General features: G+C 46.3%; 49 protein-coding genes, 1 tRNA gene and 2 pseudogenes (2 of these 52 running past the window's edge). 17 read left to right on the forward strand and 35 right to left on the reverse strand.

Going from position 1 to position 57,671, the window contains the following annotated elements; all coding sequences use genetic code 11:
• From PLA01S_RS07900 to PLA01S_RS33010, 6 genes and pseudogenes are all read right to left on the reverse strand, one after another.
• A protein-coding gene (locus PLA01S_RS07900) for a Gfo/Idh/MocA family protein (protein ID WP_127591414.1) crosses the window boundary here: on the reverse strand, positions 1 to 445 show its start. The gene continues 539 nt to the left of window position 1, outside the view; the window shows 445 of its 984 coding nt (coding positions 1-445); its start codon is at positions 443 to 445; the stop codon falls past the left edge of the window.
• Positions 446 to 580: 135 nt separating this feature from the next.
• Positions 581 to 2,272, reverse strand: a complete 1,692-nt coding sequence (locus PLA01S_RS07905) for an extracellular solute-binding protein (protein ID WP_246059393.1) — start codon at positions 2,270 to 2,272, stop codon at positions 581 to 583.
• A 57-nt stretch (positions 2,273 to 2,329) separates the two neighbouring features.
• Positions 2,330 to 3,250, reverse strand: a complete 921-nt coding sequence (locus tag PLA01S_RS07910) for a carbohydrate ABC transporter permease (RefSeq protein ID WP_127591415.1) — start codon at positions 3,248 to 3,250, stop codon at positions 2,330 to 2,332.
• Positions 3,251 to 3,282: 32 nt separating this feature from the next.
• On the reverse strand, positions 3,283 to 4,233 hold the full coding sequence (locus PLA01S_RS07915; protein WP_127591416.1) for an ABC transporter permease: 951 nt from the start codon (positions 4,231 to 4,233) through the stop codon (positions 3,283 to 3,285).
• A 622-nt stretch (positions 4,234 to 4,855) separates the two neighbouring features.
• Complete coding sequence (locus PLA01S_RS07920) at positions 4,856 to 6,016, reverse strand: GntR family transcriptional regulator (protein ID WP_127591418.1); 1,161 nt, start codon at positions 6,014 to 6,016, stop codon at positions 4,856 to 4,858.
• A gap of 393 nt (positions 6,017 to 6,409) precedes the next feature.
• A pseudogene (locus PLA01S_RS33010) lies at positions 6,410 to 7,522 on the reverse strand (IS3 family transposase).
• A gap of 142 nt (positions 7,523 to 7,664) precedes the next feature.
• On the opposite strand from PLA01S_RS33010, the gene PLA01S_RS32810 reads away from it, so the two are divergent.
• Positions 7,665 to 7,793, forward strand: coding sequence for a hypothetical protein (locus PLA01S_RS32810; protein WP_272868138.1), 129 nt, complete (start codon positions 7,665 to 7,667; stop codon positions 7,791 to 7,793).
• Between the two features lie 28 nt (positions 7,794 to 7,821).
• Here PLA01S_RS32810 and PLA01S_RS07940 read toward each other — a convergent pair whose 3' ends face one another.
• Positions 7,822 to 8,400: an O-methyltransferase gene (locus PLA01S_RS07940; protein ID WP_127591423.1), complete on the reverse strand. Its 579-nt coding sequence runs from the start codon at positions 8,398 to 8,400 to the stop codon at positions 7,822 to 7,824.
• 68 nt (positions 8,401 to 8,468) lie between these two features.
• On the opposite strand from PLA01S_RS07940, the gene PLA01S_RS07945 reads away from it, so the two are divergent.
• Positions 8,469 to 9,665, forward strand: coding sequence for a M16 family metallopeptidase (locus tag PLA01S_RS07945; protein WP_127591425.1), 1,197 nt, complete (start codon positions 8,469 to 8,471; stop codon positions 9,663 to 9,665).
• Positions 9,658 to 10,767 (forward strand): hypothetical protein, encoded by a 1,110-nt coding sequence (locus PLA01S_RS07950; RefSeq protein WP_127591427.1) that lies wholly within the window; start codon positions 9,658 to 9,660, stop codon positions 10,765 to 10,767. The genes PLA01S_RS07945 and PLA01S_RS07950 overlap by 8 nt, the downstream gene beginning before the upstream one ends.
• On the opposite strand, the gene PLA01S_RS07955 is transcribed toward PLA01S_RS07950, so the two are convergent.
• The 9 genes from PLA01S_RS07955 to PLA01S_RS07995 all read right to left on the reverse strand — a co-directional run bounded on the left by PLA01S_RS07955 (position 10,756) and on the right by PLA01S_RS07995 (position 21,069).
• Complete coding sequence (locus PLA01S_RS07955; protein WP_127591429.1) at positions 10,756 to 11,904, reverse strand: glycosyltransferase; 1,149 nt, start codon at positions 11,902 to 11,904, stop codon at positions 10,756 to 10,758. The two genes, PLA01S_RS07950 and PLA01S_RS07955, sit on opposite strands and share 12 nt — an antisense overlap.
• Positions 11,901 to 12,632: an alpha/beta hydrolase gene (locus PLA01S_RS07960; RefSeq protein WP_164817366.1), complete on the reverse strand. Its 732-nt coding sequence runs from the start codon at positions 12,630 to 12,632 to the stop codon at positions 11,901 to 11,903. Before PLA01S_RS07960 ends, PLA01S_RS07955 begins: the two co-directional genes overlap by 4 nt.
• Positions 12,632 to 14,374: a (d)CMP kinase gene (locus PLA01S_RS07965; protein ID WP_164817368.1), complete on the reverse strand. Its 1,743-nt coding sequence runs from the start codon at positions 14,372 to 14,374 to the stop codon at positions 12,632 to 12,634. Before PLA01S_RS07965 ends, PLA01S_RS07960 begins: the two co-directional genes overlap by 1 nt.
• Positions 14,371 to 14,988 carry a dTMP kinase gene (locus PLA01S_RS07970; protein ID WP_127591435.1) on the reverse strand — a complete coding sequence of 206 codons (618 nt, stop codon included), beginning with the start codon at positions 14,986 to 14,988 and terminating at the stop codon, positions 14,371 to 14,373. Before PLA01S_RS07970 ends, PLA01S_RS07965 begins: the two co-directional genes overlap by 4 nt.
• Positions 14,948 to 15,730, reverse strand: coding sequence for a hypothetical protein (locus PLA01S_RS07975; protein ID WP_127591437.1), 783 nt, complete (start codon positions 15,728 to 15,730; stop codon positions 14,948 to 14,950). The genes PLA01S_RS07970 and PLA01S_RS07975 overlap by 41 nt, the downstream gene beginning before the upstream one ends.
• Positions 15,731 to 15,743: 13 nt before the next feature.
• Entirely contained in the window at positions 15,744 to 16,835 is a 1,092-nt protein-coding gene (locus tag PLA01S_RS07980) for a hypothetical protein (RefSeq protein WP_127591440.1), read from the reverse strand.
• A gap of 60 nt (positions 16,836 to 16,895) precedes the next feature.
• Complete coding sequence (locus PLA01S_RS07985) at positions 16,896 to 17,849, reverse strand: hypothetical protein (RefSeq protein WP_127591442.1); 954 nt, start codon at positions 17,847 to 17,849, stop codon at positions 16,896 to 16,898.
• Positions 17,821 to 19,104, reverse strand: a complete 1,284-nt coding sequence (locus PLA01S_RS07990) for a nucleotidyltransferase family protein (protein WP_164817370.1) — start codon at positions 19,102 to 19,104, stop codon at positions 17,821 to 17,823. Before PLA01S_RS07990 ends, PLA01S_RS07985 begins: the two co-directional genes overlap by 29 nt.
• Before the next feature lie 708 nt (positions 19,105 to 19,812).
• Positions 19,813 to 21,069, reverse strand: a complete 1,257-nt coding sequence (locus PLA01S_RS07995; RefSeq protein ID WP_164817373.1) for an MFS transporter — start codon at positions 21,067 to 21,069, stop codon at positions 19,813 to 19,815.
• A 282-nt stretch (positions 21,070 to 21,351) separates the two neighbouring features.
• Here PLA01S_RS07995 and PLA01S_RS08000 point away from each other — a divergent pair, with 282 nt between their 5' ends.
• The 3 genes from PLA01S_RS08000 (at position 21,352) to PLA01S_RS08010 (ending at position 23,746) form a co-directional block, all read left to right on the forward strand.
• Positions 21,352 to 22,416, forward strand: a complete 1,065-nt coding sequence (locus tag PLA01S_RS08000; protein WP_127591448.1) for an LLM class flavin-dependent oxidoreductase — start codon at positions 21,352 to 21,354, stop codon at positions 22,414 to 22,416.
• A 43-nt stretch (positions 22,417 to 22,459) separates the two neighbouring features.
• Complete coding sequence (locus PLA01S_RS08005) at positions 22,460 to 22,963, forward strand: DUF402 domain-containing protein (protein WP_127591450.1); 504 nt, start codon at positions 22,460 to 22,462, stop codon at positions 22,961 to 22,963.
• A 72-nt stretch (positions 22,964 to 23,035) separates the two neighbouring features.
• A complete protein-coding gene (locus PLA01S_RS08010; protein WP_127591452.1) occupies positions 23,036 to 23,746 on the forward strand; it encodes a class I SAM-dependent methyltransferase in 711 nt (236 codons plus the stop codon).
• A gap of 520 nt (positions 23,747 to 24,266) precedes the next feature.
• On the opposite strand, the gene PLA01S_RS08015 is transcribed toward PLA01S_RS08010, so the two are convergent.
• Positions 24,267 to 26,912, reverse strand: coding sequence for an adenosylcobalamin-dependent ribonucleoside-diphosphate reductase (locus tag PLA01S_RS08015; RefSeq protein ID WP_371860406.1), 2,646 nt, complete (start codon positions 26,910 to 26,912; stop codon positions 24,267 to 24,269).
• A gap of 424 nt (positions 26,913 to 27,336) precedes the next feature.
• Between PLA01S_RS08015 and PLA01S_RS08020 the strand changes: the two genes are divergently transcribed.
• The 3 genes from PLA01S_RS08020 (at position 27,337) to PLA01S_RS08030 (ending at position 31,345) form a co-directional block, all read left to right on the forward strand.
• Positions 27,337 to 29,094: a DEAD/DEAH box helicase gene (locus PLA01S_RS08020; RefSeq protein WP_127591456.1), complete on the forward strand. Its 1,758-nt coding sequence runs from the start codon at positions 27,337 to 27,339 to the stop codon at positions 29,092 to 29,094.
• A gap of 1 nt (position 29,095) precedes the next feature.
• Positions 29,096 to 30,058, forward strand: coding sequence for a YqhG family protein (locus PLA01S_RS08025; protein ID WP_127591458.1), 963 nt, complete (start codon positions 29,096 to 29,098; stop codon positions 30,056 to 30,058).
• A 219-nt stretch (positions 30,059 to 30,277) separates the two neighbouring features.
• Positions 30,278 to 31,345 (forward strand): hypothetical protein, encoded by a 1,068-nt coding sequence (locus PLA01S_RS08030; RefSeq protein WP_246059394.1) that lies wholly within the window; start codon positions 30,278 to 30,280, stop codon positions 31,343 to 31,345.
• A gap of 254 nt (positions 31,346 to 31,599) precedes the next feature.
• Here PLA01S_RS08030 and PLA01S_RS08035 read toward each other — a convergent pair whose 3' ends face one another.
• Positions 31,600 to 31,791: a YqzE family protein gene (locus PLA01S_RS08035; protein ID WP_100539482.1), complete on the reverse strand. Its 192-nt coding sequence runs from the start codon at positions 31,789 to 31,791 to the stop codon at positions 31,600 to 31,602.
• 151 nt (positions 31,792 to 31,942) lie between these two features.
• On the opposite strand from PLA01S_RS08035, the gene PLA01S_RS08040 reads away from it, so the two are divergent.
• The gene (locus PLA01S_RS08040) at positions 31,943 to 32,746 is read left to right on the forward strand and encodes an N-acetylmuramoyl-L-alanine amidase (protein ID WP_246059395.1); all 804 of its coding nucleotides are present in this window, start codon (positions 31,943 to 31,945) and stop codon (positions 32,744 to 32,746) included.
• A gap of 202 nt (positions 32,747 to 32,948) precedes the next feature.
• On the forward strand, positions 32,949 to 35,189 hold the full coding sequence (locus tag PLA01S_RS08045; RefSeq protein ID WP_127591460.1) for a methyl-accepting chemotaxis protein: 2,241 nt from the start codon (positions 32,949 to 32,951) through the stop codon (positions 35,187 to 35,189).
• A 181-nt stretch (positions 35,190 to 35,370) separates the two neighbouring features.
• Here the strand turns inward: PLA01S_RS08045 and PLA01S_RS08050 are convergent, their stop codons facing one another.
• The 3 genes from PLA01S_RS08050 to PLA01S_RS08055 form a co-directional block, all read right to left on the reverse strand.
• A complete protein-coding gene (locus tag PLA01S_RS08050; protein WP_127591462.1) occupies positions 35,371 to 36,258 on the reverse strand; it encodes a divergent polysaccharide deacetylase family protein in 888 nt (295 codons plus the stop codon).
• A 218-nt stretch (positions 36,259 to 36,476) separates the two neighbouring features.
• Positions 36,477 to 36,620, reverse strand: coding sequence for a hypothetical protein (locus PLA01S_RS31900; RefSeq protein WP_164817346.1), 144 nt, complete (start codon positions 36,618 to 36,620; stop codon positions 36,477 to 36,479).
• A 77-nt stretch (positions 36,621 to 36,697) separates the two neighbouring features.
• A tRNA-Leu gene (locus tag PLA01S_RS08055) sits at positions 36,698 to 36,781 on the reverse strand.
• A gap of 181 nt (positions 36,782 to 36,962) precedes the next feature.
• On the opposite strand from PLA01S_RS08055, the gene PLA01S_RS08060 reads away from it, so the two are divergent.
• Positions 36,963 to 37,382 (forward strand): YhjD family protein, encoded by a 420-nt coding sequence (locus PLA01S_RS08060; protein WP_127591464.1) that lies wholly within the window; start codon positions 36,963 to 36,965, stop codon positions 37,380 to 37,382.
• Between the two features lie 80 nt (positions 37,383 to 37,462).
• Here the strand turns inward: PLA01S_RS08060 and PLA01S_RS08065 are convergent, their stop codons facing one another.
• The 4 genes from PLA01S_RS08065 to PLA01S_RS08080 form a co-directional block, all read right to left on the reverse strand.
• A complete protein-coding gene (locus PLA01S_RS08065) occupies positions 37,463 to 37,792 on the reverse strand; it encodes a carboxymuconolactone decarboxylase family protein (protein ID WP_127591466.1) in 330 nt (109 codons plus the stop codon).
• A gap of 70 nt (positions 37,793 to 37,862) precedes the next feature.
• Complete coding sequence (locus PLA01S_RS08070; protein WP_076325776.1) at positions 37,863 to 38,081, reverse strand: hypothetical protein; 219 nt, start codon at positions 38,079 to 38,081, stop codon at positions 37,863 to 37,865.
• 119 nt (positions 38,082 to 38,200) lie between these two features.
• Complete coding sequence (locus tag PLA01S_RS08075; RefSeq protein WP_071221736.1) at positions 38,201 to 38,530, reverse strand: hypothetical protein; 330 nt, start codon at positions 38,528 to 38,530, stop codon at positions 38,201 to 38,203.
• Between the two features lie 217 nt (positions 38,531 to 38,747).
• On the reverse strand, positions 38,748 to 39,317 hold the full coding sequence (locus PLA01S_RS08080; RefSeq protein ID WP_127591468.1) for a xanthine phosphoribosyltransferase: 570 nt from the start codon (positions 39,315 to 39,317) through the stop codon (positions 38,748 to 38,750).
• A 251-nt stretch (positions 39,318 to 39,568) separates the two neighbouring features.
• On the opposite strand from PLA01S_RS08080, the gene PLA01S_RS08085 reads away from it, so the two are divergent.
• Positions 39,569 to 40,615 carry a YkvI family membrane protein gene (locus PLA01S_RS08085; RefSeq protein WP_127591470.1) on the forward strand — a complete coding sequence of 349 codons (1,047 nt, stop codon included), beginning with the start codon at positions 39,569 to 39,571 and terminating at the stop codon, positions 40,613 to 40,615.
• A gap of 50 nt (positions 40,616 to 40,665) precedes the next feature.
• On the opposite strand, the gene PLA01S_RS08090 is transcribed toward PLA01S_RS08085, so the two are convergent.
• The 3 genes from PLA01S_RS08090 to PLA01S_RS08100 are packed head-to-tail and all read right to left on the reverse strand — an operon-like array spanning position 40,666 to position 46,328.
• The gene (locus tag PLA01S_RS08090; protein WP_127591472.1) at positions 40,666 to 43,878 is read right to left on the reverse strand and encodes an AAA family ATPase; all 3,213 of its coding nucleotides are present in this window, start codon (positions 43,876 to 43,878) and stop codon (positions 40,666 to 40,668) included.
• Complete coding sequence (locus PLA01S_RS08095; protein WP_127591474.1) at positions 43,875 to 45,182, reverse strand: metallophosphoesterase family protein; 1,308 nt, start codon at positions 45,180 to 45,182, stop codon at positions 43,875 to 43,877. The genes PLA01S_RS08090 and PLA01S_RS08095 overlap by 4 nt, the downstream gene beginning before the upstream one ends.
• A 9-nt stretch (positions 45,183 to 45,191) precedes the next feature.
• Complete coding sequence (locus PLA01S_RS08100; protein ID WP_127591476.1) at positions 45,192 to 46,328, reverse strand: glycosyltransferase family 4 protein; 1,137 nt, start codon at positions 46,326 to 46,328, stop codon at positions 45,192 to 45,194.
• 108 nt (positions 46,329 to 46,436) lie between these two features.
• Between PLA01S_RS08100 and PLA01S_RS08105 the strand changes: the two genes are divergently transcribed.
• Together PLA01S_RS08105 and PLA01S_RS08110 are read left to right on the forward strand one after the other, a co-directional pair.
• Complete coding sequence (locus PLA01S_RS08105; RefSeq protein WP_127591478.1) at positions 46,437 to 47,600, forward strand: GGDEF domain-containing protein; 1,164 nt, start codon at positions 46,437 to 46,439, stop codon at positions 47,598 to 47,600.
• 193 nt (positions 47,601 to 47,793) lie between these two features.
• Entirely contained in the window at positions 47,794 to 49,182 is a 1,389-nt protein-coding gene (locus PLA01S_RS08110; protein ID WP_127591480.1) for an RsmF rRNA methyltransferase first C-terminal domain-containing protein, read from the forward strand.
• 529 nt (positions 49,183 to 49,711) lie between these two features.
• Here the strand turns inward: PLA01S_RS08110 and PLA01S_RS08120 are convergent.
• The 7 genes and pseudogenes from PLA01S_RS08120 to PLA01S_RS08150 form a co-directional block, all read right to left on the reverse strand.
• Positions 49,712 to 50,224, reverse strand: a pseudogene (locus tag PLA01S_RS08120) (SDR family NAD(P)-dependent oxidoreductase); the annotation flags it as partial.
• Positions 50,225 to 50,237: 13 nt separating this feature from the next.
• Positions 50,238 to 51,080 (reverse strand): alpha/beta hydrolase, encoded by an 843-nt coding sequence (locus tag PLA01S_RS08125; RefSeq protein WP_127591482.1) that lies wholly within the window; start codon positions 51,078 to 51,080, stop codon positions 50,238 to 50,240.
• An 11-nt stretch (positions 51,081 to 51,091) separates the two neighbouring features.
• Positions 51,092 to 52,150 (reverse strand): ABC transporter substrate-binding protein, encoded by a 1,059-nt coding sequence (locus PLA01S_RS08130; protein ID WP_127591485.1) that lies wholly within the window; start codon positions 52,148 to 52,150, stop codon positions 51,092 to 51,094.
• Positions 52,151 to 52,198: 48 nt separating this feature from the next.
• Positions 52,199 to 53,413: a helix-turn-helix domain-containing protein gene (locus PLA01S_RS08135; RefSeq protein ID WP_127591487.1), complete on the reverse strand. Its 1,215-nt coding sequence runs from the start codon at positions 53,411 to 53,413 to the stop codon at positions 52,199 to 52,201.
• 258 nt (positions 53,414 to 53,671) lie between these two features.
• Positions 53,672 to 54,472, reverse strand: coding sequence for a Cof-type HAD-IIB family hydrolase (locus tag PLA01S_RS08140; RefSeq protein WP_127591489.1), 801 nt, complete (start codon positions 54,470 to 54,472; stop codon positions 53,672 to 53,674).
• A 38-nt stretch (positions 54,473 to 54,510) separates the two neighbouring features.
• Positions 54,511 to 55,266 carry a pseudouridine synthase gene (locus tag PLA01S_RS08145; protein WP_127591491.1) on the reverse strand — a complete coding sequence of 252 codons (756 nt, stop codon included), beginning with the start codon at positions 55,264 to 55,266 and terminating at the stop codon, positions 54,511 to 54,513.
• Complete coding sequence (locus tag PLA01S_RS08150) at positions 55,263 to 56,867, reverse strand: RsmB/NOP family class I SAM-dependent RNA methyltransferase (protein ID WP_127591493.1); 1,605 nt, start codon at positions 56,865 to 56,867, stop codon at positions 55,263 to 55,265. The genes PLA01S_RS08145 and PLA01S_RS08150 overlap by 4 nt, the downstream gene beginning before the upstream one ends.
• 159 nt (positions 56,868 to 57,026) lie before the next feature.
• On the opposite strand from PLA01S_RS08150, the gene PLA01S_RS08155 reads away from it, so the two are divergent.
• Together PLA01S_RS08155 and PLA01S_RS08160 are read left to right on the forward strand one after the other, a co-directional pair.
• The gene (locus tag PLA01S_RS08155; protein WP_127591495.1) at positions 57,027 to 57,554 is read left to right on the forward strand and encodes a thioredoxin family protein; all 528 of its coding nucleotides are present in this window, start codon (positions 57,027 to 57,029) and stop codon (positions 57,552 to 57,554) included.
• Positions 57,551 to 57,671 carry the beginning of a PCYCGC motif-containing (lipo)protein gene (locus PLA01S_RS08160; RefSeq protein ID WP_127591497.1) on the forward strand. It continues 335 nt past the right edge of the window, so the window shows 121 of its 456 coding nt (coding positions 1-121); its start codon is at positions 57,551 to 57,553; the stop codon falls past the right edge of the window. The genes PLA01S_RS08155 and PLA01S_RS08160 overlap by 4 nt, the downstream gene beginning before the upstream one ends.

A 57,671-nucleotide genomic window follows, 5' to 3' on the forward strand; every position in this document is an offset into this window, starting at 1 on the left:
TTCGCAAAAGCGTAATGTCCCCTAATACATGCTCATCGATCAGTTGCTTGGCGAACAATGGGTGCGGCCTTGTGCGAGCGGGAAATGAAATACAGAACTTGACGCCTGCTTTACGTACCGCCGCGGATATCCGATCGCATTCTTGGACGGTAAGAGCCATGGCTTTCTCGGTAAAAATGTGTTTGCCGGCCTCAGCGGCAGCTACCATGACGTCGGCATGCATGCTTGTAGGGGCATCCACCACGACGCCATCGATGTCTTCCCGTTGCAGCAGCGTGTCCAAATCCGCTTCAAAATTCGTTCCCAACTCAGCAGCCCATTCGCTTCCGCGTTCAGGCTGTTCGTCCCAAACTGCCGTGAGCTTAACGTTTCCGTGAGATTGTAACCTTCTGGCGTAATCATCTGCATGCACATGCCACTTACTTAACATCGCAACGTTCAACATGCGTTTTCCCTCCGTCATCGTTTATATTTTCACCAAATTTTATTTATCTTCAAAGGGAGGCGACGTAAATACAAGGTTAGAAAGTGATTGGGGATGGCAGTGACACCATCCACACCATCCCGCAAACTCCCTTCACTAGAACCCTACATCATCTCGTTCTGCAGCTTTTTGAGCCACGAACTCCGCCATTTCTTCCACGCCGGCAGCTCTAAATTTTTCTTGAACGCTATGAAGCATATTTAGAGCCTCTTCATCTGACGCCGCAAAAAATGCTTTCTTAAATTCCTCATCGAAATTCAAACTGCTGGTTTTATCGATATATTCCTGATATTTGGGCCACTCTCTTGCAAGGTAGCTGGCGCTTACTTTGTCTATGATTTTGATCGGCATTTTTGCCGAGAAGCTCTCCTCCAGCTTTTGCCACTCCGTCTTTTGATCTTCGGGCGTAGGCCAAGTGACTTCATTGGAGAATGCCCCGATGAACCTTCCTGGAAGATAATTGAGCCCTGCGTCTCTCTTCAGATCCGGATTTTCATCGAATTGTTTTTTCACATCAGGAATCCATTGAGGTATCCCGTTTTCCATGGTATAGTGCGTGCCTTCGATCCCGAAATACGCAAGCAATCGGCCCTCTTCGCTGTTGACATAATCAATGTACCGCAATGCCGCATCGGGATCTTTGATGTCTGCGCTTAAGAATAGAACAGGGAAACCGGAACGGCCGGGCTTTTCCACTTGCGTTCGAATGTTTCCGCTCTTATTCTTCATCGGTCCGAGTAGTTCATATTGCATTTCCGGATTTGTCTTATAAAGCGTTTTTTGTAAATCAACTAACATCGGTTGGGCTCCGAATACGGCGAGCTTGCCCGTAGTCAACTTTTCATTTGCTGTTGTACTCGTATTGTTGAAGGCTTCAAGATCAAACAAACCTTCCGTTAATAATTTTCTCATGTACAACAACCTAGCTTCATGATCCTTGGATTGCGTCCAGTGGATCAGTTTTCCATCCACTTCACGGAAGTCCGAAATCGTATAATCCGTCCACCCGGCAAGGAATTGGCCGTAATCCCATCCATTCCACATGGTTCCGGCCGGAATGACCGGCTTCCCGCCAATATCCTTGAAACCGCCATCTCTTATCTTGATCAATAGATCAACTAGTTCTTCTTGCGTATCAATATCCTCCGCTTTTACATTTAAAGCTTTCAGGATATCTCCCCTGGCAAAAAGGCCGTAATTCCAATTATGAATGCTCTCGGGGGTTCCGTCCGGGGTCTCCGTAGGAATGAGATACGTCTTGCCTTCAAATTCGGGACTATTGAGATCGAACTCGGCAAAATCCTTTGCAATCCCGGTCGTCACAAGTCTTTTAATATTCGGGTATTTATCGAGATAAGGGGTTAAATCCAGAAGCTGTCCTTCCATAGCCGCCTTCTTGATGACTTGTCCTTCTCCTCCTGTAGTAGACCAGAAAGGTGCGTTAACAATATCCGGAACCGTACCGGAAGCAAAAATGGTGTTTAGTTTTTCTACTTCGCTTGTTGTGATGGATTCCAGTTTCAACGTTACCCCGGTTTTTTCCCTAATTTGTTGGGCTACGGGATTATTCTCCTGGTCCTGCGGGAAACCGGCTCCGCCACCGTTCCAAGCACTGAGGAAAGTCAAGGTTACCGGCTTTATTTCTTCAGTACCTGACTCCTTCGGACCCGTGTCAACCGTGCCTGCATCCTCCCCTCCGCCTTTTCCCGTACATGCCGTCATGGTCACTAAAAGCAGTAAAGCGATTAGTGCCATGCCAAGCACACTCCTACGCCTGTTCTTCCTCATCCTACAATCCCCTTCCATTGGAAGTTTTTATATAAAAGGCATAGCCTTTTATACCAACTACTCCTTAAGTGAACCTACCAGTACGCCTTTCACAAAATACTTCTGAAGAAATGGATACACACAGATGATCGGGGTCGTTATGATAATGACGAAAGTCATCCTCAAGGCTTCCGGCGTTACTCCTCGCAGCTCCATCTGAGTCTCGGTCATGTTTTGAATCGCAGATCCGCTATTTCCCGAGGACGACGTCATCGACTGGAAAGACGCTTCGCTGATCATCTTGTTAAGGAACGTAGCTGCAGGCTGCAGGTTTTCATTCTGTATGAAAAACTGACCGGTAAACCAGTCATTCCACACGCCCACCCCAACAAATAAGGCAATGGTAGCAAGCACCGGCATCGAAAGAGGCAGTATGATTCTTGCAAATACCGACAACTCACTTGCCCCGTCGATTCGGGCCGACTCCGACAGACCTTCGGGGATCCCGTCGAAGAAGGTTTTCATGATAATCGCATTGAAAAAATTATATAGGGATGGCAGCACCAACACCCAAAACGTATCCAGGATGTGTAATTGCCGGAACAGGATAAACGTCGGAATAAGTCCTCCGCTGAACAACGTCGTAAAGAAAAAGAAGAATACGATATACTTTCTTCCGGGCAAACCTTTCCGCGAAAGTGCGTAGGCTAGCAAGGCCGTCAAAAATACGGAGGCAACCGTGACCACAACGGTTCGGGTAATGGAAATATAAAACGAATTCAAGATCAAATGGTTGCTGAAAGCTTTAGCATAGTTTTCTAATGTAAACACTCTAGGAAAAAAATAGATTCCACCCTTCATCGCATCGTAGCCGTCATTGAAAGAAAGGGCCAGAAAATAAATAAATGGATAGAGTGCCGTAGCGCAGAACAAAAGCAGCACCGCATAGTTAAGCGTCATATACATTTTATCTGCTGGCGTCAGTCTTCTCACACCCATACACACACCTCCTTATCTTCAGTGCTAGCTGATTACCATAACGATACGTTACTCACGCGTCTGGATATATTATTGACAGCAACAATGAGCAGCAGCGAAATCGCAGACTTGAATAAACCAATGGCCGTGGAATAGGCTAATTGCCCCTGTTGTAGGCCTGTTTTTAAGACATAGGTGTCCAATATCTCCGAGACGCTTAATGTGGCCGGGGACTGCATCAGCCAGATTTGGTCAAAACCCGCGTTCAGTATTCCGCTGAGGGAGAATATGAGCAATATGCCTATCGTTGGAGTCAGGCATGGAAGCGTGATCTTAAATAGTTTGCTCCATCGACCTGCCCCGTCGATTTCCGCAGCTTCATACAAGTGCGGATCGATATTCGTTAACGCGGCTAAATAAATAATCGAACCCCAGCCTACACCTTTCCAGATGTCGGAAATGATGACCAATGGATAGAATAATTCCGGCTTTCCCATAAAAAAGATCGGATCCAAACCCATTTGGAAGCGAATGTCATTAATAAGCCCAACGTTCGGAGACAGGATTTTTTGAAGTAAGGTAACGACAACGACCCACGAAACGAAGTGCGGCAGATAGGAAATCGTTTGAAACACTCTTTTGAATTTTTTGTGCATGACGGCATTGAGCATTAAGGCTAGGATCAATGGAGCTGGAAATCCGAAAAAAAGTTTAAGGGCACTAATGGATAACGTATTGCGGAGTACATCGTAAAAACTGGAATCGTTTAAAAACTGTTCGAAATATTTAAAGCCTGCCCACGGACTCCCCAATATTCCCAAATTGAATTTGTAATCTTTGAACGCTATTAAAATGCCGTACATCGGATAGTAAGCAAAAACCAGAAACCAGATAAGAGCAGGAAGCAAAAATAAATATATATGCCTGAAATACCATATTTTACTCAGTTTCTTATTCTTCTTTAATTGCTCAAATCCAGGGATAACCACACCCTTTGGTACCATTCTCCGAACACCTCCTACATCTTCGTCGTATCGGATTTTTACGAATCCATTCCCGATAGCTTAGGAACAGAGCCAATGCCCATGATTTTCGATGTTTCGACGGTATATAGCGACTGTCTCCCCCTCCTTCATTGCAAACGGTTTCATATCTATAGTTTAAATATATTCAATATGGTGTTGAAATCATTCCACAATTTCCTCATTTGGATAAAAAGTAATCTTCAGGTCAAAAGGTTCTGGTGGTTTCATTAAAGAATGCATGGGGGGCTGCTTGAAAAAGAAAGCTGCTGTTGAGCAAGAGGAGGCTCCTGTTCTTTAGGTTATAGATAACGGGTTAAGCACCCCTTCTCCCATCCTTCTTTTCAGGCGCTTTTATTCCTTGGTGAGGTACATTATATTCAATATATACTTATAAAATTGCTTTGAGATAAAGCGACCTGTGAATGGTTGAACTTCTGCTGGATTTTTTTATGGATTTGGGACTTATTATGGGGGGATTTGATGAGAGGAAGTTGTAGTTGACCTAGTAGAAGAGCCCAAACGCCCTCGCTTCGTTCGATTAGAAAGCGCGTCGGACTCGTTATTAGGTTACCTATATATAAGAGAGTAGCGGGTGTTGATATCATGAAGTGGAGAAAACGTTTTTTCCCGTCGTCTCGCCAATCACCAATTCCGGCTCCACTAGGGTTTTAAAGTATTTTCCGTGTTGCCCGTCTTCACTGTTAATGACCTCAAGCAGCGTGCAAGCCGCGCGGTAACCCATGTCTCGTTCAAACTGTTTAACATGCGTGAACGTGCTGTATCCTTCGATGATGGAAGTCGGATCGTCAAAACTGATGATGGATATGTCCTCAGGCACCTTCAATCCAGCTTGACGTGCCATCTGATAGATTTTCACGCCAAGACTTCCATTTAACGTAATGTAGGCCGTTGCCATTCGATTTTGAATATAGCGGTATAGGGGATGTGTTTGAGCTTGCACCAGACTTCCAATTTCAAAATCGGTTACGATGTGGGCAGGGTTAATGAGTGATCCCTTTTCCTTGAAGGCATTCATATATCCATCGATCCGCTCTTGAACAGTAACGGTTTGTATGGGCGAATCGGAGCAAATAGCGATATCACGATGCCCCAGCTCCCACAGGTAATTTACAGCCATGTTAACGCCAAGCCTGCCGTCCGACGCTATATAATGAGTTTCCACCCCTGGAAGGTAACGGTCGATGAGAACGAACGGAAAACCCGCAAATTTCATGCTTAATATTTCCTCGTTGAATAATTCCTCGTCAACCGGGAAAATCAGTAAGCCTTCGACTCCGATTTTACTACATGTCTGGATAGCCTCTTTTTCCTTATCAAGGTTGCCCTCTGATAAATAGATAACGCAGCGGTAATCGTTCTCATTGAGTGCTTGCTGAATGCCTTGTATAAGTCTAATGGTAAAGTAGTCATAAATGCTCGGCATAATTAGGCCTATCAACCGTGTCCACGTTTCTCCGCTAGTTTTATGGATTTGCTTTACAGCACTTTTTGGAGATGTCGTCGGAATTTCATATTCAGGATCGCTTACAAAAGTCCCTTTTCCGGGCACCCTCGTTATGATTCTTTCGTTAACCAAACCGGACAGGGCATTCACGACCGTAATCTTGCTTACTCCGAAACGCTCCATGAGTTCCTTTTCCGTAGGTATACGGTCACCAACCTTCAAAACTTGCGATGTTATCAAGTCGCGTATATACTCTTGAACCATCTGATACAAAGGTATTCTTTCCGTTGGGTTCATCCGAATCACCACATTTCAATCAATATGTTCAATATATACATTACGAAAGACGCAATCGTATTATTCCAAGAACAGTAAATTCAAAGAGAAATGGGCTTTTTATGATCTCCATTTAAGGTAGTGTAAGCTACCGTCGTCTATAAGACATCATCGTCAGCTAACTCATCTGCCTGGAGTTCGTAATTTTCTAAATTAGCTGGGATCTTTAATCTTTCCATATCGCCATCAAGGATTACTCCCATTTGCTCGCGTGTTTGAAAACAGATCATACGGTTCGTTGTTTTTTAAGGCATGAATATAAACTTGAGCAATCTTACGGGACTGACCCCATTTGTGAGACAGGGATCAAAACATCTTTCAAGTTTAAGCAGCCTGTTGCCGAAATTGAACATGCTACTGGTTGTTTAGTTTTGTTTGAATGCGAATTGAGTTATAGTAAATAATGTAGTCTCGAACGGTCTGCTCGACGATTACCGTCGTCGTACAGGTTAAACCTTCGAAATAGAACGTTTCAGACTTTAGCGTGGAATGAAACGATTCAATGGGGGCATTATTAGCGGGCGTACCCTTACAGGACATGCTCATGGTAATGCCTTTTCCCTTTACAGCTTCTTGATAGGCCTGAGATGTGCAGACGCTGCCCTGATTGCTATGGAGCATGGTACCTGGTAGTGCTGATAACTGACTCGGTGTGTCCAGGACAAACCCTGTGTCTTGCTTGTCAGAAATACTGTATGCGACAATCTCTCTGTTAAAAAAGTCCAAAATGCTCGACAGGTATAACATTTTTCCGCCGAACGGCAAATACGTAATATCTGTAACAAGTTTTTGCATGAGTTGCATCGGCCTCAAAATGACGCTTCAACAACTGTTCTACGATGTAAGCTCCTGCCCTGTAGGTTTGCGTTTCTTTACTTTGACACGACATTGGAGCCCCCCGCGCTGCATAATCCGCCGCACGCGTTTATCGTTAATCTTTCGTTCCATTCGAGGCAGTGCCGTGATCTTCCGATATCCATAACGAAATTTTTGCTGAACAGCGTTCACGAATCTTCACTACCATGTGATCTTTACATCGGCTCCCGAAGGCATCCTTCCAGCGATAGTAGGTGGAGCGAGGAAGCCCGATCCATGCACACGCTTGAGTTACACTGACTTCCCCTCGAACGGACTCACCCCACTCCACTAAAGTCTTTGGCGACACACTCCTTTGCATTTCCGCGAACTTTTTAGGAAATCTAATTGTTGCTTCAGAAACCGATTTTCCGCCTGTACCTTCTCGAGCTCTGATGTATATTCAGGCCCTTTACCGTAGTTGTATTGTTTACCGACAGACTGCTCCAACCGGTTCTATTAGCCACTACGATACCATCTCATCCAGTTCTCCACTTGTGTCTTGTTTCGTATGTTCAGTCGCTCAATGACTTCTTTCACTGGAATGCCATCCATTCTCATTTCAATGGCTTGCTTCTTCACTTCTACCGGATAGCTGACTCTTGTTGCCAACGTAAAAACACCTCCAAGGTTGTCCCCATATCTTACGAAATGGTTACATTCTCTGGAAGGTGTTTTAATTTGTCTCACGCTATGGGGTCAGCCCCGATGATTCCTCGACACTTCCATTTTACTAAGGTGCGGCTTCTTTTGTATGACAAAATTAAAAAGCGGGGAGCCGGGCATCGATTATACTCGTCAAAAAGAGTTGTTTACGAATACGATTTCGGAAATTCGAAATGGGAAGAAAATGCAGGAGCATCCCTTCAGACCGATACGTTAGAGAATCGGTATATTGATTAGCAGGTTTTCTATGGATTAAGTTTCACCTTTCGGGCGAAAAGGATTGAACTTCTTTCTGACGTTCGCACTTCCATACATAGTAAACGCGCATCATTCAACCATTTTTCTCTAACTAAATCAGGTTTTCCCTCCCAAGCGTCAGGCCAATGTTCCATAGGGGTAAAGTCATCAAGAATGATGATTCCATCCAAGTTTACCGCATCAATCACCAGATCGGCTTCATTGAATTTAGCCTCTTTGATATCAATAAACACAAAATCAAATGGCCCATATGTCAAAATCGACTTCCAACCACCTTGTAAGATTTCAATCTTGTGATTGATAAATATTTTTCTGACTTGCTCAATTTGTTCCTGTTTGTGATCGATCGTTATAAGGTTCGAGTCTGGGCTCATGCCGGATAATATCCATGCGCTCCCTACTCCATAACCCATGCCAATCTCGGCAATTCTGGCCTTCCTTTTCAGACCGCTAGAAATTTGCAGAAATTTCCCGACTTCATATGTACAAGACTGTGCAAAATTATTTTTGCCGGCAAGTTTAAGAGCACGCTGTACTAATTTAGGTATGATCGATTGGGTTGTCAAACATTCATCCCCTTTTTTGAATTATGATATAATTGGTTAAAATACAAGAACATGGGTTGTGAAGTTTTATGGAATTTATTTATGATTCATTCACATTATCCAATCTACTAACTTGTGCAATAGAGTCAACAGCGCTCCAACCATTTTCAGTTGTGCAGTTGCATTACAAGGTAGGCTCCCGAAATGACCCTCGACATAGAAAAGGGATCGCTCATATCAATGAACATATGATGTATCAACATAAATTATTTCCTGATAAGTCATTCCGGCAAGTTATAAACGATTGTGGTGGTATATCAAGTGGAGCGACCTGGCTTGATTTCACCACTTATACTACAATTATTGATAATGCCTATCTTCAAGATCTATTAGCCTTTGAGGCAAATAGAATGAAAGAGTTAATCATATCTGAGGAAGACCTTACAATTGAAAAAAGAATAATTCATCAAGAATATCAACAAATGCTCATCAATCATCCATTTATGAAAGTGGAGAGTCAACTTATCAACATGATATTCAGTTCCAATCATCCTTACCGAAATTCACCTTATGGTTCAAAGTCATCTGTTAACTTATGTACTTCTTCGGATACAAAAAGTTTTCATGAATTGTATTATGGACCGAATAATGCAATCTTATCTGTGTCGACTCCACTCGCTAAAGATAAAGTGATAAACATGATATATGATTGTTTTAACGACATTCAGCCACGCTTATTTGAGCCATTAAATGGCCTATTCTCGTTTGGGAAAAGTGGTACAAAAAAAATCATTTATAAAGAAAGACCTTCTCGAATCTATATAGCTTATAAGATTCCTAATATACATACACTAGGACGTTATTGTGCAAATCTATTCGTAAAAATTTTAAGTGATGGGATGAATTGTAGATTCAATGCAGTGCAGTTTCTTGATTATGGTTGTGAGCTTTATCCTTTGGAACATGATTCTGTTTTTGTATCGTGGTGTTCAGTGGGTCAACGAGAAGATATTGAAACAGCTAAATCCCGCTTGATTTATATAATTGAAGAATGTGAACTGAGCTCGCAAGAGATAGATCGGGCTTTATTAAGACATTATAGGGAGAAAAAAATTCTCTTAGATAATTCATTGTGTCGAATTGATATCATGACAGCTGAAGTCAGATACGACTCAAGCTTAAAATTTATATCTGTATCTACAGATTTGATTACAAAAATAATAAAGAAAATATTTAGAAAAGATAATCGATATATATTAATCTGTGAAGGTGAGGAAAATGATTAAAAAACATTCTTCAACAAAAAACACACAATCTTGGCTTTATTCTCGACCAAGTTATTCAGGGTATAGCGAAGTGAAAATCGGTATTCCTCATTCAATGATATCTCAAAATACTTCTCCCGTTACAATATCAATGGATCCATATATTAAGGAGATATTAAGAGAATTGGATACCTTAGGTATAGATATTGAGTTTACATATTCATATGGATATCTCTTAATGAGCTTAACCACTAAATCCTGCAAAAAAATATCTGAATTGTTGTCCTTACTTATCTCCCATATCATATCTTTAAATCCTGGATCTATAGATGTTGTGAAATATGAATTATCACCCTACCAATCTGGCATGACTGTTTTAGCCCTAATGCTAAACAACAAATTACTTCTAAATGAAGTGAACAGTATTAATTATGCACCTGACAATAACATCAATAAAATCCAAATTATATTTATAGGAAATCCTATAATCGATCTAAATATCCCCCCATCTCCCCTTGATATGAAGCTCAGCATATCAGAATTCGAGCTTATTTCAGATACGCATATAGCATTAGACTATAATATAGGAGGAATGATAAATATTTATGGAGGTATCTCATTTCCGTCACCTAAAAGTGCAAATAGTTTGTTAGTACTTTCTGAAATATTAGAAATGATGGTAATGGATCGATTACGTATACAGTGTGGAATGATATATGGAGTAAATGTTTACTCCAGAGGTAATCATTTATTATTTTCAACCACTATAAACGAAACAGATTATTTTAAGAGTTGCCGACTTCTTGATGAATTAATGCGAGACTTTCACAACAGGAATTTTATGCCATATATTCTTCAAGGATATAATAAAGCAAAACAATATTTTGAAATCATTTCAGAAGCGCCTGCTACTCAAGCGAATTGGTACTGGGATTTTTTATTTTATCGTAACTTCAAATGCGGTCCGATCCCACTAATCCGTTGGGATCGGAATGAAGTTTTTGAGCATTTAATGGAGGATGTATTCAGTACGAACGTTTCAGCATGGAAATGGGTGTATATTGGAAAAAAATCTTTTTTAAAAGAAAAAACAGTGTTAGACCCTTCGTCATTAATACGATAATACCTTCGGTTCTTCGATTTTCATTTGACAATATGAAAGATGATATCCTAATCCAGCGAACTGCATAATTGTTTCGTAGTAAAATGCACGGTAGGGATCGCATTCAACTTTTCCAAGCCAATTTTCACGCAAGAAACCTCTATTTTTTTCTATTACATCAACGAAACACATGACAGCCTGCTCATACTCACCCATTGCTTGATATGCTAATCCCTTATTAATTTTTGTATGAATTGCTACTGGTTCTAATAAAATTGCCTTATCAAAAGAATGTATCGCTTCCGAAAAGTTCCCGGCTGTTAGCTGCGTTACTCCAATCATGTTCCAGGCAGCAGCATCAGACGGCCGTATTTCCACCGCTTTTCTATAAGATAACTGAGCTTCTTCATTTCGGTTCACTGAACGAAGTACATGGCCTCTAAAGGAGTGTAATGTAGCTGAGTTAGGATTCATAAGTAATGCTTTCTCAGTTCTCTCCAACGCGATATCGAATCGCCCTAATGTACGAGATATAAGCCCAATATACCCTTCTACAATAGCGTCTTTTGGCGTCGCTTTTAGTTGTTCTTCCATAAGATCAATATATCGCAGACTTTTATCATCTCTTTCTTGAACCGATCGACAATGCCCATAATGATTTAATACAATAGGAGCCGATTCTACACGTTTCCCTATATCTTGAATACTCATTTCAACAGATTCATTTACTCTTTTTCTGAATCTCACACTAGGTTCATTTCTAATTAGTTTGACATTACGTCCAGAGTACCACCCGCCTGTTGAGAAGAAATTATACCTGAGTACTTTGTAGGCATATACATCTGGTGGAGCTGTTTTAACTAATTCAACGAGTTTCTGAGCTTCTTGTGGTTCGAATTCTTCATCAGCATCAAGGAACAATATCCAGGGAGTCGTAGCATAATCCATGGTTGCATTACGTATTGAGCTAAAATCATCATTGAATGGAATCTCGTAGATATTATTGGTGTATCGTCTGCAAATCTCCATAGTTGAATCTGTGGAGCCAGTATCCACAACAACAATATGATCAACTATGTTATATACAGATTTAATGCATGATTCTACGTACCTTTCCTCATCTTTTACCATTAAACATAATGTGATCCCCGTAGTCATTGGTTCATAACCTCCTGGAAACTCGATTCAAAAAATTTACTTAATTCAAGTCCTAATTCAAGTCTTGCATTATATTTTTCGAAGAGATGATTCACATCACTAAACTTCCTGCATGAAAAACCAATGTTTCTAAGTTCTGATGACGCTTCTTCAACTTTATGATCTAATTCTCCAAAACATAAATATTTCTGCATGTGTTGATGAATACTTAACTCATAACGTGGAAATATATTTTCTCTTTCCCTCCAAAAGGTTTCAGGAAGAAGAAAATGTCCATTTCGGATTGCGTATTGACCATGAACACCAAAAGTAATGCCTTCGATTATATCACTACTTATTAATGCAAGGGCCTTCGCTTTTACTTGAATAGAAGCTAGTGAGGCTATAACCCCTCCAATACTCATTCCTAATACTCCAATGTTGGATGAATTAAACTTTTCCATACAAAAGTTATTTACTTTATGGAAGTCTTCAAGCATTGACTTAAATGTGGTGTTATAGAAAGTACCACTCGAATCTCCAGAGCCTCTAAAGTCGAAACGAATGACTCTGAAACCATTTCCGGCTAATGACTTGCTTAAAATCGAGAGTAAGTTTTGAGGCCCCGAACGATCACCGGTTAATCCATGACAGACGAGAATACTCCCTTTGGAACCTATTTTCGGTTCATCTATCACCATAGTGATCCAGCCTGGATTTGTATTTAAAATACATTCTGTACGATTCATCATCCTACCCCTATCGAGGAATTATAGATTTTAAATCCGTTTTTATTATATTGTTCAATCACTTCATGACCATGCTGATTCCATTCACATATCTTAAAAAATCGGATGTTTTTTTGATACCCAGTCGAGATGCCGATGCTAATTTCATAATTATAACGTTCAGCTTCCGTTTTTGAATCAAGAATAATTAAATCAACATCCCTATTCCATTGTCTGTACACATAGTCTTGGAGATATAATAAATGGTCTGTGTTGATTGTTGATAAATCAACAATCAACGCATCTCTTAAACTGTTACTTTGGAATCTACTGTATACTTCCATGTAATCGGATTTTTGCTTTGGATCAAAGACGGTTTCAAACAACCTAAATTTTTTTGCATCTTCTGCAGTGTGTTTTCTAAGAAATAAATCCAAGTTATTCTTCCATTGCAAAAATTTATAATTCGTCATTTCCCGGTCATGCCATAAATGATATCCTGTTGCTCTCGATGAAAAAGCCCATCGTACCCCTTTGTGATGAAGCCTATATGCCCATTCAATATCTTCAAGACCCCATCCGTAAAAATCCGCATCAAATAAATTATCAAGAAATAACCTTCTAGGGCCCGAGACGTTACAGGTATAAGCGATACTCCAAGGATGAGCCAGATAGTTTAGATCCATCGAATTCAAGGACAATAAGACTTCCCGACTATCTTTGCGGGAAAGATGAATGTCTACTTCATTTTGATCTTTAGGTAAATGCCTCCTGGCGCCAATCACAATAAGTTTATTATTTAATTCATGAAGCTGAATATGTTGCCTTATAAAATCTTCTTGAACAAGAATGTCCGAATCAAGGAATATAATAAAATCGCCCTTAGCTGCCTGTAAGCCTAAGTTTCTTGCATATGCTGGACCTTTCCCATCAGAAATAATCACTTTGTCCGAATATTTTTCGGCTATTTGGACGGAGTTATCGCTCGAATTATCGTCTACGACAATGATTTCATAAAGAGATTTGTCAATATCCTGTTGGGCTAAATGTTTTAGACAAAAGTACAAATGATTTTCACGATCTTTCACAGGAATAATCACTGATACGGTAAATGGGATATCATTCATATAATGTTTTATGTATCGATTCATTTGATTCACGGTTTCAGCAAAAGTTGAATTACTAGAATCCCATGCAATCATTCCAGTCTTGTAACGTAATGGATCAATATCTCGAGAAAGGTCTAATTGATCCCGCTTTCTTACTTTTAGTAGAAGTTCTTCTGCTTGCTTTGATTTTCCTATACGAAGATATTCAGCATAATTTCTATTGGCCCGTTCCGTAGGTTCTGCCCAAAGCAAGATTTTTATTATCGCATCAGGCATAATTTTATTAGCTATACGCCCCTCGAGAATAGTATGATGTATTTCGCAAAAAGTTCTTATTATCGAATATACTTGAGTTTGTATTATTGGATCCATAGCCAAAAGTGGCACTTCCGACTCTATATTCACGTCTCCAAACAAATGATCCGTTAGATCCTGATGATATAAGAATACTCGAGGCTCCTTCGATTCATTTAGGTTAATCTTAATCATTGATTGAATAGAAGAAAGATCATTATGGGTATAGACTTTAACCCAAGCAACAGCACGAAATATTAATCCAATGCTTAAATAGGTGAAGTTCAGATCATTCGCTAATTGTCGGGAGACAGCTCCCTTACCAACTCCGCTTAATCCGTCAATGGTGATGCAAGTCATACAAGCTCCCCCCATTTTTTTTTAATTTCTGAAAATATTTCTATACACAATAACTGTTGATCGCCTGTAGCATCTATACGATAAAAATTTTCCCGTTCAGCGAATTCATCAAATTTTTGTTTGGCTTTCGTGAGGAATTCCAGATTATCTCCAACACCCTTCTTTGTGCGTCTATTCAAACGATTGATTGCTACTTCAACTGGAACATCAAAATAAAAAGTTAAATCCGGTTTTGGTATCCAGCCCCACATATCAGGATCCTCTTCAATGTCATTTCCAAATACGGATTGATTCACAAAATGTGAATAAACATATCTGTCACAAATGACCGTTTTACCTGCGCTTAAAGCCGGAACTATTGTCGTATGAATTGAATTTAATAATTTAAAACTAAAGTAATCCGCCATAAAGCTTTCTAGTTTCTTTGAGTCTTTCAATCGATGCTTTTTCAAGTCATGAAGCCCCGTGACAAAACGCCTTTCAGGAAGCAAAGGTTTAATCACTATATTCGGAACGTTATATTGGTTTAACATTTCTTGAACGTATCCAGCTGCACTAGATTTCCCTGAGCCATCAGGGCCACACATTGCTATTAACAGCGGCTTCTGTCCCAAAGCATTCAACACCTTTCAAAAAATAATCAATAAGCATATTTCGTTCATTTTCCATACGAAAGAGACTGTCTTCTCCTAATACAGTTAATCGAGTGCTGCTATCATAAATATCGATTTCGGAATTTGTACAAATGTAGTGATAATTTGATCGCAAAGAGTTAACATAATGATCAATGCTTTCAAAGAAATCAAGTGAAATTCGAAGGCCACCAATGCTTTCTGTTTCGACTCCTAGATTGTTCCAAAACTTATAATATTCAACTGCTGATTTGGTATTCGGTTCAATGATCCCATCTATCTCCTTGGATAAAACGTTCTTTTTAGTTTGATTAAAGATTTCAGGCGAGCAAGGATTTAAAGCGAATATTTTTCCGTATTCGCCTTCCGGAATAGCTAGACATCCGGTCCCTCGACAAATGGTCCAGATTTCTTTACATTCATTTCTCAATAATTTATATACTTCTTTATATTGTTCCTTCCAGATGCTTATGGACAGGGGGAGCATACTTTCTCCCAGACCAGCAAGATCGAAACGAATCGTTTTACAGCCTGCATCAGCTAGTTTTCGTGATATCTGCGAGAAGATATAGTTTAATCCGGTACGATTTTCTCCTAATCCATGCAAAAAAATAATACCTAAAGATGAGGTCGTATTATCACAATCTGATATGCAATTTTCAAGCAGACCGAACCATTTAATATTATGATGATGAAATTCTATTATTTCGAACGATTGAGACATAGCCTATACTCTCCTATGATTCAATAGATATTGCTGTTTCCTTAAAACTATCATATCTTTTAACGAAACATGGTTTGGTAATCCGAACATCAGCGTATTCATGCATATCTGTCGTATCTTTTCGAAGTTTTGTTAGTCGGAATGCCGAGAAGTCATGACCATTATTATTAGCACGTACAATATCAACCATTTCACTAGGGTGTGTACCAATCTTTACTTTCATTTTCTTAAGATATTCAATTTGCTTGATAATACAATAGTTGCAATCCAGACAAGTATCGATATTTTCTGACCAAGCAAACCAACTGGAAGTCGCTTCATACTTTACTTCACCCGTCTTAAGCGTTAATAGATTATAGTTGCTAATGATTTTTTGCGAAAATACCTTTGAACGAGTTAACATTCTCAAGAAATTCAAATCACCTGTTGTGGCTTCATCCAAAACAATTCGATCTTCTCCAACCTCAAATTTATAACCAAGTGCAGCCGCAACATCTAAATTTTTAGGTCCATTAAGTTCGTGCATCCAGCAAGACTCACCAAATATATATGCTGCACAGCAACTCGTTTTCTGGAATGTCCTGACGCCAACCTCATCACAAAGTTGAATGAGCATTTCTTCCACACTAAACTCGATATGTTTATTTTTATATTTATCGTGTAAGCCACCTAAGACCAGTAGCCTACTTTTCGTGGTAGATGCAACATTAACTATTCTCTTCAGATTATCTATGTTATCGTTTTTACCTCGTATGATTGGTCTTGTAAGAATAACTACATGATTAAAAACCTCTTCTAACGCATGGATCATCCTTACACGAGTTTCAAAAGAGTAGCCTCCTTCGTCGAGCCCGGTGAGAGAATAATAAACAACAACTTTTGGATGATTAGCAACGGTTTGAAATAGCTTTTCTATCACGGTTTCATTCATAGGGGCCTTTGTAAATATGGCAACTGGAGCTTTATGATTGTAAAGTTTTTGAAGTTTATCTATAGTGTTGTCAACTTGTTCAATAATGAATGGATCTCCATAGGTATCGTTTACAGAAATTGGAATTAGGTCATGCCAAAGTATGCTGCCGCTTTCGGACTTAGAATTGATCATACAATAACCCCTTCCCTATTGGATATATAAGTAAAACAGAAAACGCATATGGGCAAATAATTAAAGATAAAAATGTAAATTCACTCTGTCAACAGTCCAGCCTGAACTATGAAGATTAGCGACTAACTTAGAAGTTTGCAAATTTACGTTACCAAAAAGCGTAGCTTCGGCTCTTTGAATTCCATAATTGCTGGATAGTTGTTCTATATATGTCCACATTCTCGTAGACCAACCAGATTGTCTTTCCTCCGGGACGAAGATATCTACTAACCTGATCTCTTTACAGTTTTGTATTCGGCTATCAACGATGACAAACATCCCATGAACCTTTGGTTCCCCATCCATGTTGAAACCGATAGCAGAAAAACGAACATCCTTGTTTAAAGGGGTGTAATAATCCAGAACATATTCGCGAATGATATTATCATTGACATATGTTCCATAAGTATTTATAAATCCCTTGATCAGACAATCAATGGCGAATTTTTGATGATTATCATCGGTGAATCTAATATTATCTGATTGGGTTTTATCATGATTGTTTGAAATTTCCCTACGAAGAACATAATGGTGTACTGTCATTCCATACTCCATTAATAAACGCCTTAAGCGCATATCTTTTTCATTGTTTAGAGATAATTCAATTACAATTGTTGTTGAATTAGTACGCTTTGCACTTTCAATTACTTGTTGCCATAGTTCTTTCGCAAACCATCTGGTATCATAATCACCAAAAACTTCAACGATATGAATGTCATTTGCTTTTGTAATTTCGTCTATCGAAAAGCCAAAAATCGCCCCCGCTTTTACTTCACTTTTTAAACTACAAGTGAAGAAAACAGCTTCCTCCAAAACAACTTTGGAATATTCCAATTCAATACGATTGCGAATATAGTCCAAACTAATATTTGAATCTATAGGATTTAGGTTTTGTTTGGAACGTTCGAAAATGGAGTTGTGAATATAGTGAATACAATTTGAAGAATCAATGGCATGAAGAATTTGAACTGTCATGATCTAACACCCATTCATCAATGTAAGTTACCGGTCTAATCCTGGTGACAAATGAACCAAGTTTTAAATTTGTTCTCCAGTTCCCCTCCTGTTTGTCCCTAATAAACATTGGAGGTGAACAAAGTAATTGTTCTTTACGCGATTCTGGAAAAAGGTATAGCGGCCATCCAATATTAAAAATAAAATTCAAAGGAACCTTGGAATATATATTCATTGCTTTCTCAGGATACTTATTTTCAAATTGTTCCATACGACTGACTAGAGGTTCAAAGTAGATGCCGACAATTCTATTGAGAAATGGACGATATTTCATGACTTTTTTTATATGTAATGTCTGCTTACCTTTTTTGAGTTTATTGTTTGAAAATACAGATTGATCTTCTAAAGAATCCAAAAAGGAAAGTATATTTGTCGAATTTATTACCTTTGCATATTGCCTAAATTGTCCTATTTGACCAAAAAGTTCAAGTGTTTTCAATTTCTCCTTAACTCTGTCAATATCAATATTCGATTGAATGATTTGTTCCATATCCAATAGATCCCTTATATAGAGAGAGTTTCGTTCATAAGATTCACAAAGCAATACTAAAAAGTTATCTGTATCGGACAATATTGGAACGTTTACATTTCCGGTTTCAATGAACTGAAGACTATTCCAGGATCTCTCGTCTAATGGATAATGGCTTTGATGGCTGATTGAAGGCCCACCTAAAGTGATATCCACCATTATTGGATGATCTAATTTATCCGTTCGTTTATTAAGAGCAACTCCAATCCATACTGAATTTTGGTCAAACTTACTTTTTTGTTTTCTAATCACCATGGGTTTAGCTATGAAGTAATCCAATCCTAAAAACAGATCCATAATATTATTAAAATCTTCAATCGTCTTCACAATGACATCAATGTCATTAAATTGGCGATTATACCCTGGTGGATAATATGATTGAAAACCAAAACCTCTTAATAACGCATAATTAATATTTGTTTTTGCTAAATGGCGAACAAATAAACTCACTTCATCTATAAGGACTTCTTTTTTATTTCTAACTTTCTCAGCTTTTTGCACAGCTTCCACATTGAGATCCCCTAGTTGATCCATGATATACAATACTTGAGGGGTTACTTTTTCTTCATCAGCAGCCTTTAGATCAAATAGAGAGTCATATAGCGAGTCTTGATTTTCAATATTAGGCCAATTTTGAAGCATACTTAGTAATAATGTTGTTGCATTGAGTTTTTTGATATTGTTCAATTTTTCCTCCATATCAAATCAAAAATTAAAATATTTTGATTTTATGCGAGAAGACAATAATCATGTGTTATCTTGTGAACATCGCCTCTATTTGCGAAGACAAGTTGCTAAATTGTTTCTTTATGCAGTCGGAACATGTTAGCGAATTGATCAGTGAAATGTGGATGATTGGATCGGCTTTGCATTGAGGTATATGACGGTGTGTTTAATACCGTCAACATAGTAGGAAAACTCGAAGTTATTATTCTTTGAAGAAATGGGATTAGCAAGCCATCTTAGACAGAGGCTTGCTAACCGCAAAGTGAATTAGGGTGAGATTATTTCTTTTTGATTTCCGGTTGTGGCTTAGCGTCAGGTTTTTTCACGATCGGTTTTGCCCACGGAAGTGGGGCATCATTAAAAACTTTCATCGTAACACCACCTTTCATAATACTTAAAAATTATCATAATTTTGAATTAATTTCTACATTTTTCTTTATTTTTAATTTTTTTTAAGAATGAAAAGTTGGTCATCACCCTATCTAGTTGACATTAAAAACAGATAGTTGGAAATTGGGCTCACTATTTTTGCTGTGATCGCCTTTGGTAATAAAGTACCTTCCGTTTTCAAACTTCTTACTGATAGCCATTAAAAAAGCACTCTTATAAATTCATCACTTAAACCAAGAGGTTCTTCCAGTCTCTATTCCTAGGGATGTATTTCAAGTTCTATATGGTGGTCTTTACTTCTGTTTGTATCTCTCGTTCCTTTTGCCCCTTAAGGTAAACAAAGCCAATCACACATATTATCAAGAGCATCAAACTTCCAACTTCAAATACAACAGATGACCCAAAGTTTTTTGCAATAACTCCCCCCAGAACTGCCCCTAATGGAATGCTTATCCATGACATGGATCGTGTTACACTACTTACTCTGCCAAGATATTCGCTAGGAATTATTTTTTGTCTTAAAGACACTATCTCAACATTCCATACAGCATTTGCAATACCGATGAATATTTCCGCTATAAATATCATCCATAATATATTTATGTTTCCAATAATCAGTAATCCGATAGCTTGAATCACAAATACAAAAATAATGAGCGAATGTATTCTTTTTTTTCCAATAACTTTATCAGCTATAACAGAACCAATAAATACTCCTAGAGATATTCCAACCATAAGTACACCTGTTATTTCTGATGACAGATACAGTTCTTCTTTAAATCTGAAAAGCACAACAGCACTTGAGGCTTGTATAGCAAAGTTTAAGCCTGCTGTCATATATGCCAATATACGTATTAATTTTTGATTATTCAAAAAGGAAATTCCTTCTCTTATATCTCTCCACATTTTTATCTTGGTTTTTCTGAAATTATGATCAGAAAGGCTAGTTTTAATAGTCATCAAACATAGCAATGTTATTATGCAGAATACTATGTCTAAAATTATTGTATTAGTAACACCAATAAATGCAATTAAGAATCCAGCTAAACCAGTCCCTACCATCTTAGTGATTGATGAAACTGAATTAAAAGTGCCATTTGCCTTTCTTAATAATGACTTTTCTACAATACTTGGTAAGGCCGCAGAGCTACAAGTATCAAATATTGCAGAAAGTCCACTCATGAGTATTTGAACAAGATAAATTTGGATTAGCGATACGTTGTCAATTGCATGTGCTATGGGAAAGCTTGCCAAGAGCGCCACTCTTCCAACACTTGAAATAACCATCAGAGTTTTTCTATTCATACGATCTGCCCATACACCTGCAGGAAAGGACATAATAATGTACGGTAAGAATCCTAATGCTAGCATTATGCCTGATTGCAATGGTGACCCAGTGAGTTGTAGGATGTACCAAGATAATGAAAAAGTTGTAATAGCCATTCCAATCTGGGATGTAATGTGTCCTAACAGGAAAATCACAAATTTCCGACTATTAATAATACCGTCTTTACTATTACCGTTATCTTGTTTCAAAATTTCACCTCTTTCGTTGAAAGACAAATGTCTACATTTTAATCGCGAAAACAGTTTTAAATCTTATCTTTTAAATCTTATCCTTATTTCCACACTTTAGGCTAACCCCCTTATATATTTTTCTAGATATTCTCGAAATATAAAAAAGCGGTCTTGACCATGATTATTATTATGTTTACCATGATAATTACAATATCCATAATTATGTAATATTAATAATAAATCCAAAAACATAAAAATAAAAGATTATATCCTAATTTGATTGTTTTTTGGGAGGATAATATGAATAGACAATTGAAAATGTATTGGTTTTTACCCCTTGAACCAGATGTGTCATATATTGGTACTTGGCCTTCTATTGGTCCTGAACCAACTGTCGAGTACCTTTCTAAAATAGTCAAAGCATCTGAAAACGGAGGTTTTGATGGTTTACTGGTACATACAGGCTACTCACTTGCACTGGAGACCTGGGTAGCAGCAGCTTCTGTGTTAGGAAAAACCGAACGCTCACAATTGATTCTGGCTGTACGTCCAAATCAATATCACCCTGCACAATTGGCTAAGATGGCTGCAAGTTTGTGTAAACTATTTCCTGGACGCATTGCCTTAAATGTTGTTACTGGACAAACACAAGAATGCAAATGGATTGGAAATTATGATGATCGAGAGACACGTTATCAGAGAATTAAGGAATGGTTCGAAATCACGAGTGCACTTTGGTATGAAGACGAAATCTTCACCTATAATGGCGTTGTTTATAAGTTAGAAGAAAACTATTTCCACCCCAAATTATCACAACGTATTGAGATATTTTTTTCAGGTGGTTCTAAGGAAGCAACAGAAATTGCGTTAAAGTATGGCGACACCTATTTATTATTTGGAGAACCCGTAGAAAAAATCCGCAATCGAATATCCCTCATAAAGTCAATGAAAAATTCCAGTTCTCTTCGCTTTGGTCTTCGAATGCACATTATTGTCCGTCAAACTGAAGATGAGGCTTGGAATGCAGCCAGTGAACTTATTTCAAGAGTGGATCCAGAAATAAAAGAATTTTTATGTTCCCAAAAGCATAGTGAGTCTATGGATCGGAAGAATCAGCAATTACTGGCAACAAGTAATGACTTGATCATTGGTCCAAATCTTTGGGCGGGCATTGGCACTGCACGACTAGGGAATGCAACTGCCTTAGTCGGTAATCCCCAACAAATTGTTGAAAGATTAATAGAATACTGGAACGTAGGTATCGACACATTTATTCTATCTGGATACCCCAAATTAGATGAAGCAAACAGATTTGGAGAAATGGTAATGCCCCTTTTAAAAACAAAACTCAATATTAATAACTAACTTTTCAACCCAGCAATTATCAATCATTTGATAGGAGATTATTATGATAATAGATGATCCAACTCCGCTTCGCGTGTTCATTCAATACCGAAATCATCAGTTCGAAACTGTTCCAGCTTTTCAAGTTAATAATGTAATATTCCGGGACGAAAATGATCCAAGAAATAACTCTGTAAGACGATACTTTTGGCTATTAGAACATAAAGTTCAGATGGTATTTGATCCTATTAATTGGAAGAATGAATGGCGAATTGATCTAGTCGATATAAAAATTGAATCTAATAACCCCTATATTTATAAAGTGGTTGATATGGCACTTGATATTGTCGTTGAAAATATGGGCCCTACTTACCGGATTCTTGATTTGGATGATCTTGGAGAGAAACTTGAATCTGGTGAATTTACTATTAGTCAAGTTACTGGCATACTTTCAAGAACTCAATTATTTTTGGATTCATTTCTTCATAGAGGTGCTCCATGGCCCCCTCCGGAAATTCGCCCATTTTTCTCAATTGATCATAACTACCCGAATCCGGACAAAATCTAAGAAATTAAAAAAGTAAATGTGATATCCGATTTTAATATTTTCCAAAATTACTTTGTTAAGGTGGTATTAATAATGGAGCAAGGAGATATTCTTCAAGCGTTTACTGATGAAAAACGCTATGCTGCACAAAAAGCAGTATATTCTTCCAGTATTGATGGTTTGGATGCTGAAGAGGAATCATTTAAAGTTATTTTAGAAATCAAACCCAAAAGGATACTTGAAATTGGTTGTGGTATGGGAGAGTTTTCTCACCGATTAATGAATGAACTTAATCCAATTCCTGAAATCACTACAGTAGATATCTCAGAACGTATGGTTGAATTAAGTCGGCAAAAAGGTTTACACTCTCAAGTTGCAGATGTTACCTGTCTTCCTTTTCCTGACCATTCATTTGATTGCGTGATAGCTAATTGGGTTTTACATTATGTAAGCGAACCTAAACACGCACTATCAGAAATTTTCCGAGTTTTACAAGTTGATGGGAAGTTCATAGCAACAACAAATAGCAATTATCATATGAAAGAAATCTGGGAATTAATTTTTGAATCTCCATCGTATGAGTTTTCTTTCAGTAGTGAAAATGGCCATGGCCTGTTAAGTAAATATTTCAAAAATATTAAATGTATCAATACAAAGGGGACCGTTTTATTTGAAAATCGCTCCTCAATTGAAGGATTTATCGAACGGCATATTAGAGGTGAAGAAATCGTATCATTATTACCAAAACTGTCTATCCCCTTTACTGCAACACGTAGATCAACTATTTTCATTTCCATTCGTTAGTATGGTTATAGATCAAAAATTTAACTTATTTTTATTGTGAAAAAATTTAAGTCTTTTGACAGTTCAAATGTGTTAAACAATATCTAATAAATATCAATGTGTTGTTTTTTAATACCTCATTATATTTTCAATTGCATCAAAAATTCTTTCACTTGTGAAATTTGATGTTTTTCTGTCATCAATAATAATGCCTGTTCATTTACATTTTTCTTCAATGCTCGAACCCTGTGTAGACCCGATTTTGATCCGCTAATGCCAACCTCGTATTGGCTACCAATCACCGGCTAAAATGATGGTGCTTAGCTGAGCACGGTAAACAGTACGACAAAAAGACCTGCAACAAGTCATGATCATGACTACGCTGCAGGCCTTTCGTTCTTCGAAGCACACCTGTCCCCACTACTAAGTAATCAGTTATTCTCACTGCATGCTATTTCATACATCCGGTCATTCGCTAAACTTTTTCCCTACGATTTAGTTTTCCTCTTTAACACCTTTCAATACCTTCCCGTCAACTTCCTCACGAGCACTTACTATACCCACAATTCCCGCACGTCTTGCATCCCTCGATGTTAATCAAGGATGCCCCGCCGCAGGATGGGCACAGATCCAGCGACATGGAGCTCCCGCCTGCGTGCGCGCCATGTCCGCCATATCCCGCAGCTGGCGTTGCCCCGGCTTCGCCTGCATCGACAGGCGCCATCGTGGCTGCGACCGGTGCCGGATCATGGTCATGATCCGCCTCGGCGTTGTTGACCACATGCGTTTCGAGCGCCTTCGCCACGGCGTCGGCGATGGATTCCACGCGGTTGGCGCCGAAGCCGATCGCGCCGGTGCCGCCGATGCCCTTGAGGTGCTTGATCAGCAGCTCCACCTTATTGCCGTGGTCCCCGTAACGGAGGAACAGGGAGCAAACGCGGCCCAAGGCTTCCGCCATCGCGAACACATCCGATCCGGCTTTACCGACGTTCAGGAAGATTTCGCTTGGTATGCCGTCCAGATCGTTGATCGTAATGTACGCCATGCCAAACGGTGTGTTCATTTTGTAGGTTGCGCCGCGCAGCACTTGCGGACGCTTCTTGTATTGTTTATCCAGCCCGCTCTTGCTCGGTGGGGCTGTCACGGCCATGCTTGCAGCCGCCGGCTCCACGCTCGCCGCATCCTCAGCGGCTTGCCCTGCCGCGCTTTGCTCAAGCGCTGTTTCCGCAGTAGAAGCTGTTGTCGCTTCGGCCGCTTTATCTTCTTTTTTCTCCGTTTGCAGTACTTGCACGTCGCGGCTGCCGTCGCGGTAGATCGTTACGCCTTTGCATCCCAGATCGAATGCCAGCTCATACAGCCGCTTCGTATCTTCCACCGTGAAGTCCGCCGGACAGTTCGCCGTCTTCGAGATGGAGCTGTCCACCCAGCGCTGAATCGCCGCTTGCACGCGGATATGATCCTCGGCGGAAAGACTCATCGCCGTGACGTAATAGTCCGGAAGCTCCTCACCCGGATGGCTGTCCAGCCAATCCTGGGCAATTGGGACAAACTGCTCGTCGAAGCCGAGACGGCTTTGACGGAAGTATTTGAAGGCGAAGTACGGTTCGATACCCGTCGACGTTCCGACCATCGTACCCGTACTGCCTGTCGGTGCTTGGGTAATGACGGTTACGTTGCGTGCACCTTTTTTGCGTACCGCTTCAGCAACTTCCGGATATACCTCGGTCATATTTTTCATGAATCCGCTTTGCAGGTACAGTTCGGCATCGAATGCCTGGAACGAACCCTTCTCCTCGGCAATATCGGCGGATGCAAGATACGCTTCGCGCGCGATGAAGCCATACAGCTTATCCAGGAACTCCAGCGATTCCGGGCTGCCGTAACGGATGTTCAGCTTGATCATCAGCTCAGCCAGACCCATCGTTCCGAGACCCACGCGGCGCTCTTTCTTCTGATTCAATTCGTTTTCTTCAAAATGGTACGGCGTCCGGTCAATGACATTATCCAGGAACCGCACGGAGTAACGCGTCGTTGTCGCCAGCTCTTCCCAGGCAACGTCATGATTCGCTTCATCATAGAACTTCGACAGGTTCATCGCGGACAGGTTGCATACGCCCCAGCCCGGGAGTCCCTGCTCACCGCAAGGGTTCGTACAGATAATCGGGTTGAAATACCAGCTGTTGGACATCTGGTTGTAGTATTCCATGAAGACGACGCCCGGCTCTGCCGATTTCCACGCGGATTCGATAATGGTATGCCAGACCTCGCGTGCTTTTACCGTTTTATATGGAATGATACTGCGTCCAGCTTTCTTCCATTTATCCAGATCGCCGTCCCACAGCTCATCATAATCCGGATCGGTAGTATCCGGGAACACCAGCTCCCAGTCCAGATCTTCCTTTACGGCCTTCATGAAATCGTTGCTTACGCATACCGACAGGTTCGCATTCGTAACTTGTCCCATCGTCTGCTTCACCGTAATGAAATCCTCCACGTCCGGATGCCAATCGTTAATCATCAGCATGAGAGCACCCCGGCGGCTTCCGCCCTGCTCGATCAATCCCGTTGTATAACTGAACAATCCGCCCCACGATACCGCACCGCTGGAAGACCCGTTCACGCCTCTTACAATCGCGCGCCGAGGACGCAGGGAAGACAAGTTAATGCCGACACCGCCGCCGCGTGCCATAATCTCGGTCATCTCGGACAGGGTTTCCATGATACCGCCCCGGCTGTCCTTCGGTGAAGGAATCACGTAGCAGTTGAACAGCGTCAATTCATCGCTTGCACCCGCTCCGGCTGCAATCCGTCCGCCCGGCACCAGCTTCCAATCATCCAGAATTTCGCGGAACTTCCCGCGCCACTCTTCCTGCAGTTCCGGCGTTGCCTCAACCGATGACATGGCGGCCGCGAGTCGATCCCACATTTCTTCCGGCGTTTTCTCGATGGTTAACGTCAGCTTCTCCACATCCGATTCCACAAGCTCGCCCTTCCGTGTCTTCACCGTGACCTTGCGGCCTTCGCGCTTCACGATTTCGCCAACTTCCTTGGTCGGAAATTTAGGATCATCCTTCGTCAGAACGAGCACCACATCGCCTACCTTAGCGTTGTTGGTGTCGGCATCCTTCCAGGCATACCGGTCCAAAAAGATCTTCTCGCTTAAACCTTCCAGCCGCTGATTCTGCATCGTACTCAAGAGCAACTACCTCCTATATAAGATATAAAATTAAAAAGATTCCCAAGTATATGCGCTCACCAACAACATAACCTGTTATGTAGCCGGTCAAACATCAAAGACCACTATATACACCATATATAGTGCTATTAATTCATTATACTACACTATATATAGGTTAACTATGCCGATATTGTGAAAATTAAGCCGACAGATCCAAGCTCCCGCTCGCAAGCTTCCGCTTTCTTCCTCTCCCTCTCTTTTTCGCCATTCCCTATGAAAAAAAAGGATGAAAATATCCAATTCCAGCAGCCGTGCGCCCTTCGGGTTATTCCACGCCCTTCCGAATCCGTGCAAGGTTATGAAGACTTCTTTTTTCGTCCATACTACATATACACCGTTGGCCCGGAATCTTTCACAACAGGAGGAGATCGACATGAACCATCAGCCATCTGCCGACTCAGGCATGATCATCGACCCGCGCCTTCCCGTTCCACTGCAGATCGACCGTTCCTGGTTTGACGATCTCGCCGGTCGACTGGACAAGGGCGGACCTTGGGGTGACTATCGTCTGGCCCAGCTTGCCGTGGAGGGCGAGAAATCGCGTCTCGTTACAAGCTTTGAAGAACTGCAATGCCTCAAGCACCTAGGCGGCTTGTCCCCGCTCCCCCATCAGACCGATACCGCAAGACGCGTCTTGTTCGAGATGTCGGGCAGAGCGATTCTGGCCGATGAGGTGGGACTTGGGAAGACGATTGAAGCCGGCCTTATTTTAAAAGAATACATCGTGCGCGGCCTGGTATCCAAAGTGTTGATTCTGGTTCCGGCTTCTCTTGTGCTGCAATGGGTTCGCGAGCTCAACTCCAAGTTCGGCATTCCCGCGATTGCGCAGAAAAAAGCGTACTCCTGGGGCAATGATATCGTTGTCGCCTCCATGGACACGGCCAAACGCGATCCGCATCAGGAGATTCTACTGAACGAGGAGTACGATATGCTCATCATCGATGAGGCGCATAAGCTCAAGAACAAGAAAACGTCCAATTATCAATTCATTCAAAAGCTGCGCAAAAAATACTGCCTCTTGCTGACGGCCACGCCGGTGCAGAACGATCTCAGCGAGCTCTTCAATCTGATCACCCTGCTGAAGCCGGGTCAGCTCGGAGGCCAGGGGCAGTTTGCCGCTAATTTTGTTGTCGATAAACGAAGACCTAAGAACCAGGATCTGCTCAAGGATGAGCTGTCCAAGGTCATGATCCGTAACCGCCGCGGCGAAGGCGAAGTGAAATTCACCAAGCGATCCGTCCGCAATGTAGGGCTTAGCCTCTCGCCCGAAGAACAGTCATTATACGACGGCGTCACGTCCTTCGTCAAAGATCAGTATCAGGCAGCAGGGGGAAATTTAAGCAGTATGCTGTCCCTCGTCACCCTCCAGCGTGAAGTGTGCAGCAGCCGCGATGCCGTCTTCGTGACGCTTGTTAATCTGTCCAAGAAGCTGCCTGAGGACTCTCCGCTGCGCGATAAAATCTGGGAGCTGGTCTATCTCATCAAGGCCATCAAAGCCAACACCAAGGCGGAAAAAGCCATTGAGCTGATCCAGCAAATGAACGAGAAGGTCATTGTATTTACGGAATACCGCGCCACGCAGGAATACTTGCTCAATTATTTCCGCGATCACGGACTGATCTCCGTACCGTACCGGGGCGGCATGAACCGCGGCAAGAAGGACTGGATGATGGACCTCTTCCGGGGCAAGGCGCAGGTCATGATTGCGACGGAAGCCGGGGGTGAAGGCATCAATCTGCAATTCTGCCACCATATGATCAACTTTGATCTGCCCTGGAATCCCATGCGGGTCGAGCAGCGGATCGGACGTGTGCATCGTCTCGGCCAGACCAATGACGTGAAGATCTACAACCTGTCCACGTCGGGAACCATCGAAGAGCATATCCTGAATCTGCTGCACGAGAAAATCAACATGTTCGAGATGGTCATCGGCGGACTGGACGTCATCCTGGAGCGGTTCGAGAAGAAGGAATCCATCGAGAAGAGCCTGTACAAAATCATGCTGGAGTCCGGCAACGATGATGAAATTCGCCAGCGCATCAGTACATTGGGCGACTCGATTCACCATATTAAACAGGATATCGAGCAAGGAAGCACCGTCGAAGAAAATCTGAGAGAGGAAGAAGCCTAATATGACCATGACGCCGCAGGAGGTGCAGCAGCACTTCATGGCCTATTTGGAAGCCACCGAATGCACCGTCATTGAAAAATCGCCTGAGCACGTCACCGTGAAACTGTCGCCGCAAGCTGACAAAATGCTCACCAACCGCCCGTATTACTGGGGCTTCGTGGAACGTACCGGCGCTCCCGCCGAAACGTTGTCGTTCAATTTCGTGTTTGATCCGGAAACATACGACAAACGGCTGGCAAAGAGCAAAGAAGCCGAAACCAAAGCGCAGCTCGCTGCGCCTGCGCAGGATCCGCTCCTGGCCCGCTTTTATGGGAATGCCCCGGTGCTGCCTATCCTCGGTCCCGGCCGCATTCAGCGGGAGAACATCGGCTACGGCAGCAGCCGGCTCGCCCAGATCTGGAATGCTTCCCGGGAGGAAGGCAAATGCGTCTATCTGTTCCAGCAGCGCGAGACCGAGCCGCGTCCGAGAGCCCGTTCCACTCCGTATGAGCAGTGGCTGGGCGTCTGTTTCAAGGTGGAGTTCAGCTGTGATCTCAAGCGGGAGGAATTGTTTTTTCTCGGCATCTCACTATCCAGCCGTTCGATCGCCCAAGACTTCCCGGCGATCCTGAATGGACGCGAACTGACGCCCCGCTTGCCGGAGAGCGTTCATGTCCGCCCGGCTGCGCTCACCTTGCAGCAGGCCGTAGATGCGCTGGAGAACCATCTCATCGACAAGCTAAGCAAGCTCGACTATGACTGGGCCACAAAAGCAAGAGAACGTCTTGAAGATGAGCTGTTGGTCATCGACAGCTATTACGAGGACCTGCTCAAGGAGCAGGTCGAAGAGAAAAAAGCGCTCATCGAGGAGCAATATAAGAACCGCCGGTCCGAAATGCAGTGGCAGTACGAGCCGAAAGTGAGCTTGTCCGTCATAACCTGCGGTCTATTTCATCTATGTTCGCCTGTGGGTGCGTCATCATGACGCCCCTCTACAAAAGCAGGCAAAAAAAGAACCATTCTCCCTTCTCCTGCCGCGACAGCTTGCAACAGCCTTTGCAGAGCTTGTCCGATATGATGATTCCATCACATCCATGGCGCGTAGGGCCAAGGAAAGGCGGTTAATGATTTGAAACGGTGGAACATGAAACTTCATAACCATAATGACAAGGATTTTAAGCCCAGATCACCCTATAATAAGCAGTTGAGCCGATTTCGAATGTTGTCAGTCTCCGTTATTGTAACGACCATCCTGTCGTTCAGCACGGTCCAGCCGCAGGCAAGCATAGCTGCCGCAAGCCAAGCCGATGTTTCCAATTCTGCGGATAGCCTTAGTCTGACAGGCACTCCGTTTACAGCGGATCATCATATATTAGGCATTTCAGGTGTTAATCCGAACAAAGCCGTGGCTCAGGTGCCCGGGAGTTTGATGGACTTTGCTGAGGAGACCGTCGCTCAATTATCGGCCCATGCGCCATTTACGACCTGGGACGAAGCAAAACTCGAATTCACCCCGCTCGGTCCGGGCACGCACGGCTGGCTGGTCACGATTTCCGCTCAAGGACTGCCGCAAGGATACATGATTATCAGTGCAGGAGAAGATGGTGGATATATCCTAAGTGAATACGGGATCGGCTCGACCCTTCCCTACAGCCAAGCGCCGCTGAAAGAGCGGCTCGCTGCAGAAGGTCTTATGAAGGCCGGAGGATCATTGCCTCAAGGGAGCATCGTGCGCAAGCTGTATGAAGTATCCCCTGTCTGGCAGGTCCAGCTCCCCGGCAAAAAGCCGGTCTATTTTAGCGCACTGAACAGCGAAGCGCTCCCGGATGAGCCTCAGAAGACACAAACAACTAAGCCGGTATCCGTATCCCTGCCTGCCGCAGCCAAAGGACTCGTGGCTTCATCCACGTCAAATCGTTGGTTTGCCGGAACGCCTTCCATCGCATCCGGGGACTCCCTTGATCCTTACGATAATCTGCTGTGGCTGACCTCAAGCAATCTAACGGCCCGAAGCAGCGCCGATCTGCGGAATTTACTGCAGGAGCACTCCACCCTGATATTCAAGTCCAAAAAAGGCAATGCCGCTTACGGCGCACCTTTTAACTTAACCGGCTGGCATCGCTGGTCATCGGGGAATCAGGAGAACCCGGCTGCGCTATATGTTTCGGTTCCCTTGCGGAATACGGACACCCTCCGTTTCCTGCCGGCATCCCGGTTAATCGGGCAGGGACAATTTTATGCTCAGCCGGAAGAATACGGCTTCGGCAGCTAACAAGCGATTTACGAATATCATACGCCATCCCATACATCAGCCCTCATTCCTGCAAAATATGCTATAAATGACAAAAGGACGCGGCCCTTTCTCAGGGCAGCGTCCTTTATGATTTCACGGCGTTTTATAAAATGTGCACTCACATAGGACGACAGCCTTCCAGAAGCATGGTCGCCCCAAACCTGAGATCGTGCGCACATGAAGCAACTCGCACGATGTACAAAATGCGGATTCATAATAACATGCAGCCGCTGCTACTTTGTCTTTTTTTTGCGTTTGGTGGTTACATCCTCTTTCCATAGCGACATGGAGAGCGGAATCATGCCAAACCACCTTGTGGTCCAGGATTCCTTCACCTTCGCCTGGCGCCGAACGTCCTTAGGCGTATCTATATAATGAACCACGCGCTCGGTAATGTACTTGATCAATTCATCGCCGCTAGCCATACGAATCAACTCCTTATGGTTTTTCCACATCCCAGTATCAGTTTGCTCCATTTCGATCGATTCTAGACGCACGCACTTGAACAGCATGATTTTTCCGCCAAATGCACATTCTAAAAAAGCCGAAATTTTTACGTGAAAGAAGGGAGCCAACATGATTAAGACAGCCATGGTATGGATGCTTCTCTTTACACTGGCACTCCCGAGTTCTGTTATGGAAGCCTATCCAGTGAAGGAGCAAGCCATGACGCGCCCCGCGCATGCCGTTCAGCCCATCCCAATATCGACAACAAGGCTTCTGACCGAAACGCCGGAATCCACCCACTCTTCAGGGCAGGAGATCGATCAGTCAGAACTAAGGCAGCTGCACCCTTTTGCCCATGACGTCATTATGATCGATGTGGGTCATGGCGGAATCGATGGAGGAACGTCGTATGGGGACATTCTCGAAAAAGATATCAACCTGGCCATTTCACGCAGACTGTTCATGCTGCTTCGCAAGGAAGGTTATCATGCCATCCTGAACCGCGATGCCGATTACGCGCTTAGCGACGACAACCGTTGGCATCGAAGCTCCTCGAGACATCGCCGCGATCTGTCGCAGCGCAAGCAGCTCAGCAGTGAAATCCCGACCAAGCTGGTGGTCAGCATTCATGTGAATTGGGGAAAGAACTCGTCCAAGCGCGGAGGCATCGTTCTGCATCAATCCGAGGGGCGCAGCACCCTGCTTGCGGACACCATTCAAGAGCAGTTGAATCTGGTTTACCGTAACAACAATCACATCATGGTTGGTAAACCATATTATCTGCTGAATCAAACCAAAGTACCCGCCGTCATTGTCGAAACCGGCTTTCTCAGCAATATGGAGGACCGGGCATTATTAACCGGCCGCAACGGTCAAATGCAGATCGCCGAGGCCATTGCCGACGGGATTATCAGTTATTTAACGGCCCTGTAGTTTGGGGCTGTTTTTTTGCTATATAGACCTGCCTACTCCAATAATTAGGTCTATTAGCCTTATATTATGTAACTTTAATTAACATCAATATGAAAAAGGTATCATTTTTTTTGAAATTATGATAGAAATTTCAGGATATTATGATAGTATAACTAACATATATAAAGATAGATTACTCAAATAGGAATTGGGGGAGATCGCGATGTTGGACTGGCTTGGCTATCGCCAGGGACTTCCGCTCTGGATTTCATGGCGTCTGAATCGTAATTTGAAGAACGATGTTGAAGACATATTCGAAGGTATTGCCGAAACGCGTAAAGAACTGCTGTTCACTTGGAGTTATGAGTATTGGGGACATCTGGACCGACTGAAGGAGCAGCTGAACAAGGATAACCCCCATGATTCGCAAGTCGGCAGCGAACATCCTCGCCCTTTGTCTTCAGACACCCGGTTGAATCAGGAACAGCTCTTCTCTGCTTTGTATTCGCGCGCTACCGACTTTACGGAATTATTCTTGTTGAACCCCTCTGGTGAAGTCACGTACTCTACATATGCTTCACACATTGGAGCCAGCTATAGCAACAGCAGCCCTCTGGGCCAAGCGATCACCTATCTTACCAGTTCAGACACCTGCAAATTGCTCTTTGGGCCATATGCCGACCCCATCACGTTAACCATTGGCCCGCGATCCTCTACCTTTCACGACAAAATGACACTCCTGTTCATGAATGCCATCTACACGAACGGCACGTTTGCCGGCATCCTGTGCGGCCGTGTGCCGAATGACGTGATCGGAGATTTAATCCAGCGGGAATCCGGCCACGTTTACCCTGATTCCGGCGACAACTACATTTTCATGGCAAAGCCCGAAATGAATCATTACATCGCTCCCGGAACCGCTCTTTCCAGAAGCAGGTTTGAAGATCGAACCTTTACTCATGGCGAGAACCTGAAGGACGGTGTTACCACCGATTGGGGAACCGTTTCCGTTAAAGAGCATACCGAGCTTGAGCTTATCTTCACCGATCCGGCGACGGGTCAGCTGCACCCGGGAGTAGCCAATACCATTATGAACGGAAGCAATCTGTTCGTGGTCTTTCCGGGATATTCCGATTACCGCCACATTTCCGTGATCGGCAAAGGCGTCACGTTCCGCTTGCCCCATTGTCCGGATGTTTGGGGAATGATGTGCGAAGGAGATTTGGATGAGGTTTACCGCATTCGCGGCATTCGCTTTAGACACGCTAAGCTCCATGGCGGATCCACCCTTTTGTCCAGTATTCTGATCGCTCTCATTGTTTATGTTACTGCTGCTTATTGGTCACCCGCATTCGCCGCAATTGTAGGAGGATTCGCCTGCTTGGTCACTGGCCTTCTTACCTCTTCCCTGGTCGGCCGTAAAGAAATCGGGCGCTTCGCGGATCGTCTTCGCAGCCTCAGCCGGTTCATCCGCATGAATGCCGAAGGCAGCGGCGATTTGACGCAGCGGCTGGATATTCACCGATTCGATCAGGACGAAACACGCGAATTAGCCAAATGGATCAATAATATGATCGACTCCCTGGAAAGCATCATGATGCAGGTGAAATTGACGGCAGGCGATGTTTCCGCCAGCCAACAGGTCATGAATGACACAACGGCCGTCACCGTTACTTCCGCACAGCGTGTCAGCGGCAACATTAGCGAGATGATTCGCAGCATGCGCAATCAGCTGCAGGATATCGATGCCGTGAAGGAAAGCGCGGAACAGATGCGGGAGACCCTACGCCAGCTGGAACGGCAAGCGAATGAACAGATTGATGTAGCCAAGAATGAAGTGGTCCGTATCGGAGACAAGATGTCTCATATCTCCTCGAAAGTCGAGGAAACGAACCAGACGATCCGTACATTCATGGGAACCGTTCAGGAGGTCACGGGCGTACTGCATGCCATCGAGCAAATATCCTCCCAAACCCATTTGCTGGCCCTGAATGCTTCGATTGAGGCAGCGCGGGTCGGAGAACACGGACAAGGATTTGCCGTGGTTGCTAGCGAAATCCGGAAGCTGTCCGAACTGACCAGACAGTCCACGGAAGAGGTCCAGCAAATTATCAGCCATATCTATAAAGACGCCCAGCAAGCCGTGCTATCGATGAAGGAAGGAACCAAGGTCGTGCAAGAAGGGAACCTGCTGGTTTCCGCCGCCTCCGAGCTGCTCACCGCCGCTGCCGAGGATGATCTGCGAAAGCATCAGGCTGTTGATAAAGTGGTTCAGCTCATGGAGAAAATTGCATCCGTCAGCAAGGAGAACCGAAAGATTTCCAAGGATGTGGAGAGCAAGGTACAGGAGCTTACACAGGAAATCGAAAGCGTAAGGCACACTTCCGGCAACGTTGAAGTTATTGCAAAATCCATGCAGCAGCTGGTTGGACAATTCAAGCTCACCGATTCCCGTATCCGATAAATTGAATGCACCTCAACATAAGTACAGCCTTCCATACAGGGATCCGAATCACCGGGGCCTTGTATGGAAGGCTATTGTTTTTTATGGCCATGCAGGGAGCGGGCTGTCCATTGTCGGATAACCTTTTACCGTCCAGTTACTCACAAGATGCCAATAAATCGCCATCGGTTATGCTATTGCGCTAATGCGCGCGAAGCGGATCAGGCCTCCAGCTTGAATGCTCTCTGACCAGATCGCTGATACCGACAAACTCCACCTTTGTCTGCAGTTTCGGAATGATACCTTTGAGCGCTTCTGCCGTTCGGGTCCCATATTTGCCGACATGGCCAATGGCAATGCAGGATGTTCTCTCTTCCGCATGCTGTGCCGCAGTCTCCAACTGCTTGCTCACGTGCTGAACGGTATGAACATCATCCAGGAATATGTCGTTGGCGATGGACGGCATCCCCTTCTCCGCTGCCAGTTTGCCAACCACGCTGTGGTAGTTCGTCTTACTGTCGATAAAGAACAACCCTCTCTCCCTGCATACTTCGAGTACAATGGACATGACCCGCTCATCCCCGGTAACCTTGGAGCCCATATGATTATTAATCCCTACGGCGTAAGGGACCGAATCGATTGCCTCTTCCATGCGTTTACGAATCTCCTCATCGGTGAGCGAACTCAGAATGGCACCCGGTCCAAGCCAGGAAGATCGTCCTTGCTTTGGCTCCATGGGCATATGGATAATGACGTCATGGCCTTGACGATGCGCGGCTTCGGCGTCCTTCACGCTTGTCGACAAAAAAGGCATCACGGCCACCGTGATCTTGACAGGCAGATTGAGCATTTCCTGAGTCCCTTTCTGATCATTGCCAAAATCATCGATGATGACGGCTAACTTTTTAACTTTCGCTTCCCGACCATGCCTGCTGCTCCCGGATTCTTTGTGCATTTCTTTTGTTTCTTGATTATGAGGATCTGCCGCTGGGATCCTCGTCACCCCCGCCCCATATCCGATCTGACCTGCGTTCACGAGCATCCATATCATACACAGTAAGATAGCCGATTTTTTATATACGTTCCGCATGGTTACTCCCCTTTCCATTCATGTTCATGCTAACCACACCTAACCGTATTGTTTGAGAAAAGGTATGTAAATATGTAAGCAAGGTGATTCAGCATAGACACAAAATCTTTTTACTAAAAAATAAAAACAAGACACTTCCCGTCGCGGGAAAACGTCTTGTTTCATATTCCTTATTGATTCGGTTCAGCTTTCCTTCAAAAAGTAAAAAGCATCGTCATTCAGGAATCCCCCGCTCCCGCAAAGACCTGCAGCGCATTTCCGACGGATTGCAGAAGATTGCCGGCCACCGTCAGATCGTTGGCTTTCTTATTCGCAGCCGTACCCCGCACGCGCATCATTTTAATTTGGTTAAAGTCTTTCATCCCGCCCCATCCAAATCTAAACACAAAAAAAGCTCGTAAACTGCTAAAAAGCAAGTTTACGAACTTCTTCATAAGGATGCGGTCGAGAGGACTCGAACCTCCACGGGGGTTAGCCCACACGGACCTGAACCGTGCGCGTCTGCCAATTCCGCCACGACCGCGTATCATGTTCATCGCTTATAGGAGACAAGCTCTTATCAGCGGCGACAAGATATATAATATCACGCCACGGGAATCGAGTCAACATTTTTTTTGAACTTGATTAAAAACCTGTTTTTCGGTTAAAATAAGAACATAAGTTCTCATTCAATAACCATTTTCTATATAAAGGCGGTGATGTTGATGGCCATACCGGCTGTTACGACGGAGGAACGAGCATTAATCAAAAGTTACCTGCTGCTGATGTTCATCCATAAGGTGTTTGAAAGGGATTGCCGAATCATTCAGGAGAGCGGTGTCTTCAAGAGCCCTCAATTGTATGTAGAGGTTGTGGGGAACGGAGCCAAACGGGCTGCTGTGCTTCTTCGTGAGGTGAAGCAAGAATTTACCAAGCGGGCGATCAAAGTGTATGATATTGGTCAAAACCAGGAAGGAATCCAGGCGCGATATGCATGTCGGGGTTACATTGGTTCGATGAACATTCTATGGCCATCCTTCCGTGAGGAGATGATGGACCGCATGCGAGCCTATCTTGGACTGGTCTCGCCCGAGACCGAGTCCTCTGAGCAAGCCCATCCTCCTGCCGCTGTTTCCGCCCGCTAAATCGCTGCCCCTTAAACAGAGAATAACCGTCTCCCCCTGAACAAGATTGCTCCGGTGAGACGGTTATTGGTGATCGCGAATCAATGGAGATTATGCTGCACGCGGGTCAGTCCCTGCGAGAGAGCATGTCCCGCACTGGCGGCAGACGCCACGGCTACAGCCTCCATAATCTGCGCATCCGAGGCTCCCTTCGCACGGGCTTCCTCCATATGATAGAAGGTACACAGCTCATTATTGGCAAACAGTCCGATCCCGAGTGCGATCAGCTGCTTCGTTCGCTCATCCAGCTCGCCATCCTGAAAGCAAACGCCGGTGAACTGATGATACGCCTCTGCTATATCCGGCATGCTCTGCTTCAAATTCAGAATTTCATTCTTATAAGCCGAGACCTTGTCATTGGACATTTCCATAACCTAAAGCACCTCTTCCACAAAAAATTTGATGCGAGGTTAAGTTGTCCGACGAGTGCGAGATCTATGCCTACTCTTCGATTGGGCTTACTCTTGGATCTTTTTTAAGCTGGTAGCTGTAGCGGCGATCCAGTTTAACAACCCGCCGGTTTCTGCGGCGTATAATGACCTGCTCCGGGTCCCAGGCTACGACAAAGCCTATAATATCATTGGTCTCCAAGCCATCCCGCACAACCCGGACCAATTCGCCGGAGAGCCTTAGCTCATCAAGTCTTTCATCGCTAATCATCACCATACCTCCTTCATAAACTTACTGTGCAAAAAAAGACCTAAATGAGATCATTTAGGTCTTTTGAATGCGTTGCGATATCGACAAACATCCCGACTAAGAGATGTTCTATATACCCATTAACGCTGTGCCGGCTCGATACTGTCATTCTTCTCGTACCAAAAATCCAGAACGGTTGAAGACATGACGCGCTTTTCGATATATTCTACCTGCTGAGGCGTAAACTGTTCCTTCCACTCGAAGGAAACTTCCTCACACAATCCGGCAATCGTCAGCAGTTCTGACCAGGCAACATAGCGTTTGTACCAGAAAAACTGAGGATGTTCAATCATATAGGGATATAGATCATCAAACTCCGTATGTTTACAATCCAAAGCACGTTCAAAATGTACCTTTGCTTCATTCAGCTTCTCAATCAAAAACGGCTCGGTTACAGGTTGTTTCCCCATGGTGCTGCCTCCTCTCTCTTGCCTACCTCTTTATTATAAGCGAAAATCACGGAGGCGAAAAGATTTTGTTGTGATTTTAGGCTGAAATGCATTTAAATTCGACTACGAATTTCCATGATTACGCACGCCAAAGGCCAGGGTATAAACGTTCATGACTTAAGGCCTACCTTTCAGCTCTATTCCTGACATGCCATAAGCGTTTGATATAATCCTGATCCTAGCTGAACGTAATCTTGCCGTCCTCAAGCGACGATATGGTGACAAGCGACTCCACATGAACATTCTGTTCGCGCAGCGTTCTCGCTCCGGCCTGGAAACTCTTTTCAATCACAACGCCAAGCCCGATTAATTCCGCCCCTGCCCGTTCAATGATCTTGATCAGGCCTCTTGCAGCGTCTCCGTTCGCGATAATGTCATCAATGAAGAGCAATTTATCCCCTTCACCGATAAACTGGCGCGATACCATAATGTCCGTGACAATGCCCTTGGTGAAAGACGGAACCCGCTCACATAAGGCGTCTGGATCGGCGAGCAGCGTTTTTTTGCGCCGGGCGAATACCATGGGGACTCCCAATTCAAGCGCCGCGGCAAATGCAACAGAAATGCCGGAGGATTCCAGCGTCACGACCTTGGTCACGCCGCTCTCTTTAAATCTCGCCGCAAATTCCCGGCCCATATCCATAATTAAAGCCGGGTCTACTTGATGCGTCAGCAGGGCATCCAGCTTCAGCACCTGATCCGACAACACGACACCTTCTTTGATGATCCGCTCCTTCAACCAATCCATCCCAAAGACCTCCCACGATTCCTTTGTCGTAAAAGTAACATATTCCTCCCTGTACGGCAAGTACAAACGGATACTCCGTCATTTAACTGTACGGTTTCCGTCATCATTCCTGACATTGATCTCCGCTGCCTGGCACTAATCATGGGTCATGCCTCCAGCCAAGGACCTGGACAGGTAGGAGTCATGTCCCAGCTGAGCCAAGCATACCTTGTACTATGCAGAACGATTAACTTTCAAGGGGGATGCGGGGCTTGCGTAATTCTATTCGTGTTTTACAGATCGCCTTTACATATATCGGAACCATCGTTGGCGCTGGCTTTGCTACCGGACGGGAAATCCTTCAATTCTTTACCCAATATGGTCACTGGGCTACCCTTACCATTCTGCTTACGACAGGACTATTCATTTGGCTCGGAACGAAAATCATGACGATATCCAGGCGGATCGGGGCCAAATCCTTTGAGGACTTGAACAAATTCCTGTTTGGAGAGAAAGCCGGCGTCTGGATCAGCCTCTTTATGTTTATTATTTTGCTTGGAGTCAACAGCATCATGCTTGCCGGCGCGGGCTCTGTTTTTGTGGAGCATCTAAATTTGAATTACCAGACCGGGTTGTTTGTCACGATGATCGGAACCTATTTCATTCTCAGAAAAGGCATCCAGTCCATCATGACGATGAACAGTCTCGTTGTGCCCATGATGCTAACCTTATCGCTTGCGATTATTTCTCAGACGATTCAAGCGCCGGGTGCCACCCGATTCTTAACCTTGACTACGGACCACAGCCTGCCTTCGGTTTGGCTTGCGCCCCTGCTCTACACCGCCTTTAACCTGGTAATGGCGATGCCAGTGCTGGTCCCGCTCGGGAGCCAGACCGAAAGCGCCCGCACCGTAACCTGGGGAGGCATCATTGGAGGTACGGGTGTAGGCTTTATGCTGATGGCAGCACATTTTGCGATGTCCGCCCATATGCCCGGCATTGCCCAATTCGAAATCCCGATGGGCAGCATCGCCAACCAACTGGGCTGGCTGGTGCAGATCATCTATCTCATTCTGATTTTCCTTGAAATTTTCAGCACCTTCGTGGCGAATATCTACGGCATTACCCTGCAGGTTCAGCAGCGAACCTCGCTCTCGCCCAGAGTGATTACCCTTGGTATCATGGTGTTCTGTTATTTTTTCAGCCAGTTCGGATTCAGTTCCTTGCTCTCTCTCCTCTACCCGATGTTCGGGGGTTTGTGTCTGCTCTGGGTGCTCCGACTGACTTTGTTCGGAATCCCCGAAATCAGGGGGAAATAAAGGGGCTTTCCCAAAGGATGGTAAATCTGCCCCTTGGGAAGCCCCCCTTCTTATGGCTGCATCGTGATGAATTGTGCATTGGGTATGCGTTCCATGGTCTGCTCCGCAACATGTCGATGACACGTCATCATCACGATTTGCCGGTCTTGCGACAATTCTGAGAGAAGCTCGAGCGCATGTCCGAGCCGTTCTCCGTCAAAATTAACAAACAGATCATCAAGCAATAACGGCAACCCCGCCGCATGCGGCATCGATTGGATCAAACCGAGCCGCATCGCCAAATATAACTGCTCCGCCGTGCCGCGGCTTAGCCTGCTGCTCTCCACCCATTCACCAGTCGGGCGTTCTGCCAGCAGGCTCTGATCCCCCATCCGCATGACAATCCGGCTGTACATGCCGCCGGACAGTATGGAGAAGTACCGGGATGCCAGCTGCAGCACCTGCGGCTGTTTCTCTTCCTCGTACATGCGGCGCGTACGTTTGATAAATTCGGAGGCCATCGATCGTACCGCATATTGCGAGACTATTTCCCGCAGGGCCGATCGCTGCTCCTCCAGCTGCTGCAGGGCGGAATCCTGGTTTCCCGCTGCTTCCAGTGACTCTCTCTCCTGAAGCAGCCGCCCCCGCCGTTCCTGGAGCTCGTCCCGCAGGCGGAACGCGACGGATACGGCTTCCTCCTTCTTGATGCATTGTGCTTCAAGTTCCGCAGCATCCGTCAGCTCCAGCAGCTGTTCAAGCTGCCGGCGACCCGCATCATCCCATCCGCTGAACATGGTAATTTCGTGATGGCGGATCGTGCGAACAAGTTCCTCACGGCGCTTCGCAGCAGCTCCCATACGAAGAAAGGTTTCTTCGTCTGCCGATTGGGACGATGCAATCAGAGCCGCTTTGCGCAGTTGCAGCCCTTCCCGCTCCTCTGCAATCGCAGCCCCCTCTTTGCGCAGCTCTTGTATTCGTTCTGCAAGAGCCTTCCTCTGTCTTGAGTCCTCTTGATAGGTCTTCCATCTGGAATGGACGTTGCCGAGCTCAGCGACGGCTGGGATTCGGCTGCCGTTAGCGTCTCCTTCGGGATCCGCCGCAAAGATCTCATTGCATTGGATGATGTAATCCTCCGCCTCTTTTAACAACACGTCCATTTTCACTCCAAGCGATTTCTGCTGCCGGATCAGCTCCTGCCCCTGCTCCACTTTGACGAATACGTCCAGCATCACGTCAGGCGACAGACTCTGCGGGAGTGATCGGGACATAAGCCAATTCTCCCACTGCCGTTCCAGCTCCAAATATCGCTTCTCTTCCTGATCAATGGCGCTCTGAACCGTTTGTAATTCAGCCGCTTGCAGCGCAGCCTTCTCCTCAGCCGCCGCACAATCGGACGTCAATCGATCAAGCCGCTGCCTCCATGCTTGCCAGCCCTCCATCACGGATCGAAGCTCGCGCATCTGCGCCTCCACCATGAAGGGGTCGCGAGCGAGAGCTGCGTTTTTGTCCCTTCGACTGCCCGGAATCGTGCTTGCTGCGGCTGCCGCGTAAGGAGCAGAGACGAGCCTGGAATAGAGATGATCTACATGTTCCGTTCCCTGCCCGTCTTGAACATGGGTCTCATTCGAAGCCGCACCATAAACCTCCCGGCTGCGTTGACCGCTCCAGAAAACATAACCCATACCAATCAGCATCACGATACCTGAGACCACGGCGGCTTCCGTGGTTGCCGTCCATAACAATACGGCTACCAGCAGGAATGTCATAACAGCCATTCCCACCAACAGACCCGCGTACATCTGAGGGAATCTGTCCCTCGCCGACTGGCGCGTGGAAGCAGGCTCAGGCTGAGTCCGGGTCAATCGCCGTTCGCGCCAACGCTCGATCTCCAGCTGCAGCTGATTCCACAGTGCGGCGGTCTCCTGGGGCGCTGCCGGCTTAATCATGGCAAAAGCCTCTTGTCCCCGGTCCATCTCCTCGCGCAGCTGCCGCCTGGCTTCTCGCAGCGCCGATTCGGCTGCCGCTGCAGAACGCTGGGCCCCGCGCTGTTCAATGAACAGCGCCTCCATCCGGCGATCATACCCGGCAAAGGCCGTACTGATTCGCCGTACCTCCTCGCGCTCCGAAGCGGATAAAGGCAGAGCCAGCAGATTTTGCCGGGTCCATGCCGGATCAATTTCCCGAAGCAGCTGTTCCAGCCGAATCTCTTGAGATTTATATTCGGCCGTAAGCTCGGCAAGCTCCCGGTTTCCGGCTTCGTGCAGACTTCGTTTCGCCCACAGCTCTTCAATCCGTTCGCCATACTGTTCCATGAAATCATTCAAGGGGAGAGCGCTCAGCTTATGCTCCGCATCCTCGATCGCCCGCTCGGCGCGAATCGACTGGGCGAGGAGAAGGCGCTCCTCCTCCTGCATCTTTTCGTAGCGGGTGATTCCATCCGGAGGAAAGTTGTCACTGTCCATCAGTTCCTTCAATTCCAACCTGGCCTCACGCCATTCCAGCCAAGCCGGACGAATGTCCTGCGCTTTTCGAAGCAGCGACAAATCATCGGCGTCCCTGGTACGATCCTGCTCCAGCAGGCTCAACCGTTCCTGTATTTCCAGAATGGCTGTAACGGTCTCGTTATAGCGGGGAACGAAAGTCCGGCTCTCCGAAACCTGGGTTCTTAAATGCTCGATGGACTGCAGCAGCTTAGCGGTATGCTGAACCTTTCCGCGCGGCTTATACAGCTTGTCCATCTCCTGGGACAACTTGCGTTCGGCCTCCAGTATATTGCCCCCGCCGCCGATTCCGGCATGGAACAGGTAACCGCTCATCTCGGCAGATTGCAGACTGCGGATTTCCTGCAGCTCGCTTAACGAGATGGCAAACAGCTGACGAAACATATCCCTGGACACGCCGCCCAAGGCATATTGCTCCAGCTCCTGTTGTCCAAGCTCGATCACGATCCCGTTATCCGCTAGTTTATGAATATGTACACGCTCGCCTCTGCCGGTGGCTGAATGTCCTTCTCTGGAACGGCTGTAGCGCCGGATCACCCAAGGCACTCCCTCCTTATCCAGAAAACGCAGCTCGCCGCCGTGAACGCCTTCCCCCGAAGGTTCGCCGCGTTCTGCCGGCGAGCCCTTGCCCGGAAATCCGTACAGCATGGCTCTGATAAAATACAGGACGCTGCTCTTTCCCGCTTCATTCGGCCCATACAGCACGGTTACAGGAGCATCGATCGCAAGGCTCTTGTCCCGGACAGCTCCGAAGCCTTGAATGTTCATCCGCTCTAGTCTCATATGCTGGCACCTTCCCCTTGCGAACGGTCGCGGAGCAATAACCCTAAGGTCAGTTCCTCTGCTCTACTTACCCAATCCAGCATTTCCTCGGGACTGATCTCGTCCAGCAAAGAACGGATTTCCGCGTGCTCGAGCAGAGGCGCCAGGCTCTTGGCAACAACCCCGTCAGGATCTTGAACCCGTCCCTGTTCTCCTCGAACAAGACGAAGCAAGTCCCCTGCAAAGCTGTCTTCCGCAAGCAGCCTCTGCCTGTCGATCGCGTCCCCGGAATGAAGGGAGAAGCTCTCGATCCAGACGCATCCCCGATAGCCGCATGTCTGCCCCTTCGCGGCCTCTCTTCTCCGCAGATCGGTCAGCAGCTCATCGAGCACATATCCGCCTTCAAGCTGACGATGAACCGGACCTCGTCCGGTAATCCGAACACGGATCATGCTCAGTCCATCCGCGTACGCTGTGGCTATTTCGTTCAGAATGGATTCCAGCGAGCGTCTCCATTCATCGACATCCTGACAGGAATCAAGTGGCGCTTCAATGATGTTCCAGCGCATGGAATCGAGCTCATGGAAGCTCAGCTTTGTGTTGAAGTCCCCATCCACATCGACGATATAACATCCCTTGGGCCCCGTCTCCCGAACATGACGTCCCTGGATATTGCCCGGATACACAATATAAGGAGATTCCTGCAAGGTTCGACGGGAGTGAATATGTCCGAGCGCCCAATAATGAAATCCGGCCTGGATCAGCTCCCTTTTTGTACAGGGTGCATAGGTTTCGTGCTGGGGATCCCCATCCACATTCGCATGCAGAAGTCCGATATGGTAGAGCCCGGATGACGGGGCAGGATAGCGTATCGCAATATTATCCGTGACCTTCGAGGTCGGGTACGACATGCCGGCGATGACCGCCACTTCTTGACGATCCGATCGGCGAACAGCCGTTACGCTTGCAGGTTCGGCCCCAAACACATGGACATGGGAGGGGAGCGTCATGGACAGCTTGGTGCTGTCCAGCGGATCATGATTGCCATGGATCACATATACCGCAATCCCTTCCATTCCCAGACGGTTAAGGGAATCCAGGAAGCGAAGCTGCGCGCGCAGCGAAATGTTGGAGCTGTCGTAGATGTCCCCGCTGATGACGATAAAATCAACCTGCTCGTCGATGGCGAGTTTAACGAGGCGCTCCAGCGCCCTGAAGGTAGATTCCTGTACGAACGACCGCAGCTTGTCATCGAGTCCGCTTATGCCGATAAACGGACTGTCCAGATGTAAATCTGCAGCATGCATAAATCGAAAAGAACTCATAACCGATCCCTAACTCTCTATCTTAGGTTGAAATTTCAAATACATTTTTTTCAGTTCGTTCACGGATCTGGACAGGGAGTATTGATTCTTCGCCTTATCCGAAGCGGTCCGGGCGAGCTCGTAACGATAGAGCGGATCGCTGATGACCTTCTCAAGCGCAACGCTGAGTGCCATCGGATCTTCCGGCGGTACCAGCAAGCCGTTTACCCCATCCTCAATCTGCTCGGCGATGCCGCCGACATCGGTGCCTACCAGGGCAAGACAGCTGAGTGCCGCTTCTGCGAACACCGAGCCGAACGCCTCCGCTCTTGAAGGCAGTACAAAGATATCAAAGAACGGCATGAACTCTTCAGGATGCAGCGTATATCCGTAAAAAATCGTCTCCTGGTAGATGTCCAAGGTTTTGGCCATCTCCTCAAGCTCCTGACGGGAAGGTCCGTCGCCGATAATATGGAGGACGTAATCATATCCTTTGCGTTTCAGTTCCGCGCAGGCTTGGAGCAGAATATCCAATCCTTTTGCAGGTACCAGACGGCATACCGTAATCAACTGCGGAACCGCATTTTCATGAGGCACCGGTTTAAATCTTTTATCATCAAATCCGTTATGGATGACCCCGATCGATTCGGGCGTATTCACGTACGGAGCCATGTAATCCTTGAAGGAGTTCGACACCGTCAACAGACGATCGCTGATATACTCAAGCTCCTTATATAAAGAGACCAGAAATCTGTGCTCCAGCCCTCCTTCTTTGATTCTTCCGTTCAGGATGAGCTCGCGCTCGTAACTGGAATGCACGGTTTGGATGAGCGGAACCTCAGGGAATACGGCTTTCATCGACATGCCTGCAATCGGATGATGGCTATGGATAAGATCATAAGGCTTTTGAAGACGCAGACGTGTCCACCACAGGTAATCCCGGTAGGTCTGAAGGTATTTGGCTACGATCGGACTGTCTTCGAACTCTTTCCAATCAAAGGTGTGGAATATCGGATCCTCCTGGCCTTTGTTGCGGATCCGCTTGGGCAGCCAGAACATCTCCATCTCCCAACGGGAGGAATGAAAACGCTCCTGCAAATAAGGAATCATGGACGAGACGCCGCCCGGCTGTTCAGGAGGGAAGAATAATGCTTGAAGAAGTTTCATGGGGATCCCCCTTTCTCTAAATCTCTTTTCAGATTCTTTTTCGATATGATATATTAGAACATATGTTTCATGCAAAGGAAACCTATCCCTACTCAGGAGTGAATCGATTTGTCCTATGAATTGAGCTACTGGTCCACTTCTCCACTACCCACCATATTTGCTGTATGCGGAGCTTATATCGCGCTCATGATGCTGATCATGTGTCTCTTTATGTACAGCAAGCAGCGCAAGAATGCTTACATATATATGGCGGCAGCCTTCTTCTTCATTATGACATACGAGGGTCTGAACATCCATTCAGCTTGGACGGGAAAACCTGTTTTTTCACCGGAATCGGACGTCCTCCGTTTCATTCAGCTTTTTTCGTTTGTCCTGCTGAACGTCTCGGTTGTCATGCTGTACCGTAAAATCAAGACCATGCATTATTGGCTTCCCTTGTTGTCAGCCGCACTGCTTATGCTTCCGCTCATTCTTCCCTCATTTCTTCCTTACACCCTGGACCCGATATGGCAAAGCATATATTTTGATGGTTTTCAGCTCGTTTCGTTCTACCTGGCTTATACCCAAGTCACCCCGCGGATCGGACAGCCGATCAAATATGCGATTGGACTTGCCGTTTACGCTTTCTCGGCCATTCTGCAAGCCATACATACCTATTCCGGCAGTCTGTCGCCCGTTCTTCAGGGACTGGCACTCGCGCTGCCAGTGCTCTTCTACAGCATCGTGTTCTTTATCCTGTTCAGACGCATTGTCGAGCTGATGCAGTCCATCTACCGGTCCGCCATAACGGACGGATTAACAGGGCTCTACAACCGTAGGCATTTTATGAAGTATCTGGACCATTACGCGTCTCAGGAATTGAAGATATCCGCGATCTTCTGCGACATCGACAATTTCAAGAAGCTGAATGATACCCAGGGCCATGCCAGAGCCGATGAAGTGCTGAAGCAGGTCGCCGCCATTATGGAGGAAGAGCTTGAAGGTATCGGAATTACCGGCCGGTATGGCGGTGAGGAATTGGTCGCCCTGGTGGTTGACCGCAAAGTCAAACCCGCCCAGGTCGCCGAAAACATCCGTGCCAGGGTGGCAAGCGAGAGCATCGTGACCATAAGTATCGGCTACAGCATTCTGCGCAAAGGCGTTCGCGGCGATGAACTCATGAAGCAGGCCGACAAAGCGATGTATCATTCCAAAACGACCGGCAAAAACAAGGTGTCCGATTACCGGTCATTAAAAGCCTCATCAACCGAACCAACGGAATCCGCCGGATAACACAGACGCAGGCTGCCCACTATATAAAGTGGGCGGTCTTTTTTTTTGCTTGACATTTCTTTACTACGCCTGCGGCAACGTGATAAACTAATGACCGATTCCTTAAAGCCAGAGAAAAAAAGAACTCTGGACTGGGTTTTTTTGCCTTTAACTACAGCATGTACCTTATTCTAAAGAAGGAGCAATATAACGAATGAGAAAGGAACTACTGCCTGTTGGCTTTGTCGCCAGCATGAATGATATTCTCGGGGATGCCTCGTGCGATTTTTGGGACAGCTACGATTTGCCCCGCACCCACGGGCTGCGTCTTAACCAGCTGAAAGCGGTTCATGCCGCAGACAGCGTAAAAAACCTCATCCGGCAATTCCAGCTGACGCCGGTCCCCTGGTGTGACACCGGATACTATTATGATGAAAGCCTGCGTCCAGGCAAACATCCCTATCATGCCGCTGGACTATATTATATTCAGGAGCCCTCGGCAATGTCCGCGGTCGAGCTGTTGAACCCTCAGCCCGGAGAGACCATCCTGGATCTTGCGGCAGCTCCCGGCGGCAAGACAAGCCATATTGCCTCCAAGATGATGGGCAGGGGACTGCTTGTCTCCAATGAGATCCATCCCGAACGGGCGCGGATTCTGGCCGAGAACGTGGAACGTATGGGAATTATGAATACTGTCGTTACGAGTGCGGCACCGGATCAGCTATCCCGCCGTTTCGTTGCCTGCTTTGACCGGATCATGCTTGATGCGCCATGCTCCGGTGAAGGCATGTTTCGAAAGGATGCCGCTGCGATTGAGGAATGGTCGCCTGAACATGTGGATCTGTGCGTTGCCAGGCAGTGGGACATTGTCCAGGAGGCGTACCGGATGCTCAAACCGGGAGGAACCCTGGCTTATTCCACCTGTACGTTCAACACGGCTGAGAATGAAGAGATGATTGAGCGCATTCTTTCGCAGTATCCCGATATGGAGCTGCGTGAAATGAAGCGCTTGTGGCCCCACTTGGAACGGGGGGAGGGGCATTTTGTTGCTATCTTGGTCAAATCGGCGGCTCCCGAAGCTTTCATTGAAGACCTCGGTTACTCTGCGGTCAGCAGTAAATCCCCGGCTAAATCAAACCGAGGCAGCAAACAAACGCTTGCGCTTTCCCCCCTGACTGCATTTCAAGATTGGGCGAAGCAGGACATCCCAGGATTTGAGCTTAACGGCGGTACTCCGATATTGTTCGGTGAGGAACTGTACTGGCTTCCGGTCAGTGAGAGCTTGGCATGGAATGACAAGCAGCTAAAAGGATTGAAGATGCCGCGTGCAGGTCTGCATCTGGCTCATCTGAAGAAGAACCGAATCGAACCGGCACATGCCCTCGCCATGTCCTTGCATCCTGGCCAAACTGCCCGCAGCTGGGATCTGTCTTCAGATTCAGCCGAGGTAGCTGCTTATTTGCGGGGAGAGGTGCTCTCCATTCCTTCCGAATACCGGGGATGGACGTTGGTGACCACGGATGGATTACCTCTGGGTTGGGGCAAAGCCAGCGGCGGACAGCTCAAGAATCACCTGCCCAAAGGCTTGCGTAATCCCAAGTAACCCTTCCGAACCGAATACCGATGGAACATAACTATGCATAACATACGTTCAAACGCGTAAAAAAAGGGCTGTCTCTCTGCATAAACAAACAGAGAGACAGCCTTCACAATATCCACCTAACCAAACCGAACGCTTACTCATCATAGGCTGCATCCTTAACTTTTAACGGCAGCAGCTTTTTCCGGTAGTTCCGATTCTCCTCTTGCAACTGGAAATTCGGGGCATTTCCGGGGCCTTGTCTGCAGTGAATAGAAGGGAATCATGCCACTGGGCCGTAAGCGAAATAAACAGACTGGCCGGTTTTTGAATATCAAAAGGTATGGCGCCTACAACAACGGCATCCGGCCGTCCCGCTTGCTTCGCGCATTCCAGCAGTTCCGCGATGCGTTCCGGCAGTGATCTGTGATCGGTCCCCGCGGCTCATAAGCAGATAGGAGACTGAAATGTTACACTATGATGCTCCAACCGCAGCCGAGGCTGCGCAACTTATGGAACAATACCGGGTCGGTTCGTCTTACTTCTTCTCATCCAAGCATTTCGTAAACATCGTGGACGCCGCCTTGGAAGCAGCATAAGCCGACATCTGGGCCCGCGGAACTTTGGATGCATTCGAACTCACGGTCACGATAGCTCCGGAATGACGGCTCGCCATCCGCCTTACGACCGAGCGTGACGTGTAGAATACGCCGTGGGTGTTGACGTTGAAATGCGCCTTCCAATCCTCGTCGCGAAGCGACTCAACCCCACCGATTCGCAGCACTCCGGCAACGTTAACGAGAATCTCGATTGGACCGAGTTCCTCCTCAATCCGCTCGACCATCGCTTCAACCTCGGCACTGCAGCTGACATCCGTCCTGTAAGCCGCAGCCTGTACACCTGAGCTGCATAGATCGGCCGTAAGGCGGATCAACTCGGCCTCCTTCCGGTCGCATGCCGCGACAACGGCTCCTTGCCGGGCAAGGGCTCGTGCCACCGCTTCGCCAATCCCTTGGGCGGCACCGGTCACGAGGGCTACTTTCCCTCTAATACCTGTACTCTCCATGGTGATCATCTCCTTATACTTGAGGATGGAGGGCAAACCATAACGCTCTGCTGATCAGGACAGGCAGCACGGACAAATGCCCTTCACCTTCAAATTCCTTGAATTCGGCATGCATGCCATACCCGGACTGAAGAGCCAGGCGTTCAGCGAGTTGGGATGCGCTGATGCAATTGCCGGTGACATGGGACCTCTCGAACTCTCCTGCGCCAAGCAGCAACCGTACAGGATATGGCTCTTCCTTGACGCGTTCGACAAAGCGCTGCTCCAGCTCTTGTAAATATTCCTGATTCCAGTGAATAGAAGGGCTGCCCGCGATATAACACGAGAATGCCTGCGGTTTAGCGAACATGGCGTAGAGCGTGAACAGCCCGCCTAGGGAATGACCGAATATCGTCTGGCGACGGCGGTCGATGTTAAACTCACCCTCGATCTGCGGTTTCAGTTCCTCCTCGATGAATTGCAGGAACTCAGCCGCTCCTCCCTGTTCCGGTACGGAACCCCCATCCAGCTTGTTCTTGAACTTCATGTTGGGGTAGGGCGTATAATCATAGAACCGATTCGGGGCATACTGCCCCTCCGTCTCGTAACCGATACCGACTACGACCGCCGGCAATATCCCAGTTTTGTCAGGCCTATGGCACTGCAGGCGCAGTGTTTCGACCATCGTGTGAAACACGCTGTTGCCGTCCAGTAAATAGATGACCGGATATCCAGACGGCGGGGCCGGTCCCATCGGCTGTGCCACAATGATTCGGTAGCGGCGCTGCCCTACTCTCGAGCGCATCACCCAATGCTCCGCATGGGGCAGCTCCACGCTGCGCCGCATCATATCAACGTAAGGCGTATGATTGCTCATGCAGTGCCTCCCTATTGACCCGTGATGGAGCGTACGACATCATCCACGATTTTCTCGTAGGCAATAAGGCCGCTTCCCAGCCAGTATTCGTTATTCGCTTCATACACCTGCCCATTCTTGACCGCCGGCATGCCCTTCCAGATCGGGCTTTCCGTCATTTCCTTTAAGCGTTCCGTTCCCTGATCGTAGGCGTTAATGACAAAAATATAGTCCGCATCCAGCTGTGGCAGTATCTCCAGCGAGATGTTAGCTGCATTCTCGTTCTCGACCAGCTTGGACTTGCCCAGTCCCAGATCCTGATGAATCACAAATCCGCAGAGATAATTTCCGCCCATCAAACTGACGCCTCTAGGGGCAAAACGAATGATGGCAACGTTCTTGTCCCCCACCACGGAATGAAGCTTCGCCTTCGCTTCGCTTGCTTTTTGCTGATAATTTTTCAAGGCAGTCTCGGCCTCCGAAGCTTTCCCAAGCAGTTCCCCCAAGGTGGTCAGCGATTTCTCAACATGACCGGAAGCATTTTTAAACACATACGTTGGCGCGATTTTGGCATATTTCTCATATGTACCGTCCGCGGCATAGGTTTCGGTATGAAGCACGATGAGATCCGGTTCATAGGACATCAGGGCTTCTGGTGAAGGTAAGCCTCCTGAAAAATCAATCAGCGGGACGCCGTCCAGCTCCTGCTGCAAATAGGTGTGTCCCATTTTGCCGTTGGCCCATTGCGCCACAGGCTTCACGCCGAGCTTCAGCAAAGAATCCTCCATGTTCGGTGCAAACACTTTGTTCACGTCAGCCGGAATCTTCACTTCATGCCCAAGCTCATCTGTTACCGTTCGCTCCGTCTGCGCCGCCTCCCCTTCAGTCGACGACTGCGTTTCCTCCGTTGATTCTTTGCCATCCGCAACGGTGCCCGGCGTCTCGACAGCTGCCGGCTGATCGCCGCCCGCCGCTTCGGAATCCACCTTGCCCCCACAGCCTGACAACAAGCCTATGACGATAACACAGCACACAAGTGCTGATGTTTTGATCCTCCAACTTCTTTTTCCACGGTTAAAACGTTCTGCCACAATGTATCTCCTCCTGTGATAATGATTCTCAATTAAGTCGAGTATATATTACATAGCAAACGATTCACCATGGCTTTTATCCAGAACTCCGTTTGGACTATCTCCTGTAAACAGCAGCAATGCCTCGTCCAGCATTCTCGTCACGGCAAGAGCCGAATATTCGAACCAGGGATCGGACGAGATCATATAGACGCTGCCTCGAGCGACAGCTCGGAGCGTATGCCATTTCGCAAAATGCAAAAGTGCAAGCCAATAGCGGCGTGATGTGGCTTCAGGGCATACCGCAATCAGGATCCGCTCCGGATTGATCTGGAGCAAATCATCCAGCGTGATCTGTTGATTACGCATGGTATCCAGACCGCAGGCTTCATGGAGCTGCAAGTCCTGATACAGCACCTCCTCAAGCCCCCGGTTACCGTATATATAGAGGCTTTGCCCATATATCCGCAGCGCGGCAACACGCTCATTTCCTACCACTTGCTGCATTCGTGAGCGGGCATGCACCACCTTCCGTTCATACTGCTCGATCCAGGATTGTGCCTGTTCTGCTTTGTTCAGGAATGTTGCGATCATCTCCAGCTGCTTCCTCCACCCTGCTTGGGACGGAACAATTAAGGTGGGGGCAATAGGCTCCAGCTTGGCGATTTCCTCTTGACCGAGATGATCCATACCGATAATGGCGTCAGGTTTGGCGCGGAATAGCTGCTCGATATTTTCCTCAAAGCGGCTGTCCGGATAAGGGCTCGTCAATTTCAAGCGGGACTTGATCTCCGAGTTGTAGGCATTGTAGTAAAATGGGGTCCACTTCGCGTCAAGCGGCGCCGCGGCAGGAATGACATTCAACACCACAAGCTGCCCGATGATCGAAGAGGAACAGACCGCGATCAGCTGCCTCGAATTTCGGGCATATTCCGACGGCGAAATGCCCACCTTCTTTTTAAAGATACGGCTGAAGTAGAACTCATCCTTATAACCGACTCGCTGTGCGATATCCCGAAGCCGATCGTCCGATTCAGCCAAGTAACGCTTGGCGTGATTCATGCGGACATGCGTCAGGTAATCAATCGTGGTCTGGCCGAATGTCTTCTTGAACAGGTCCACGAAATACTTTGGACAAATATTAGCCATTCCGGCCAGTTGGCCAATGGTTAACGCCTCGTTATAATGACAATCGATAAACTCCTTAATCTCAACCAGGCTGGTTCTTCCGCTACGATCCAAATCCAATGCGCTATCTATGTTCAGCTCTTCTTCCGTACGCATGAGTTGCCTCCTTTTTACGATAAAACGATTTGCAGGCTATGCAGGCATGTTTACCAGCTGTAATAATTGATAATGATTATCATTTTCATTGATAAAAATAGCATGCCATTTGCAGCGTGTCAATCCAAATTTGGAAGGAAATGCTTGTCTCCATGCTCTGAGTGAAACCTGTTAACAGGCTCCAAACCACGCAAAAAACCCGTCATCAGGCACTTTTGTCAAGTGTCCTGTGGCGGGTTCTCATTCATAAAACAGCATTTACGACAAGCAGTATTTCACCAATGCCTCGTGTACGCCGTCCTCATTATTCGAAGTTGTCACCGCATTGGCTGCAGCCTTGACCTCGACCGGAGAGTTATCCATCGCAATCCCCATCCCTGCGTAGGTCAGCATCGTAATATCGTTGAAATAATTGCCGATGGCCAGCACCTCGTCCGGCTCATAACCTCTTCTTGCTGCCAACTGCTGAAGCGCACTTCCCTTGGATGCTTGACTATGCATCAGATCGATGAAGTACTCTCCGCTTCGCAGCATGTTGAAGGGAAGCGTCCACTGGCTCCAATCCGCGTAGACGCGGTCAATATCGGCGGATTCACCAAAGGTGGTAAATTTGACGACCGGGTCTGACAGCTCCTCCCATGACGGTAAGTTGCTTGGCAGCATCAAGTAGTTCTCGTACATCGAACGCACCGGGCCGGCAAGCTCCTCCACTTGGTCCACATACATCTCGAATGCGGTGTTCACGTCAAAATGCCCCCCGTGCTCACGGCAGTATTTCATGAAGGGCTCAAGCTGAAGCGGGTCCATACCGAACTGATGAACGATGTTATGGGTCTCCACTTCTACCGTTGCCGCACCGTTATGACTGATGACATAACCGCCTAGACCCATGCTTTTCATAAAAGGAATCGAATTCAGCGGTCCTCTGCCTGTGCACAGTACAATTTCCACTCCTTGTTTTGCGGCTTCCATCACGGTGTTCCGCGTTTTCTCCGTGATTTCATGATCATCATTCAGCAGCGTTCCATCCACATCGAGTGCTACCAATTTGTATGCCATTCTCCATCCATCCTTTAGTCTCTATTTCTCTATCGTGATCATGCCCTTCCGATCAAAGACAGTTCTTGTTCGGTCAGCTCCCGGTACGTCCCGATTTCAAGATTTTCATCCAATCGAAGCTCGCCCATGCTGACTCTTTTGAGATAAACGACTTTTTTGCCTACTGCTTCAAACATCCGCTTGACCTGATGAAATTTGCCTTCATGGATCGTCAGCGAGATGCGGGACAGCTGGACACCGTCGCCTCTTTCCTCATGGGAATGGATCACCAGCTCTCCGGGCAAGGTCACGTATCCGTCATCTAAGGTAACGCCCGCAGCAAACCATCGCACATCCTTATCGTCCACCCTGCCCTCTACAATCGCTTCATAGGTTTTCGGAATATGCTTTCGGGGCGATAGCAGCTCATGGGCTAATTTACCATCATTCGTAAGCAGCAGCAGTCCTTCCGTGTCTTTATCCAATCTGCCCACCGGAAACGGCTCGAAGATCAGGTATTCCTCATCCAGAAGATCCAGCACCGTACGGTCACGAAGATCCTCGGTCGCCGAAATGACGCCCGGAGGTTTGTGCAGCATGAGATACACGAATTCCCGATATTGCACGGTCTCCCCCTCAAACTCAATGATATCCGTATAAGGATCAACATGTTTACCGGGGTCCTTCATTACCGTTCCGTTGACCACGATGCTCCCTTGTTTGGCCTTTTTCTTCAATTCGGCCCGCGAGCCGAATCCAAGATTGGATAACACCTTGTCCAATCTTTGCGTTGTTTTTTTGCCTTTAGCACTCATACCGATGTCCACCTCCACCCTGCCGGATACTCATTCTTCAATATTCCTGCCTGCCATTTGCCCCAACCGGCTGAGTATCCGTCTATACACACTAACACATAACCCTTCGCTTCAGCACCCGATCGACAAATCACGCGCTCTTCCGGAATCGACAAGGTTTCCCCTTTCAAATACCGGACCGCTTCTCCGTCCTCGGAGGACAGGCTGACATATCTGACAGCCTCATCCGCTTGAAGCGCTGTAGCCAAGGGATGTCCAGGTATAAACCGTTCATTCTTCAACTGTCCCATATACCATCCGGGACGAACCACTTTAAGCTGCTTCAGCCGCTCTTCCGGCAGGGGTGAGATATACACATGGTTCCCGTAGATTACGGGATAGCCAGTCAGCTTCATAACCAGCTGCTCGCGGATAAAGGCTTGGAACAGATTGATCGCAATCGAACCCGATGGAGAATCTGCTCCGCTCCGGCGGGATGTCTGTTGGCGCGCTGCACCTTTACCGTATTTCCCTGCTTTACCTGGGCGCTCCTCCCGAAGAGCTACTTTTCCTTTACGCTCACGGGGGTGCTCTGTGCGGGAGGATACAGCAAGCGACTCGTTGACCAAGGCATCTAGCTTGAATAGTGGAGCTTGTTCCCGTTCAGCCTCATGCATGTCCGGCTCGCCTTCCCGCTGAAGGACGGCCATGAAATGCCCCTCGCCTCTGACCTTATGCGGCCACAATCTTGCGGTCCCGGAAAGCTGCTTCAGCAAGTCCTCCTTCACATTATCCTGTCCCGTCATCCAGTTCGTTTCCCCCGGAGAAAAAGATTCCGAATGATCCACCGGGATCACGTAAAAATCCGGCTGCTCATTCAGAAACTCCGCAATCATCCCTTCGTTCTCCTCCGGTGAGAAGGTACAGGTAGAATACACCAGCCGGCCTCCCGGGCAGAGCATGGCTGCCGCCGATTTCAGGATGTCCCGCTGCATCTCCGCAAACTTGAGCGGAGACGATTCTTCCCAGTACTTCAGCATGGATTCATCTTTGCGGAACATCCCTTCGCCGGAGCAGGGGGCATCGATCAATATTTTGGAGAAAAAACCGGGGAATGCACCTGCGATCCGCTCCGGATCCTCATTGAGCACCACGGCGTTCCGTACGCCGTACATCTCCAAGTTTTTGGCAAGCGCTTTGGTGCGGTCCGGATGAAGATCATTGCTGACCAATACCCCCTGCCCATTCAGCTTTGCCGCAATCTGCGTAGATTTGCCGCCGGGAGCCGCGCACAGATCCAGCACCCGATCCCCCGGCGTTACGCCAAGCAGTTCGACCGGAGCCATGGCGCTTGGCTCCTGGATATAATATAACCCCGCATGATAGTAAGGATGCCGTCCCGGACGCTCACCAGCCTGAGTATAATAACCGGTTGTACACCAGGGGATGGGCGCAAGGTCAAAGGGGGACAACTTCATGAATTCCTCTCTGCTGATCTTCAGGGTATTCACCCGAATGCCCGCATTCGGGGCTTGTTCATAAGACTTCATAAAATTGTCATAGTTTTCGCCGAGCAGCGATTTCATCTTCGCCAGGAACGGCGAGGGCAGTCGTAATGCCATACATAAGTACCTACCTGTTCTATATCGTATCGTTTGAAGTATATTTCACCGTGCTGAAGCAAACATTCGCATGTTCCGCTCCGACTTTTAATATTGTATAATAAACTACATTAAAAAGGACAAGTCCTTATTTATTATTAATCATTAGGGGGTGGATCCATGAACCGCAAAAAAAAGAATAAATACACCGCACTATACGCCTTCGGCGGAGTCTTCGTCTTATTGATTGCTGCACTCATTTTCTTGAACGGTCAAGGAGAAGCAAGCGAATTGTACGGCGGTAAGAAGGTCTCCAGCCTGAACCCGGCTACGCAAGAGCTCCTTAATGATCCGAACTACCAGCAAGTTATATTGCCGGATCAGCTGAAGAGCAAGGTCGACAACAAAGAGAACTTCTTTGTGTACTTCTTTGCATCCGACTGTCCGCACTGCCGTGCGACGACCCCGGAACTGATGCCTTTGGCGGATGATGCCGGCATTACGATGCACCAGTACAATCTTCGCGAGTATCAGGAAGGCTGGAGAGAGTACAACATCGAGTTTACCCCGACGCTGGTCTACTTCGAGAACGGTGCAGAGAAAGAACGCATGGTCGGCGGATTGAAACCGGAAGGTTCCAGTGAAGGCTACTCCATCGATGATTTCAAGCAATTCCTGGATAAGTATAAAGGGAGCGTGACGAAATGAACCGCACTCGCGCCATCCTCTTTACCTTCGTCATTTCGGGCATGCTGCTGACCGCATGCGGCGGTAAAGAATCCGCTGCCGGGCATCAGCACGGCGCCGATTCGGAACGATATGAGA

It is taken from the genome of Paenibacillus lautus NBRC 15380 (assembly GCF_004000945.1).
GTDB classification, from domain to species: Bacteria; Bacillota; Bacilli; order Paenibacillales; family Paenibacillaceae; genus Paenibacillus_AQ; species Paenibacillus_AQ lautus.

Bases quoted from the DNA above. Each gene is read 5' to 3' on its own strand.
- PLA01S_RS07910 (WP_127591415.1), bottom strand. From the start codon at position 3,250: ATGGGTGTGAGAAGACTGACGCCAGCAGATAAAATGTATATGACGCTT.
- PLA01S_RS08000 (WP_127591448.1), top strand. From the start codon at position 21,352: ATGAATAGACAATTGAAAATGTATTGGTTTTTACCCCTTGAACCAGAT.
- PLA01S_RS07905 (WP_246059393.1), bottom strand. From the start codon at position 2,272: ATGAGGAAGAACAGGCGTAGGAGTGTGCTTGGCATGGCACTAATCGCT.
- PLA01S_RS07915 (WP_127591416.1), bottom strand. From the start codon at position 4,233: ATGGTACCAAAGGGTGTGGTTATCCCTGGATTTGAGCAATTAAAGAAG.
- PLA01S_RS08100 (WP_127591476.1), bottom strand. From the start codon at position 46,328: ATGAAACTTCTTCAAGCATTATTCTTCCCTCCTGAACAGCCGGGCGGC.
- PLA01S_RS08050 (WP_127591462.1), bottom strand. From the start codon at position 36,258: ATGCGGAACGTATATAAAAAATCGGCTATCTTACTGTGTATGATATGG.
- PLA01S_RS07965 (WP_164817368.1), bottom strand. From the start codon at position 14,374: ATGACTTGCATCACCATTGACGGATTAAGCGGAGTTGGTAAGGGAGCT.
- PLA01S_RS08125 (WP_127591482.1), bottom strand. From the start codon at position 51,080: ATGAGCAATCATACGCCTTACGTTGATATGATGCGGCGCAGCGTGGAG.
- PLA01S_RS08035 (WP_100539482.1), bottom strand. From the start codon at position 31,791: ATGGCTAGCGGCGATGAATTGATCAAGTACATTACCGAGCGCGTGGTT.
- PLA01S_RS07950 (WP_127591427.1), top strand. From the start codon at position 9,658: ATGATTAAAAAACATTCTTCAACAAAAAACACACAATCTTGGCTTTAT.
- PLA01S_RS08045 (WP_127591460.1), top strand. From the start codon at position 32,949: ATGTTGGACTGGCTTGGCTATCGCCAGGGACTTCCGCTCTGGATTTCA.
- PLA01S_RS08065 (WP_127591466.1), bottom strand. From the start codon at position 37,792: ATGGAAATGTCCAATGACAAGGTCTCGGCTTATAAGAATGAAATTCTG.
- PLA01S_RS08135 (WP_127591487.1), bottom strand. From the start codon at position 53,413: ATGCGTACGGAAGAAGAGCTGAACATAGATAGCGCATTGGATTTGGAT.
- PLA01S_RS32810 (WP_272868138.1), top strand. From the start codon at position 7,665: ATGACAAAATTAAAAAGCGGGGAGCCGGGCATCGATTATACTCGTCAA.
- PLA01S_RS08090 (WP_127591472.1), bottom strand. From the start codon at position 43,878: ATGAGACTAGAGCGGATGAACATTCAAGGCTTCGGAGCTGTCCGGGAC.
- PLA01S_RS08145 (WP_127591491.1), bottom strand. From the start codon at position 55,266: ATGAGTGCTAAAGGCAAAAAAACAACGCAAAGATTGGACAAGGTGTTA.
- PLA01S_RS07955 (WP_127591429.1), bottom strand. From the start codon at position 11,904: ATGACTACGGGGATCACATTATGTTTAATGGTAAAAGATGAGGAAAGG.
- PLA01S_RS07920 (WP_127591418.1), bottom strand. From the start codon at position 6,016: ATGAACCCAACGGAAAGAATACCTTTGTATCAGATGGTTCAAGAGTAT.
- PLA01S_RS08015 (WP_371860406.1), bottom strand. From the start codon at position 26,912: ATGCAGAATCAGCGGCTGGAAGGTTTAAGCGAGAAGATCTTTTTGGAC.
- PLA01S_RS07975 (WP_127591437.1), bottom strand. From the start codon at position 15,730: ATGTCTCAATCGTTCGAAATAATAGAATTTCATCATCATAATATTAAA.
- PLA01S_RS07945 (WP_127591425.1), top strand. From the start codon at position 8,469: ATGGAATTTATTTATGATTCATTCACATTATCCAATCTACTAACTTGT.
- PLA01S_RS08025 (WP_127591458.1), top strand. From the start codon at position 29,096: ATGACCATGACGCCGCAGGAGGTGCAGCAGCACTTCATGGCCTATTTG.
- PLA01S_RS31900 (WP_164817346.1), bottom strand. From the start codon at position 36,620: ATGAAAGACTTTAACCAAATTAAAATGATGCGCGTGCGGGGTACGGCT.
- PLA01S_RS08040 (WP_246059395.1), top strand. From the start codon at position 31,943: ATGATTAAGACAGCCATGGTATGGATGCTTCTCTTTACACTGGCACTC.
- PLA01S_RS08060 (WP_127591464.1), top strand. From the start codon at position 36,963: ATGGCCATACCGGCTGTTACGACGGAGGAACGAGCATTAATCAAAAGT.
- PLA01S_RS08070 (WP_076325776.1), bottom strand. From the start codon at position 38,081: ATGATTAGCGATGAAAGACTTGATGAGCTAAGGCTCTCCGGCGAATTG.
- PLA01S_RS08150 (WP_127591493.1), bottom strand. From the start codon at position 56,867: ATGGCATTACGACTGCCCTCGCCGTTCCTGGCGAAGATGAAATCGCTG.
- PLA01S_RS08020 (WP_127591456.1), top strand. From the start codon at position 27,337: ATGAACCATCAGCCATCTGCCGACTCAGGCATGATCATCGACCCGCGC.
- PLA01S_RS07960 (WP_164817366.1), bottom strand. From the start codon at position 12,632: ATGAATCGTACAGAATGTATTTTAAATACAAATCCAGGCTGGATCACT.
- PLA01S_RS07985 (WP_127591442.1), bottom strand. From the start codon at position 17,849: ATGACAGTTCAAATTCTTCATGCCATTGATTCTTCAAATTGTATTCAC.
- PLA01S_RS08110 (WP_127591480.1), top strand. From the start codon at position 47,794: ATGAGAAAGGAACTACTGCCTGTTGGCTTTGTCGCCAGCATGAATGAT.
- PLA01S_RS07980 (WP_127591440.1), bottom strand. From the start codon at position 16,835: ATGATCAATTCTAAGTCCGAAAGCGGCAGCATACTTTGGCATGACCTA.
- PLA01S_RS08005 (WP_127591450.1), top strand. From the start codon at position 22,460: ATGATAATAGATGATCCAACTCCGCTTCGCGTGTTCATTCAATACCGA.
- PLA01S_RS08155 (WP_127591495.1), top strand. From the start codon at position 57,027: ATGAACCGCAAAAAAAAGAATAAATACACCGCACTATACGCCTTCGGC.
- PLA01S_RS08080 (WP_127591468.1), bottom strand. From the start codon at position 39,317: ATGGATTGGTTGAAGGAGCGGATCATCAAAGAAGGTGTCGTGTTGTCG.
- PLA01S_RS08095 (WP_127591474.1), bottom strand. From the start codon at position 45,182: ATGAGTTCTTTTCGATTTATGCATGCTGCAGATTTACATCTGGACAGT.
- PLA01S_RS08140 (WP_127591489.1), bottom strand. From the start codon at position 54,472: ATGGCATACAAATTGGTAGCACTCGATGTGGATGGAACGCTGCTGAAT.
- PLA01S_RS08010 (WP_127591452.1), top strand. From the start codon at position 23,036: ATGGAGCAAGGAGATATTCTTCAAGCGTTTACTGATGAAAAACGCTAT.
- PLA01S_RS08075 (WP_071221736.1), bottom strand. From the start codon at position 38,530: ATGGGGAAACAACCTGTAACCGAGCCGTTTTTGATTGAGAAGCTGAAT.